At 68.6% G+C, this 57,671-nt stretch carries 46 protein-coding genes and 1 pseudogene (2 of these 47 only partly in view); 30 read left to right on the forward strand and 17 right to left on the reverse strand.

Annotation, left to right across the window (positions count from 1 at the left end; translation table 11 throughout):
- Positions 1 to 140: the final stretch of a hypothetical protein gene (locus Phou_RS47815; protein WP_218579626.1), read on the forward strand. It extends 994 nt beyond the left edge of the window; 140 of the gene's 1,134 nt are visible here — the last part of the coding sequence; its start codon lies beyond the left edge, outside the window; the stop codon is at positions 138 to 140.
- A 251-nt stretch (positions 141 to 391) separates the two neighbouring features.
- Here Phou_RS47815 and Phou_RS47820 read toward each other — a convergent pair whose 3' ends face one another.
- Both Phou_RS47820 and Phou_RS47825 read right to left on the reverse strand, forming a co-directional pair.
- Entirely contained in the window at positions 392 to 2,374 is a 1,983-nt protein-coding gene (locus Phou_RS47820; RefSeq protein WP_173071020.1) for a hypothetical protein, read from the reverse strand.
- Positions 2,375 to 2,589: 215 nt separating this feature from the next.
- A complete protein-coding gene (locus tag Phou_RS47825; RefSeq protein ID WP_173071022.1) occupies positions 2,590 to 3,519 on the reverse strand; it encodes a hypothetical protein in 930 nt (309 codons plus the stop codon).
- Positions 3,520 to 3,558: 39 nt separating this feature from the next.
- Here Phou_RS47825 and Phou_RS47830 point away from each other — a divergent pair, with 39 nt between their 5' ends.
- On the forward strand, positions 3,559 to 3,696 hold the full coding sequence (locus Phou_RS47830; RefSeq protein WP_173071024.1) for a hypothetical protein: 138 nt from the start codon (positions 3,559 to 3,561) through the stop codon (positions 3,694 to 3,696).
- A gap of 26 nt (positions 3,697 to 3,722) precedes the next feature.
- Here Phou_RS47830 and Phou_RS47835 read toward each other — a convergent pair whose 3' ends face one another.
- The 4 genes from Phou_RS47835 to Phou_RS47850 form a co-directional block, all read right to left on the reverse strand.
- Positions 3,723 to 4,781 (reverse strand): ATP-binding protein, encoded by a 1,059-nt coding sequence (locus Phou_RS47835; RefSeq protein ID WP_173071026.1) that lies wholly within the window; start codon positions 4,779 to 4,781, stop codon positions 3,723 to 3,725.
- Complete coding sequence (locus Phou_RS47840) at positions 4,778 to 5,500, reverse strand: hypothetical protein (protein ID WP_173071028.1); 723 nt, start codon at positions 5,498 to 5,500, stop codon at positions 4,778 to 4,780. Before Phou_RS47840 ends, Phou_RS47835 begins: the two co-directional genes overlap by 4 nt.
- A 326-nt stretch (positions 5,501 to 5,826) precedes the next feature.
- Complete coding sequence (locus Phou_RS47845) at positions 5,827 to 7,326, reverse strand: relaxase/mobilization nuclease domain-containing protein (protein ID WP_246274734.1); 1,500 nt, start codon at positions 7,324 to 7,326, stop codon at positions 5,827 to 5,829.
- Positions 7,263 to 7,712, reverse strand: a complete 450-nt coding sequence (locus Phou_RS47850; RefSeq protein WP_173071030.1) for a hypothetical protein — start codon at positions 7,710 to 7,712, stop codon at positions 7,263 to 7,265. Before Phou_RS47850 ends, Phou_RS47845 begins: the two co-directional genes overlap by 64 nt.
- A 963-nt stretch (positions 7,713 to 8,675) precedes the next feature.
- Between Phou_RS47850 and Phou_RS47855 the strand changes: the two genes are divergently transcribed.
- From Phou_RS47855 to Phou_RS47890, 8 genes are all read left to right on the forward strand, one after another.
- The gene (locus tag Phou_RS47855) at positions 8,676 to 9,149 is read left to right on the forward strand and encodes a hypothetical protein (RefSeq protein ID WP_246274736.1); all 474 of its coding nucleotides are present in this window, start codon (positions 8,676 to 8,678) and stop codon (positions 9,147 to 9,149) included.
- 223 nt (positions 9,150 to 9,372) lie between these two features.
- Positions 9,373 to 9,786, forward strand: coding sequence for a hypothetical protein (locus Phou_RS54135; protein WP_246274738.1), 414 nt, complete (start codon positions 9,373 to 9,375; stop codon positions 9,784 to 9,786).
- Positions 9,787 to 9,883: 97 nt separating this feature from the next.
- On the forward strand, positions 9,884 to 11,416 hold the full coding sequence (locus tag Phou_RS47865) for a ParB/RepB/Spo0J family partition protein (protein WP_246274740.1): 1,533 nt from the start codon (positions 9,884 to 9,886) through the stop codon (positions 11,414 to 11,416).
- Between the two features lie 181 nt (positions 11,417 to 11,597).
- Positions 11,598 to 12,503 carry a Mom family adenine methylcarbamoylation protein gene (locus tag Phou_RS47870; RefSeq protein WP_173071032.1) on the forward strand — a complete coding sequence of 302 codons (906 nt, stop codon included), beginning with the start codon at positions 11,598 to 11,600 and terminating at the stop codon, positions 12,501 to 12,503.
- A 143-nt stretch (positions 12,504 to 12,646) separates the two neighbouring features.
- Positions 12,647 to 14,902 carry a tyrosine-type recombinase/integrase gene (locus tag Phou_RS47875; protein WP_218579627.1) on the forward strand — a complete coding sequence of 752 codons (2,256 nt, stop codon included), beginning with the start codon at positions 12,647 to 12,649 and terminating at the stop codon, positions 14,900 to 14,902.
- The gene (locus tag Phou_RS47880) at positions 14,899 to 16,734 is read left to right on the forward strand and encodes a hypothetical protein (protein WP_173071034.1); all 1,836 of its coding nucleotides are present in this window, start codon (positions 14,899 to 14,901) and stop codon (positions 16,732 to 16,734) included. Before Phou_RS47875 ends, Phou_RS47880 begins: the two co-directional genes overlap by 4 nt.
- Positions 16,731 to 18,830, forward strand: a complete 2,100-nt coding sequence (locus Phou_RS47885) for a hypothetical protein (protein WP_173071036.1) — start codon at positions 16,731 to 16,733, stop codon at positions 18,828 to 18,830. The genes Phou_RS47880 and Phou_RS47885 overlap by 4 nt, the downstream gene beginning before the upstream one ends.
- Positions 18,827 to 19,252, forward strand: a complete 426-nt coding sequence (locus tag Phou_RS47890) for a hypothetical protein (RefSeq protein ID WP_173071038.1) — start codon at positions 18,827 to 18,829, stop codon at positions 19,250 to 19,252. Before Phou_RS47885 ends, Phou_RS47890 begins: the two co-directional genes overlap by 4 nt.
- Positions 19,253 to 19,272: 20 nt before the next feature.
- Here Phou_RS47890 and Phou_RS47895 read toward each other — a convergent pair whose 3' ends face one another.
- Complete coding sequence (locus Phou_RS47895) at positions 19,273 to 19,878, reverse strand: DUF4760 domain-containing protein (protein ID WP_173071040.1); 606 nt, start codon at positions 19,876 to 19,878, stop codon at positions 19,273 to 19,275.
- Between the two features lie 656 nt (positions 19,879 to 20,534).
- On the opposite strand from Phou_RS47895, the gene Phou_RS47900 reads away from it, so the two are divergent.
- The 4 genes from Phou_RS47900 (at position 20,535) to Phou_RS47915 (ending at position 24,527) form a co-directional block, all read left to right on the forward strand.
- Entirely contained in the window at positions 20,535 to 20,993 is a 459-nt protein-coding gene (locus tag Phou_RS47900) for a hypothetical protein (RefSeq protein WP_173071042.1), read from the forward strand.
- 228 nt (positions 20,994 to 21,221) lie between these two features.
- On the forward strand, positions 21,222 to 21,770 hold the full coding sequence (locus tag Phou_RS47905) for a hypothetical protein (protein ID WP_173071044.1): 549 nt from the start codon (positions 21,222 to 21,224) through the stop codon (positions 21,768 to 21,770).
- A 356-nt stretch (positions 21,771 to 22,126) separates the two neighbouring features.
- Positions 22,127 to 23,695, forward strand: coding sequence for a hypothetical protein (locus Phou_RS47910; protein ID WP_173071046.1), 1,569 nt, complete (start codon positions 22,127 to 22,129; stop codon positions 23,693 to 23,695).
- A gap of 316 nt (positions 23,696 to 24,011) precedes the next feature.
- Positions 24,012 to 24,527, forward strand: a complete 516-nt coding sequence (locus Phou_RS47915) for a hypothetical protein (RefSeq protein WP_173071048.1) — start codon at positions 24,012 to 24,014, stop codon at positions 24,525 to 24,527.
- Positions 24,528 to 24,987: 460 nt separating this feature from the next.
- On the opposite strand, the gene Phou_RS47920 is transcribed toward Phou_RS47915, so the two are convergent.
- Complete coding sequence (locus Phou_RS47920) at positions 24,988 to 25,332, reverse strand: hypothetical protein (protein WP_173071051.1); 345 nt, start codon at positions 25,330 to 25,332, stop codon at positions 24,988 to 24,990.
- A gap of 162 nt (positions 25,333 to 25,494) precedes the next feature.
- Between Phou_RS47920 and Phou_RS47925 the strand changes: the two genes are divergently transcribed.
- The 12 genes from Phou_RS47925 to Phou_RS47980 all read left to right on the forward strand — a co-directional run bounded on the left by Phou_RS47925 (position 25,495) and on the right by Phou_RS47980 (position 35,382).
- Complete coding sequence (locus tag Phou_RS47925) at positions 25,495 to 25,710, forward strand: hypothetical protein (protein WP_173071053.1); 216 nt, start codon at positions 25,495 to 25,497, stop codon at positions 25,708 to 25,710.
- Between the two features lie 496 nt (positions 25,711 to 26,206).
- Positions 26,207 to 26,530, forward strand: a complete 324-nt coding sequence (locus tag Phou_RS47930) for a hypothetical protein (protein ID WP_173071055.1) — start codon at positions 26,207 to 26,209, stop codon at positions 26,528 to 26,530.
- Between the two features lie 65 nt (positions 26,531 to 26,595).
- Positions 26,596 to 27,363, forward strand: a complete 768-nt coding sequence (locus Phou_RS47935) for a hypothetical protein (RefSeq protein WP_173071057.1) — start codon at positions 26,596 to 26,598, stop codon at positions 27,361 to 27,363.
- Positions 27,364 to 27,556: 193 nt separating this feature from the next.
- Entirely contained in the window at positions 27,557 to 27,997 is a 441-nt protein-coding gene (locus Phou_RS47940) for an SAF domain-containing protein (RefSeq protein WP_345510141.1), read from the forward strand.
- 783 nt (positions 27,998 to 28,780) lie between these two features.
- Positions 28,781 to 29,977: a TadA family conjugal transfer-associated ATPase gene (locus tag Phou_RS47945; RefSeq protein ID WP_173071061.1), complete on the forward strand. Its 1,197-nt coding sequence runs from the start codon at positions 28,781 to 28,783 to the stop codon at positions 29,975 to 29,977.
- A 2-nt stretch (positions 29,978 to 29,979) separates the two neighbouring features.
- On the forward strand, positions 29,980 to 30,825 hold the full coding sequence (locus Phou_RS47950; RefSeq protein ID WP_173071063.1) for a type II secretion system F family protein: 846 nt from the start codon (positions 29,980 to 29,982) through the stop codon (positions 30,823 to 30,825).
- Positions 30,822 to 31,688: a type II secretion system F family protein gene (locus tag Phou_RS47955; protein WP_173071065.1), complete on the forward strand. Its 867-nt coding sequence runs from the start codon at positions 30,822 to 30,824 to the stop codon at positions 31,686 to 31,688. The genes Phou_RS47950 and Phou_RS47955 overlap by 4 nt, the downstream gene beginning before the upstream one ends.
- Positions 31,689 to 31,739: 51 nt before the next feature.
- Positions 31,740 to 31,955, forward strand: a complete 216-nt coding sequence (locus Phou_RS47960; RefSeq protein WP_173071067.1) for a hypothetical protein — start codon at positions 31,740 to 31,742, stop codon at positions 31,953 to 31,955.
- A gap of 68 nt (positions 31,956 to 32,023) precedes the next feature.
- On the forward strand, positions 32,024 to 32,383 hold the full coding sequence (locus Phou_RS47965) for a TadE family protein (protein WP_173071069.1): 360 nt from the start codon (positions 32,024 to 32,026) through the stop codon (positions 32,381 to 32,383).
- Positions 32,380 to 32,844: a TadE/TadG family type IV pilus assembly protein gene (locus Phou_RS47970; RefSeq protein WP_281365201.1), complete on the forward strand. Its 465-nt coding sequence runs from the start codon at positions 32,380 to 32,382 to the stop codon at positions 32,842 to 32,844. Before Phou_RS47965 ends, Phou_RS47970 begins: the two co-directional genes overlap by 4 nt.
- On the forward strand, positions 32,841 to 33,278 hold the full coding sequence (locus Phou_RS47975) for a pilus assembly protein TadG-related protein (RefSeq protein WP_173071073.1): 438 nt from the start codon (positions 32,841 to 32,843) through the stop codon (positions 33,276 to 33,278). The genes Phou_RS47970 and Phou_RS47975 overlap by 4 nt, the downstream gene beginning before the upstream one ends.
- Positions 33,279 to 33,282: 4 nt before the next feature.
- Positions 33,283 to 35,382 carry a LysM peptidoglycan-binding domain-containing protein gene (locus tag Phou_RS47980; protein ID WP_173071075.1) on the forward strand — a complete coding sequence of 700 codons (2,100 nt, stop codon included), beginning with the start codon at positions 33,283 to 33,285 and terminating at the stop codon, positions 35,380 to 35,382.
- A 963-nt stretch (positions 35,383 to 36,345) separates the two neighbouring features.
- Here the strand turns inward: Phou_RS47980 and Phou_RS47985 are convergent.
- Entirely contained in the window at positions 36,346 to 36,867 is a 522-nt protein-coding gene (locus Phou_RS47985) for a hypothetical protein (protein WP_173071077.1), read from the reverse strand.
- Positions 36,868 to 37,067: 200 nt separating this feature from the next.
- Between Phou_RS47985 and Phou_RS47990 the strand changes: the two genes are divergently transcribed.
- Positions 37,068 to 37,505: a hypothetical protein gene (locus tag Phou_RS47990; RefSeq protein ID WP_173071079.1), complete on the forward strand. Its 438-nt coding sequence runs from the start codon at positions 37,068 to 37,070 to the stop codon at positions 37,503 to 37,505.
- A 297-nt stretch (positions 37,506 to 37,802) separates the two neighbouring features.
- Here Phou_RS47990 and Phou_RS47995 read toward each other — a convergent pair whose 3' ends face one another.
- The 5 genes from Phou_RS47995 to Phou_RS48015 all read right to left on the reverse strand — a co-directional run bounded on the left by Phou_RS47995 (position 37,803) and on the right by Phou_RS48015 (position 43,460).
- Complete coding sequence (locus Phou_RS47995; RefSeq protein ID WP_218579628.1) at positions 37,803 to 38,885, reverse strand: IS110 family RNA-guided transposase; 1,083 nt, start codon at positions 38,883 to 38,885, stop codon at positions 37,803 to 37,805.
- On the reverse strand, positions 38,882 to 39,445 hold the full coding sequence (locus Phou_RS56230) for an immunity protein CdiI family protein (RefSeq protein ID WP_503827021.1): 564 nt from the start codon (positions 39,443 to 39,445) through the stop codon (positions 38,882 to 38,884). The genes Phou_RS47995 and Phou_RS56230 overlap by 4 nt, the downstream gene beginning before the upstream one ends.
- Before the next feature lie 867 nt (positions 39,446 to 40,312).
- Entirely contained in the window at positions 40,313 to 42,034 is a 1,722-nt protein-coding gene (locus Phou_RS48005; RefSeq protein ID WP_173071083.1) for a TIR domain-containing protein, read from the reverse strand.
- 155 nt (positions 42,035 to 42,189) lie between these two features.
- On the reverse strand, positions 42,190 to 42,606 hold the full coding sequence (locus Phou_RS48010; protein ID WP_173071085.1) for a hypothetical protein: 417 nt from the start codon (positions 42,604 to 42,606) through the stop codon (positions 42,190 to 42,192).
- Positions 42,607 to 42,743: 137 nt separating this feature from the next.
- Entirely contained in the window at positions 42,744 to 43,460 is a 717-nt protein-coding gene (locus tag Phou_RS48015) for a PASTA domain-containing protein (RefSeq protein WP_173071087.1), read from the reverse strand.
- A gap of 523 nt (positions 43,461 to 43,983) precedes the next feature.
- Between Phou_RS48015 and Phou_RS48020 the strand changes: the two genes are divergently transcribed.
- A complete protein-coding gene (locus Phou_RS48020) occupies positions 43,984 to 44,409 on the forward strand; it encodes a prolyl oligopeptidase family serine peptidase (protein ID WP_246274742.1) in 426 nt (141 codons plus the stop codon).
- Between the two features lie 244 nt (positions 44,410 to 44,653).
- Here the strand turns inward: Phou_RS48020 and Phou_RS48025 are convergent.
- Positions 44,654 to 45,076: pseudogene (locus tag Phou_RS48025) on the reverse strand (DUF8817 family protein); the annotation flags it as partial.
- A gap of 446 nt (positions 45,077 to 45,522) precedes the next feature.
- Here Phou_RS48025 and Phou_RS48030 point away from each other — a divergent pair.
- A complete protein-coding gene (locus Phou_RS48030; protein WP_173071089.1) occupies positions 45,523 to 46,482 on the forward strand; it encodes a SpvB/TcaC N-terminal domain-containing protein in 960 nt (319 codons plus the stop codon).
- A 68-nt stretch (positions 46,483 to 46,550) separates the two neighbouring features.
- Positions 46,551 to 52,829, forward strand: a complete 6,279-nt coding sequence (locus Phou_RS48035; RefSeq protein ID WP_173071091.1) for a toxin TcdB middle/N-terminal domain-containing protein — start codon at positions 46,551 to 46,553, stop codon at positions 52,827 to 52,829.
- A 5-nt stretch (positions 52,830 to 52,834) separates the two neighbouring features.
- Here the strand turns inward: Phou_RS48035 and Phou_RS48040 are convergent, their stop codons facing one another.
- Both Phou_RS48040 and Phou_RS48045 read right to left on the reverse strand, forming a co-directional pair.
- The gene (locus Phou_RS48040) at positions 52,835 to 53,521 is read right to left on the reverse strand and encodes a Tc toxin subunit A-related protein (RefSeq protein WP_173071093.1); all 687 of its coding nucleotides are present in this window, start codon (positions 53,519 to 53,521) and stop codon (positions 52,835 to 52,837) included.
- Positions 53,509 to 57,671, reverse strand: partial view of a Tc toxin subunit A-related protein gene (locus tag Phou_RS48045; RefSeq protein ID WP_173071095.1) — the final stretch only. It continues 4,909 nt past the right edge of the window; the window shows 4,163 of its 9,072 coding nt (coding positions 4,910–9,072); its start codon lies off the right edge, out of view; its stop codon occupies positions 53,509 to 53,511. Before Phou_RS48045 ends, Phou_RS48040 begins: the two co-directional genes overlap by 13 nt.

Below are 57,671 nucleotides of genomic sequence, written 5' to 3' on the forward strand. Positions count from 1 at the left end.
GTGGCCGCCGGTTCACGAAGCGGGCAGTTCGGGCGGCGCGCGAGACGCTACGGAGGATCGAGAAGGACGTCGCCCCGGCGGTGACAGCCGCACCGGCCGGTTGTAGCTGGCCGCATGCCCGCCCATCCTCGTCGGCGTAGATTCTCACGAGCGATGACATATTTCATGCGCCACGTCATCAGGGGTGGGTCGGCGTATACCCGCCGTGCGCATTCGAGGTCCTAACAGTGTCGTTGCACGTCGGGATAAGGGCGGAATTCTCAGCCTCTACTCGTTCGGCCGCTGGACGCGCGGGTGTGCACGGGGTACCCGAACGTCGTTCGGAAGCGTCCCAGGGAAGTCTGCCAGCCGCCTTGCTTTGGCAGGAATGGGTTCGTAGTCGCCGATTACCTTATTTCATCTCCGACGGCTTGGTTCGGCTGCCGGGGATCTGAACGGTAATGATGTGCCGTGGGATCGTGTCACCATCAACGTTGAACTCGGCATGCCCGATGAGTCTGCTTATGTGGGGGACCGGACCCGTGGCATCGAACGCCTTGTGTCGCAAGGCGACGAGGAAACCGATACGAATGTCGGATCCTTGGTAGGCAACAGCCTGTTTGAGGTAGGCGGTCTTGTCGTCGATCGCGATTTTCGTTGAGTCGACCTTCATCTCTATATGGATCGCGAAGCCGTCAAACTTGACTCGGAGGTCGACACGTCCTCCGCCGACGTGTTGTACTTCAAATTCGGCGATGGATCCAATCGAATTGCCGATGAGGTAATTGTGCAAATCCTGGTGAACTGCTTCTTCGTTCGCGTCCGGATCGAACAAGTAGCCGTACAGGTTGGACTGTGCGTTCGTGCGCGTTGTTACAAATCTGATGATGAGTCGCAGCAGTTCGTCGATGGCGTCTGATGTTTCGGGGCGGAAGTCCGGGCTCTTCGCCAGCGCGGCTCGCGTGTGGGCGAATATTTCGCTCTCGATGAGGTTGAGGCTGTGTCGGCCGATAGTGGCGTTATCGACAGCGCGGGCCAGGTCGACCAGGGTCGCTTTGCTCAGCGTGGCGAGTTCAGTGGCGATGGGCGATCCATGTGGTACGAGCCGGTCAAGCGGTGGCGGCAGCGGCGTAGCAGCCGTACCGCCGGGCTCTTTTCCCTGACCTGTGCCTCCTAGCGCGTGTGATCTAGCCGCGGCCAGGACGGCTCGGGAAGCCTTCAACTGCTCGGTCAATGCGAGGCGTCGGTCGTGGGCTGCTTCGGTCACCTGCTGCTCAAGAGCGTCGGTGTGGTCCTCCAGGTTGCTCAGCAGTCCGGCAGTCCTCGCGAAGCCGGTTTCAATGACTGGTTGTACAAGCATCTGCAGACCGTCGGCGTCCTCGTCGCGACGCACCACGGTTACTGATCGTGAACCCATGTAGATCTGGAGGAGGTCATCGATGACAACCTGCGCCTTGTAGAAACTGTCGCGCGCGAACTCGACGCGAAGCCTGTGGAGGTCGTTCGCGAGTCGCGTCCAGGCGTGTAGTGCTGCCGTCTTCGGGTCACCGTACCAGTGGTTAAGACCGATTGATGCGACGTTGATTCGGCGTATGCGGTCGGCGAGGGACTCTAGGGCGTCAGGGGCAAGCTGTGGCATCGCTAGGGCTTCCACAGTGGGCGGCACGCCCGACTCCTGAAGCAGGCCAAGCAGGATCTCTACGAGGGTGAGAAGTACGCCGGCGTCCTCGCGCCCGTAGGTTTCGGTGGCGGTTCGCAGGTATGCCGCACATGTCTCCAGGTGCCGCGTCATCGCTGTTAGTTCCGAGGCTCGCAGGGCACTGACCAGCTCGATTCCGGCAAGTACCCAAGTAGCGTCGGAGGCGACATCGTCCGGGTCTGCTCCATGACGGGCCGTGCCCTTGGCGGGGTCTATACCTGCGACGAGTCGGACAATGCTGGCGAGGCCGGCGGCGTGCGGCCAGTGGTCTACGGCAGTACCGACGGCACGTACCACTGCTGTACCGACTGGTTTGGGCTGAGGCGCGTCGAAGCGCTCCAGGATGGCCAGCAGCGCGTACGGTGAGCTGACGCCTGCCAGGGCGAGCCGGGTCAGTGCCTCTACGGCGTCGGCTGCTCTTCGCGCGGCTCGGGGATTCGAGGGCTCGAGCTTCTGGAACTTTCCGGCGATGTCCTCCAGCGATGCGGCCAATGGTGGGCCGGCAACGTCGAGGGCCGCTGGTGATTTGAGCAGCATCTCGAGGCTGTCGCCGAAGATGGCGGGGCTCTCGGTCACGGTCACCGCGGCGGTGACAGCCCGCACTGCGTCGGCGTAGCCGTCAGCGCGGTGGTCGGTACCCGCGGCATCACGTACGACCAGACTGACGAGTTGAGCGAGCATCGGGCTGTTGGCCATGGCAGGGGCTTCTGCGGCGATGCGCTCCCATCCCCGAGAGATGCCAGCGCGTCGTCGCCCGGCGGGCGGCCGGGGGCCGATGCGAGTACCGCCGCTAGGTCGTTGGCGAGGTTTGTGGGCGATGGGTCGCTCATAGCCCCCCTCTCAAGGCGGTGACTGTGCTCGCCGAGTCGTAGCGGCCGGTCACGGGCTTCGTACCCGAGTTCTGCTCTTGTTCACCAGACGTAGTCGTCGGCCTCGGCCACGACCCTGTTCGCCTCGGGGAGCAACTCGATCAGCGGCGCGGCGTTGCGGGTTCCGACGAAGATTTGCATCTCGGCTTCGGCGGCTACCGCTTGGAGCGCTGCGACCATGGTCGCGAGATCCGAATCGGGCATCTCTTCCGCGGCGGGGGAGTCCAGGACCAGTAGGCCCGGGTGCCGTCCGATGCCCTCCACGTAGCCGTGCTTGATGAGGGCGATGGCGGTCGCGATCTTGACTCGGAGCTTCTCGCCCTCCGTGAGGCCCGAATAGGTCGTAGAGCGGCCTCCCTTGATCATCGACATGTTCGCCGCGCCGTTCAGCTTGACGTTGCTGAGGCTGTCGGCACCAAAACTAGAGGCAAGCGTCTCGATGTCGGAAGAGATCTTCTTTAGCAGCGGGTCCTGCCCGTCCTTTACCCACTTCTTCAAGACATCCTCGGCTGCATCGGCGACTGCTGCACGGACGGGGTCGACCGGGTCAACGGTCTTCGGGTCGCCGGACTCGGTCAGCGCCATGAGTGCGCCCTCGGCGCGAGCCAGCTCAAGTTCGAGGGAGCGGCGTGTATCGGTGGCGGTCAGGACCTCGCGTTGCGCCTCCGCCATGGCGGCCGCCTGGTCACGTTGCTTAGTCAGATCCTTGAACTGGGCGCTCAACCGTGAGTAGGCCTCCTCAGCCGCAGCAACAGCAGCTTCGGCTGCTTCGAGGTCATCGCGTGCACCTTCCTCGGCGTCTGCCTGGTTGTTCTCGGCGGTCGTCGATCTCTTCATGAGCGCCGAGACGGCATCCCCAGGGACGGCGGCAGCGACAATGACGTCGGCCTTGAGCGCGTCGAGGTTAAGATCGCTCGCGCAGACCGAGCATTCGTGTTTGTCAGATTCGGCTGCCTGGCGCTCTGCCGTCACCGCCGCAGCACAACGTGGACACACGGTCGGACGCATCCGATGGAAGAACTTCGTCGCGAGCGCGTCCTCGTAGCTGGTGTGCAGGCGCGCTCTGGCCGCCTTGAACTGCTGCCGAGCAGTATCGACGATGGCGGACTGTGCGAGAAGTCGACGTTCAAACTCGTGCGCCTCGCGTGAGAGATCCGACGCTCGGCCCGCGAGTCTCAGTACAGCTGCGACGTCCGGAGCGTCTGACGGCAGTTCCGCGATCTTCGCCTTGACCGCGTCGACGGCCCGCTGAGCCTGCCTTCGGTTCTCCCGTACGGCCTCCCTGCGGCCTTCGCCTTCTCTGTCGCCGCTGATCGCTCGGTCTCCATCCCTCGGCGAGCGGTCATCGCGGCAGCTTGCGCGGGCGCCCAGTCGGTGCCTACGAACATCTGCATCATCCGCAGGCCGATGGTCTGCTCGTTGCCGACGATCGGATCGAGTTGATTCGCGCGTACGACGAACGCGCTTGAGTACGCCGGCCAAGCGTGAACACGTGCCTGTGTGTCCGTCCAAACCGGGATGTGCTCAAGACGTAGCCGAGCCATCATCAGCGACCCCATGACGCTTTCGAACTCAGCACCCTCGAAGCTGCCAAGGGGCGTGACCCTGTCCCGGCTCCCGACGTCGCCGAGCCGGACGACCTGCCCTCTGGCCTCGCCGTCGTTTGCGTCGAACGATACGCGTAACCGCTCGGTGCCGACCCTCCAATCGACCTCGACGTGCTCGATCCACAACTTGACATCAGGCTGAAATCTCGCACATCGCCCGGTCAACGACCACATCAAGACGTTGAGAACGGTCGACTTCCCACGCAGGTTACGCCCCGAACCGATGCCGTTCACACCTGGCTGCGGCTCCCAGGTGAAGCTGAACGGAACCGGCACCAGTTCCTCCGCAAGCTCCGCCTCAACCAAGGCATCCTCTTCACTACCTTGGTCGCCAACAGTCCCGGAGTCCGACACAGCGGGCGCCAGCGGACGACGACTCCCGCCGGTACCGTCCGTCTTGTCTCCCGGGGTATGCCCCTCGGCGTCGGGATGTGTCGGCTTGAGCAGCTTCGTCCCGCTGAAATGAATGCGTGTAGCGCGGAGCGGTACCGGGACAGCCTTCGTCGCCGAAGTCGGGATGCCCAGACTATCGAGAATCACATCGACAGACTCGGCGGTCAGCTCGTATCGCCGATCTCCCTGCCGATTCGCCAGGTTCTTCGCCACTTGCTGCGCTAGTGCGGTCACGCCCGCCCTCCACCGTCCGCAACGTCAACAGCCGCGTCCGCCTGCGCCGTCACCCCGAAACCCAACGATTCGAGCCGCTTCCGCACCCGAGGTGCGATCGGAGCGATGTCCAACCCGAGCTCCGTGCCCGCATAGGTCGCCTGCTCGTACTGACGTTCCTTCAAGCGCTGACCGCGGTCATCGCCGGCGACCAACGCCACCAGCGTCACCTGCCTCGCGTACCAACCCAGCACCGCGTCCCGGGCAAGCTCGATGGCCGCGTCAGCGCCCGGCTGTGTCAGGAAGAACTGATTGCGCTGACTCTGCCTCCCCGGCTGACCGGTCCGGGTAAGAGTCGCGAGCCCGTACGTCTCCAACAGCGAGAAGGCGTCGTCAAGCGCCTCGTACGCGCCGAAGAACCAACGCGGCATCGGATACCAGCGCAGATCGGGCTCAGGATCGGTCAGAAGGGACCAAGCCGTGTCCAAATAGCTATCGGCGAGCTGGCCACGCTCGACCATAGTCACCAGTTCGTCGGCCAGATAGTCCGGATTCCGCAGCCAGAAGTCCATAGCCTGCAGCTTCAGCTCGCTCCGGACAACCTTGACCACCTCAGGCGGATCGCCATCAACGACTGGCTCGCCGCATTCCGCAAGCAAAACGAGCAGCCGAATCGCGTGCTGCGTTCGAGTAGCCGCAGGGCGTTCGTTGACTTCAACGGCCTCGGCGTCCACGACCATCGCACCTCACCTACGACCACAGTAACACCGGGACTACTTAAAGTGGACGATACCGACGATGTTGCACCTCGGATAGAGCCGAAGAGGAGACACCAACAGGCGCACAATTGACACCCTCACTCTCTTGTGCCCGGAGATCCGATGTGAGCCGCTACCATGCTTGGGTGGGTCGGGCTATCAGAAACTGCGATTTCCGGCGTTAGCAACGGTGCTTCAGCAGCGATGGAAGGTCCACGAACCGTGCCGCCATGACCGCTGATCACGCTCAGAATCGGAAGCAACTAGCCAGCGGCGTTCTGCCTGCGCAGCCGAGGTAAGTGCTCTGGTCAGGCCGAGCGGCCGCGCTGTGGCCAGCTTCGTCGGTTGATCCGCGTGGCCGTGGAAATTGTTGTGGTCTGGCTGGCGATCACGCTCGTCTCGTACTGCGCTACGAGTATGCGGAGGCGGTTGCTGGCTTGCCGTGCGGCCGCGGCCTGGTGTCGGCGTCGCTGGGCGTCGCGTATGACCGCGAGATTGTCCGCGAACCCGGCTATCTGTTGCAACAGTCGCAGCGCTGCGGCGGTGTCTTCATCGTCGGTGAGCCGTCCCATGACCGCGATTAGTCGTGCCATCGACCGTAGTTCAGCCGCGTCGCCGGAGCGGCTGGAGCGGGGCGGACGTGCGTCGCGAACGGCGCGGTCGAAGATGTCGACAATCTCGCCGAGCCCGCCGCGTTCGCGGCCTTCCAATGCGCGGGCTGTGGAGGCAAACACGTCCGCGGCTGCCTCCGCCAGCGGGCCGAGGTCGTCGACACCGCCAGTCTGCCGGGCGAGCCGTTCGACCTGCCGTCCAGTAGCTGTCGCGGCGCGCCGGAAGGCCTTCGTACGGTGACGGACTCGATCAGCGATCGGCTTCACGGTGGCTGACGCGTGTCCGCCGTGCCAGCGGCGGCGTAGCCGGGGGAGTGTGAGGTCGGGGGCGAGTCTGCCACCGCCGTACCAGACAGTCTCGCCGTCGGCGGTGTGGTGTTGGGGTAAACCGACCGCGTACCCCGTGACCTGGCCAGGGTTGTTGGTGCTGTGGCGGAGGCGGACCAGGACCCCGTTCGCCGCGAGCCGGTCCAAGAAGTCCGCCTCGCCGGTCGCGGCTGCCGCGGCGGCCCGGACCTCGCGGCGGAGCTGGTCGCGAGGTATCTCGGCCCGGCCCTGCCTGCGGGTCTTGTTTTGTTCGGCGGCCGTGGGATGACGGTGGGTGGTGTGGTCGGTGGGTGCGACGCGGTGCAGGTTGTAGCGGCGTTCGAGGTCGCGTGCGACGTTTTGGGCCTTGTATCGGTCGTTCCAAGCCCAGGCGTTTCGGCCGTCCTGGCGGACGAGGGTGGCGACGATGTGGATGTGGTCGTCGGCATGGCGGACGGCGACCCAGCGGACCGCTTGATCGTCGCCATGGGGCGCCAGGCCAACGCCCGCCACGAGCTCTTGGGCAATGTGCTGCCACTGCTGGTCGGACAAGGTCCGGTCGGTCGGATGGTTACGGACCGAGCAGTGCCACACGGTCAGCGCCGGCCGGTCGGCCGCCGTCCGGACGGGCTGCTCCAACAGCTGGGTCAGCTGCTTGAGGGAGTGCTTTCCGCCAGCGCCGAGTTGCGGTTGCAAGGCAGTGAGGTTCGCGGCGCCGTCCCACGCGGCGACCAGGCGCGGGTTGCGGTGTTCTTCGCGTTTACCGGGCCCGAACAGGTAGGCCAGCAGCCCGCCGACTTTGGTGCCGCGTTTGTGAACTTGCGGAATCAGGGCAGCCTCCGGTGGATCGCGGAGGCGGCGGCGTCGAGCTGCTCCAGCACGAGCTGGCACCGGTCCACCGCGTGTTGGAGCCAGCCGGGTGGTTGGCCGCTGGCGTTCAGCGCGGTGACGGCTTGGTTGAGGTTGTTCCCGACCCGGGTCAGAGCGGTACGGGCGGCGAATATCTCCCGCTGTAGTCCGGCCAGCTCGTGGCGGGTCAGACCTGTACCGGAGTCCACGCCGTTGGGGCCGCTGGTGCCGCGGGCGATGTCGAGTGCGGCGGTGGCGCAAAACCCGGCCGGTGTGAGGCCAAGCCGGGTGGCCGCGGCGGTGACGTCGTGGTGTTCTTGTGGGTCGAGCCGGAGGTTGACGCGTCGTTCGCGGCCGGGGGACTGGTGGCGGCGGTCGGCGCCCTGTCGCTGACGGTTAGGACGTTTACGCGGCTCGGGGGCTAGCATCTGGTCACCTCCACCGTGGATCCAGTTGTCGCCGAGGCGGCCAGGGTGCACCGCTACGGGTCAACAGCGCCGCTACGGCAGCGAGCTGGGGTTGACGGCAGCGCTAGGGGCAGCGCCGTTGGGCTATCGACCCAACCCCAAGGACGCGACATCGCCGGCAGCCAGCCGCACAGCTCGCCAACCCGATGCGGAAGCGGAAGGAAGCGGAAGCGGAAGCAGCGAATGAACCAGCGAGGCACACGGCGGAACCGGAAGGAAGCGGAAGCGGAAGGAAGTAGCGGCCGACGTAGCAGATCGCGCAAGACCGGCCAACCCACCTGCGGTCGATGGCGTCGCCTCGCAACGGCACATGCTGCCGCGTCTCCAGCTCTCGCGACACGACTCGCTCACCGAGCCGCTCGTGGTCTCCTCCGCGGCCGTGCCGCGCTGACCCCGCCGGGTCAGACTCAACGGTTCTCGGACGTGTCGACCGCGCTCGGTCGACACATCCGGGAACCGGTAGCTATATCTTGCTCCCCGCGCTAGGGCGAGGGCCTCAGCCGCGCTACGGGGTCCGTGGTGGACCCATCCCTGGGCGAAGACGAATGTGCTGATCAGATAGCCTTCGGGCGTGAACTACTGTATGATTAAAATAGTACCGAAGATGTCGAAAGCGAGGCGATCATGAGGGGCGTTCCGTTCCGGTGGCAGTTCTGTGACAGCTACGACGCCGACTCCTCGAACGAGGTGCGCGCCTGGGAAGGCGCGCACGGGGACATCTGCCTCGCAGTCGCGACCCGTTCGCCGTCCGGGACCTGGCAGCTCGGCTCCGGCGACGTCTGGTCTGCGGATACCGCTGACCCGAGCCTGGTGTTCGGTTCGGTTCGGCGCGGGTCGCGATCGAGCACCTCGCTGAGGCCAACAACGCCGTGCTTGTAGAGGCGGTTTGCCGCTGCGCCTCGGGCGGCGACTGCGACTAACGACGTGTACGGCCTGCTCGGGTGTCGCTACCACCCGGCCGCTCACAGCCACAACCGCCAGACGAACAAAGGAAGCCCTGTGCCTACCAACGAACAGAACACCACCGGCTCCTCGCGTGTCGGCCCAAGCGGCCAGTCCACGCCCGATCGACTTCCTGCGGACAACGACGTGGCCACGCGGCCCTCCGCGATCTACGTCGTGCTGACGACGCAGCGGGCCGGCTCCGGCTTGGTATTCGGTGGCGTGTCGGCGGTCGCCGAAGCCGAACTCATCCGGCAGACCAGTGGGGCGGGTGCGCGTGGCGCGTTGGTAGCCGCCTACGTGCGAATGGCTGACGCTCTGGTCCCGGTGGAGGTCGAGGCCGACGAGCTGCCGCGAGCGGACGGCGGTGCCTACCGGGTCCGGACCTGGCTGGACCGGCAGCTTCTGGGCGAGCACGACGTGCGGGTCCCGAAGCCGGAAACCAGCGCCGGCTGACGACGTTGACCCGCCCGGTCTGGGCCGGGCGGGTCAACGCCGGGGCTTGCGGATCGCTACAACCCGAAGCCCGGCGTACCGCCAGACGGTCCGCATACCCAGCGTAGACACCCCACGGTCCCGCCGCGCCGCCGCAGTGCGCTGCTGTACGGCTGCGCTGGCGCACCCGCCTGCCTTTCAGACGCCGGCGCCCCTTGACATCGTCCCGAGAGGACACGAAGACGTGCTGCTCGCCGCTCCGATCACCGCTCAGCCCGCTGCCTTTGACCCGTCGCTGCCCGGCCTGGTCCGCCACTACGGCGACCTACGCGCCGACCTCGCTCGCGCCGCCCGCCGCGACGAGCAGGCCCGCCTGAACGGCCAGGCCGCCGAGCTGTACGCCCGCATCACCGCGATGTTGCACCCCGGCGAGCGGACCGTGGCGACCGACGCCCTGGCCGCGCTGAACCTGCGCGCCTACCCAGGCGGCCCAGGTGACCTGACTGCCTATGTCGTGGTCGACGTGCACGGCGTCTCGATCGGCGTGCGTCGCCGCACACGGGACCTCTACGTCCACCTGGACACGACCGAGACACCCGACTCGGTCCTCGCTGTCGAGGTCAACGGCGGCGGCGAAACCGACATCCCAATCTGGTGACCACCCCGGCGGTGCTGTGCCGACCTGCGCCAACCGCCACTCGTGCGGCCCTCTTGCCGCCGTTCGACCGACCATTCCACTGGCTGAAGGAGCCCTTGTGAGGACCACGATCCGTGCCCATGAGACCGTCAACGACGGTCAGGCAACGCTGCGGTACGTCGATCCCGCGACGCTGGTCGTAGGCGCCAACGTGCGCTCGGACGCTCAACTCGACCCGGAGTTCGTCCAAAGCATTAAGGAGCGCGGCGTTCGGGAAGCGATCGTCGCCTACGCCGACGAGACCGGCGCCCTGGTTGTGCTGCGCGGCCAGCGCCGCACCCTGGCAGCTCTGGAAACGAAATGCGATGTGGTTCCGGTGCTGGTGGAGCCGAAGCCCGATGAGCCGGACCGGCTGGTGGACCAGCTCGGCGAGAACGACCACCGGCGTGCGCTGCGCGCGGGTGACCGGGTAGCCGCCTTCGAACAGCTCGCCGCGTTCGGCGTCACCCGGGCGCAGATCGCCAAGCGGACTTCCACGCCTCGACCGGTGGTCGATGCCGCGTTGGCGGTGGCGGGCAGCGAGGTCGCCCGCAGCGCCGCCAACCGCTGGGATTGGCTCGACATTCCCAAAGCGGCGATCCTGGCCGAGTTCGAGGACGACCGGGAGGCGGTCAAGGAACTGGCCGTCGCGGCACGGGAGGGCGGATTCGATCACACTGTGCAGCGTCTGCGGGACGCCCGCGCGGAGGCGCGAGCTAAAGCGGAGGCGGCTGCCGCCCTGACTGCCGTCGGCGTGAGCGTGGTGGAGCGGCCGGACTGGAGTGTCGAGCGGTTCATGCGGCTGCGGATGCTCAAGCACGGCGACGCCCCACTCACGGTTGAGAACCACGCGTCCTGCCCCGGTCACGCCGCCTACCTGACCAGCGATTGGGTGCATCCCGACGAGTCCGACGAGGAGGAGGACTCGTTCGACAACGGCACCGAACAGGAAGCCGTCGGTCCGCAGGCACGGCCGGAGCCCTACCGGGTGTGGGTGCCGGAGTACCTGTGCATGGACGCTGCGGCCCACGGTCACGTCCCTCGATTCGGCGGGCACGATTCTGGCACCGGTCGCAAGAAGGCGGCCGACATGAACGATACCGAGCGGGAGCAGGCGCGGACGCAGCGGCGGGACGTGATCGATTCCAACAAGGCGTGGGAGAGCGCCGAGAAGGTCCGCCGCCAGTGGCTGCGCACCTTCCTGCAGGGCCGCAAGGCACCGACGAGCGCTGCCGCGTTCATCGCCGGCAGCCTGGCCCGCACCGACTTCGAGGTCACCCAAGCCGTCAGCGGCGGCAACCAGCTCGCGCACGAGCTGCTCGGTCTGGCGGACCAGGCCCCAAAGTTCGGCCGGCACAGCGCCGCGATGGTCGAGGTCGTCGGCAAGGCCAGCGACAGCCGCGCTCAGATGATCGCGCTCGGCCTCATTTTGGCCGCCTACGAGGAGGGCACCGACCGCAACTGCTGGCGGGCCGGCCGGGACAGTATCGCCCGGTACCTGCGCTACCTCGAAGCCAACGGCTACGAACTGTCCACGGTGGAGAAAAGGGCCTGCGGCGAAAAGCCTAGCGCGGCCGCGACATCGCCTGTGCCGCAGCCAGCCGCAGCCTGAGCCGTGCACTCCCGAACGGCGGCGGCTGCGGACCAACACGCACGCTGTCTGTCCGGGTGCGCGGACAGCTACGCCAGCCAACAGCACAGCTGAACAAGTCCTACGGCGCCCTGCCCGACCTCGCCGATGCGCCGACACGCGCTCCCTGTCCGTGCGTACCCGTCCTTTTGCAGGTGATCCCATGCATGTCCAGCAGCTTTCGCTGTTCGAGCCGCAGCTGTGCCAGCGGTGGCGGACTGGTCGACACACCTGGCGGCCGGTCCACGAAGGCGGCTTTGACGCCCGCCGCTACCGCCTGGTCCAGATCCCCGAGGCAGCCGCCCGCGCCTTCGTTGTGCAGCATCACTACAGCCGTAGCTTCCCCGCCGCCCGGGCAAGCTTCGGCCTGCTCGAAGGCGAGCACCTGGTCGGCGTCGCCGTCGTTGGCGTGCCGATGCATCCACGCGTGCTGACCAACCCGTTCCCCACCCTCGACGTCACCACAGCCGCCGAACTGTCGCGCCTCGTGCTGTTGGATGACGTGCCGTCCAACGCGGAAAGCTTCGTGATGGGCCGGCTGTTCCGGCTGACCGCCGAACACGGCCTGCGGGGTCTTGTCGCGTTCGCCGATCCTCAACCGCGCATCATCGCCGGCACGATGGTGCTGGGCGGCCATCTCGGCCACGTGTACCGGGTGACCCGAGGCCGCTATCTGGGACGCGGAACCGCCAGAACCCTCACCGTCCTGCCCGATGGCACCGTCCTGACAGCGCGAGCGCAGTCCAAGGTCCGCCGGGCCGAACGCGGCGCCGCCGGGGTGCGTGCCCGCCTGGTCGGTTTGGGTGCGCACCGGTACTGCGCGTCGGTGCCGCCGGACGGCTGGAATCCGACGCCTGACGCGCCGGCGTGGAGTGCGCTGCCGCCGTTGCGGCAGCAGGCCGCATGGCTGGAGCACGCCTTGGCCGCGGTCGGAGCTCGCCGGGTTAGGCACCTGGGCTGCCACCGGTTCGCCTGGCCGGTCGGGGACCGGGGATGGCGGCGACGCTGCCCGATCGGCGTCACCGAACTGCCGTACCCGATCGCTATCGATCCGGCGGTGACCCTGTGATCCACCCCGTGGCGAGCGCGGCTGACCACCTGCGGACGTCCGAAACCGGTGCGGGTCGTGCCGTGCCGGGTCACCGCGCGAGGTCTGCCAGGGGTGCCGGCCGTGCTGGCGGGCAGCCATGGCGGCTGCCGCAGCGGCCGACCGTGCAGGAACGGCGGGCGCGGTGGGACGAGCGGGTAGCCCGCCACGGAGTCGGCCCGGACCGGTGGCAGACCCCCTGGGGACCGGTCACCCCCTACACCACCAGCGAGTTCCACCCCGACCCGGCCCGCCGGATGATGTTCTACCTGGGCACCGGCCAACCGCAGTATCTGGGCCGGTCGCCGATCCCACTGTTCCTGGCCGCGACCGCGCTGGCCAGGTACCGGCGTCGCGGCGATGCCTTCCCGGCCCAGATGGGCGCCGCCCCGTGGGCCGGCGACTCAGGTGCCTACTCCGCGCTCATGCTGCGCACCTCCCCGCACGGGCATCCGTGGTACGCGCACCCGGACGAGTACGGCGCGATGTGGACCCGGTTCCTGCGGGACGTCGGCCCGCCCGACTTCGTCGGTATCCAGGACCGGCCGTGCGAGCCCGGCTGCCTGAACCGCACGCGGTCGACGGTGCGTGAGCACCAGGAGGCGACGCTGCGCAACTACCTGTACCTGGTCGACAATTTCCCGTTCGTGCCCTGGCTGCCCACGCTGCAGGGCTGGCACCCGTGGCAGTACGAGGAACACGCCGACATGTACCAGGCCGCCGGCGTCGACCTGGCCGGCCAGCGGGTCGGCGTCGGCAGCATCTGCCGACGTGGATCGCAACGCGACGTCGCAACCGTCCTGGGCACCATGGCCCCGCTGGGCATGCGCATGCACGGGTTCGGCGTCTCGTTATCGACGCCGTTTCTGCTTGTCCGGTGTCCAGTTTGCTCCCTTGTGACTTCACTACTGAGCGGTCGCTGGCGGGTCTGCCTTGCCCAGCGGGATCTTCCGATCCCAGAGGATGCGCGGCCTTGGGTGGCAGAGTTCGGGATCGATCTCGACGGGTGGCTCGATGAGCGAGGCATCGCCGATGGGGTGCCGTTCCTGCTCTCCCCATCGTTCGAGTACGACGTCGAGCTGAACGCGTTCTTCCGGAGCTGGCAGATCACCTCGATGCGCCGGGCCAGCCAGGTTGCGTACGCGCGGGATCTGGCCCGGTTCCTGACGTTCCTGTCGGTGGCGCGCGGCGGCCGTGGCTGGCGGGATGCGACGGAGGACGATCACCTGGCCTTCCACGCGTGGCGGCGCCGTGATCCGGCCGGGCCGGCAGTGGCCGGGTCGACGTGGGATCGCGAGGTCGCTTCGGTCAACCGCTTCTTCGCGTGGGCCGTCGAGCGCGCCCTGGTCGTCGAGACGCCGGTTCCGCAGCGGGTCCGGCGGCTGGCTCCGTCGGAGTCGGGCCGCCGGGGAGGTGGCACGACACCAGCGACCTACAGCCACGACGCCGCAGCCGAGCGGGTTCAGTGGCTTCCGCCGGCGGAGTATCGGCGGTGGCGGGACGTGGGGTTGCGCGGCTACGGCCCCAACGGGCTGCCAGACTCCCGGTTCCGGGGCCGATGGGCTGGGCGCAACGCCGCGTTCGCCGACCTCATGGTGCGCACGGGCCTGCGGCTGACCGAGCAGGCCAGCCTGCTGCGGCCGGAGGTGCCGATCGGGCCTGGGCAGGGTGGCTACCGCCGGTTCTGGCTACCGGCCGCGATCGCCAAGGGTGGCTCGGCGCGCTGGGTCTACGTCCCGGATTCCATGGCCCGCGAACTTGGGATCTACGTCGCCGTGGATCGGGCTGAGGCGGTCGACACCGGCCGCCGAGCCGGGCTCTACGACCGCATCCGTCGCCCGTTGGTGATCGAGGACGCCGCTCGGCCGGTGGCGGTGGCGTTCGACGGGCGCGGTTCGCGCCGCGTGGTGAAGCTGGCTGCGCTGGACCCGGCTGAGCGGCGCCGGGTCTTGGTGGCGGGTGAGCACGGGCTGGAACCGGCCGCGCTGTGGATCAGCGAGTACGGCACGCCGGTCGCCCCATCGACCTGGAAGAGCGTGTTCGCCGATGCCAACGCCCGGTGCCAGGCCGTGAACGTGGCGTTGCGCGTTCACCCGCATATGCTGCGGCACACGTTCGCGGTGGTCACGCTCGAACAACTCCAACGGGGTCACCTCGTCGCGCTGGCTGGGCAGACCGCCGAGCAGCGTGGCCACTACACCCGCATCTTCGGTGACCCGCTCGACTGGGTCCGGCGGCGGCTCGGTCACCGCTCGCTGACCTCCACGATGATCTACCTGCACGCGCTGGCGGAGCTTGAGATGCACACCCGCATGGCGCTGGTGCCCGACGGATGGGAAGACCCGCACCCGCAGGTGCTCGCCGCGGCGGGTGCTTCGTGAGCGGCCGGGGCACCACCGGGCGTGGCCGCGGCGCGGTGATGCCCGACAGCATCTACGCCGCGTCGGTCGAGCTGGCCACCACGGGCACGGACGTCGTCTTCGCCGGCGAGGACGGCCGGACCGCGACGTTCGCCTTCGATCGGTTACCGCTATCTGGCTGGCATGAGCCGCTCGCGGCGTCGCTTCGCCGCCTCGTCGGTCCGGCTGGTGGGCGCCGAACGCGGTCGTCGGCGGAGGACGTCTGGGGCACCGCGCTGCGGTTTCTGCGATTCCTCGCCACGCTTGACAAACCACCGGCGCTGCCCGGTGAGGTCCGCGCCGAGCACCTCGAACAGTTCCTCGCCCGCCAGGTCCGCGGCGACGAACGCAATCGCTGGCGCCAGATCCGGAACCTCGCGATGCTCTTGGAGCCGTTGCGGGAGACGATCGCGCAGGAGGTGCTGGACTTCACTGGCCAACGCAAGCCGGTCCAGGAGCGTGCGTTGCCCGGCTATTCCGATGGTGAGCTCGATCGACTGCTCACCGCGGCCCGCTGCCAGGTCGCCGGGATCCGGGACCGGATCGCCGCCGGCGAGGCGCTACTGGCTGACCTGCACGCCGACCGGATCGCGCACAGCGAGACCGTGCGGGAGTTGGCAACGATGGCCGGCTCAGGTGTGGTGCCGCACCGGCCTGGCCTGCGCACGGCCGGCGAACGGCTCGCGCTCGCACAACGGCTGTTCCTCACCCGCAGCGACGTGATCCCGCTGTTGGTGCTGTTGGTTGGCGTCACGGGACGCAACATCGAGACCATCAAGGAGCTGCCCGCCGAGCACCGTGTCCTTGATGGCCAGGCGGTCGAGCTGCGCGTGGTGAAACGGCGTCGCGGCCCGGGGAACTGGACCTCCTCCGTTACCTGGGAGATCGGGCCGCCGCACCGGCAGTTGCATACTCCGGGCGGGCTCTACCTGCTGCTGCACCGGCTTACCGCGCGCAGCCGCTCGTTCAGCGACACCCCGAGCGCATGGCCGATCTGGCGGCACGGACGGCAGGCACACGTCGATGGCGTCGCCGAGCACTTCGATCCGTTTGCCCGCGAGCTGGACGGGCTCCGGTTCAAAAACACGCGGTGGGTCGCCGAGCAGGGCCTGCTGGCCGATCCCGGCCCGGACGGCGAACCACGGCGGTTCCCGCTCAGCTTTCCACGGCTGCGCACCAGCATCGAGGTCCGCCGGACCAAGCAGATGGGTGGTCACCTGCCGTCGGCGGCCCGCACCAACACATTTCCGGTGTTGTTCCGGCACTACCTGCGCGGCGACCCGATCGTCACCTCCTGGGCCGAGGACGTTGTCGGCGAAGCCCTCGTCGACGCCGAGCAGGCGGCGCTGGCCGCGCACGAGCGGGCCCTGCGCACTACCGGCGGCCGACTACGGGTGGTCGGCGGCCCGGTCGACCCCGGCGCGATCGAACACGACGCCGGGCTTGATCCGGACCGGGCACAGGCCGCCGCTGCCGGGCACCTGGACACCGGGTGGAGTGCCTGCGTCGATCACGATGCGCATCCGGCGACCGGCCGCGCCTGCCAGTCGACCTTCCTGGACTGCTTCCACTGCGGCAACTGCCTCATCACCCGCGACCACCTGCCGCGTCTGCTGGCGCTGCTCGACGCGCTGGACGAACGCCGGCAGCAGATCAGCGAACAGAACTGGTGGGACCGCTACGGGCCGGCCTGGCTCGCAATCCGGCACGACGTGTTGACCCGGTTCACCCCGGACGAGGTCGAGGCCGCCGCACGCGCCAAGCCGGTCGATGCACTGCTTGACCTAATCGAGAACCCGTGGGAGAAGCCATGACCAGCCTCGCTTCGGTGCGACCACAGCCAGCCGCGGCTCCCCGGCGCCAGCACCCGCTGGAGGAGATGTTCGTGCTGCACGGCCGGGACCTGCGAGCGGGAACCGCCCTCGCCGGCACCGCTCGCTTCAGCGACGACGTCTGGCCACTGGCGCCGATCCTGCACCGCGGCGACCAGCGCAGCCTGATCCTCGACTTCACCACCCTGCCGAGCGGCCGCCGGCTGCTTGCCAAGGAGCTGATCTACTCGCTGCTGTCCGGACCGCTGCCCCGCGGCGAGGTCTGGCTGGACCCGGTCACGATCCGCGAGACGTTCAGCGAGCTGAAGCGGTTGTTCGGCTGGATGCAGCAGCGCCCCGGCGGTGACCAGACGAGACTCGCCGAGCTGACCCCGGCGGACCTGTTGACCTACCAGCACCATCTGCTGAACACCCTGCCCGGCTCGACCTCGCGAGGCCGGGCTCGCGGGGTGGTCCGCCGGTTCTGGCGGCACCGCAACAACCTGCTCACGGACCGGCTGACGGTCGACCCCCGCCGCATCGATGGCTGGGGCGAACCCAACCGCCACCCGGACAACGAGAACGCCACCGACCGCATCCCCGAGACCGTGTTCGGGCCGCTGCTGGCCTGGGCTCTGCGGTTCATTGACGACTTCGCCGCCGACATCTTGGCCGCCGACACCAAGTGGCGGACGCTCCGGCACCAACCCCGCAGAACCACGATGCCCGGCGACCAGGTGCCCGCAGCGCTGCGGAAATTCCTCGACGAGCACCGGGCGCACTCCCGGCCGCTGCCCGGCTACGCCGGCCGACCAAACCTCACCAACATCGCCGAACGCATCGGCGCAACTACCCTCCAGCTGCGGCCACACCGCAGCGAGCTCGACGCCGTCGCGGCGATCGTCGGCCTCTCCACGGCCGGACAGCTCGACGTCCCGATCACAGGCCGCCTCGACGGACACCCGTGGATTCCGGCGATCGCGAGCATGCACAAGGGAACCCGGCACGGCCTCGGCACCCTGGCCCGGCTGCTGCAAGCGGCCTGCTACGTCACCATCGCGTTTCTCTCAGGTATGCGTGACAGCGAGATCAAGCACCTGCGCCGCGGCTGTCTGCGCGTCGAACGCGACCCGAACGGCACGGCCTACCGCTGGAAACTGCACGGCACCGCGTTCAAGGGCGAACGCGACCCGTCTGGCAGCCCGGCGACCTGGGCCGTCGGCCAGCCCGTGGCCCGCGCTGTCGAGGTCCTCGAACGACTCCAACCCGACCGCGATCTGCTGTTCGCCCGGCTTCCGCACGGACCGGGCAACGGCCCCGCAGCCAAGGGCCTCACCACCGCGCTGGTCAACTCCAGCACCAATACCCAGCTCAACGAGTTCAGCGACTGGGTCAACGCCTACTGCGCCGAACACGGTCGCGCCGACATCATCCCGATAGTCAACGGCCAGCCCTGGCGGCTGAAGACCAGCCAGTTCCGCCGCACCCTCGCCTGGTTCATCGCCCGCCGCCCCGGCGGAGCGATCGCCGGCGCCATCCACTACCGGCACCTGAGCATCCAGATGTTCGAGGGCTACGCCGGAACGTCCGACTCCGGATTCCGCGCCGAAGTCGAAAGCGAACAAGCCATCGCCCGCGGCGAGCACCTGCTTGCCATGGTCGACAAACACGAGCACCACAGCCTCAGCCTTACCGGCCCCGGCGCTGCAGAAGCACACCGCCGGCTCGATGACTTCGCCGGCAGCCCCAGCTTCGCCGGATCAGTCATCACCGATCCCCGCCGACTCCTGCGCCTCATGCGCAAGCACGACCCAGCGATCTACCCCAGCGACTACGTCACCTGCGTCTACGACCAGGCCAAAGCCCTCTGCCACAAGACGAACAGGGCACAGCCTGACCTCGTCGGCTGTTGGCCGCTGGACTGCCGCAACACAGCCCTCACCGAGTCCAACCTCGACACCTGGCGCGCCGAGGCCACACGCATCAAGGGCCAACTCCAGCAACGTCCCGCGCTGCCCCCGCTGCTTCACCACCAGCTCACTGATCGGCTCAAGCACCTGACCAACTTCATCGCTCGCCACGAGGGCCAACCCACATGACCACCCGGACCCCACTGCCCACCACCGAAGCCGTTGCGCAGGCTCACGCCGCAATGCTCGCCGAGTGCACCGCCCAGGGCACGCGGCCGACCGTCGTCGAGCTCGCACGCCGCCTCGGCCTGACCAACCCGACGTTCTGGCGCCACTTCCCGGACACCGCCCGCGACGTCGCCGCGGCCCGCCGGAATCCGGGCCACGGGCACGAGCGCCCGGGTCGCCTGCAACGCCTCGAAGACGAGAATGCCCGCCTGCGCCATACCAATCGGGAGCTGACCACCACGCTCGAACTGGCCGAGAGCGTCATCCAGCGCCTCACAACCGACAACCACAGACTCCGCCAGGAACTCGAGTCCATCAACAGAGTCACCAGGATCAGCGACCGACGCCTCGCCGGCACCGAAGCGGCAGAGGTCGGGCGATGACGATCTTCGGTGGACCGACGCTACGCCGATGGACTTCCGGCCTGTGGACTCTCAAGCCGATCGATGCTGGCTGGACTCTCTTGCGACCCTCCTCGAACGCCAATACGTTCCGCTCCAGCGGGAACCTTTTGGAATTTAACCTTACGCTGAAACACATACGGATCGGTTGCGAAAGCGCGAGCAGCAAGATGCTCGAAACCGTCGAGGAAAGGCTTACCTCTCACTCGCCGCTCGGCCTCGATATGCGCTTCCATCGCGCTCCATGCCCGCCGGAGCTTGTAGTTGATTCCTCCAACGAACATGCGTTCGTCCACGGTGCCGAGGGCTACGAGCTCACCAGCAGCGTTGTAGTACCAGGCAACATAGTACGCAGCCGAGCGGAGGGGCTCCGGCAACTGCTCGAAACCAAGGTCCGGACTTGCGCCAGAGAGCGACTCGATGACAAGCCGCTCCCGACTTTGAAAATCGTCGTTTACATATTCCTTGATCAGCAACTCGATCATGACGGGGAGATCGTTAGCCTGCCGCATCGATTTCGTCTGCACGGCAGAGAGCAACGTGGACGATCCAAACGCCACCACCGAGATAACCATTGCCATCGCCGAAATGACCAGCTCGGAACTCATGAATTCATAATGTCAGCGGTCTGCAAGGCACGACACGATCAAGTCCACCGCCAGCCTGGCAAGAATGATCCACCGTCCTACCGCCAACCGAGCCGCCGCACCGGGCGGGATCGATCGCACAGACGTGAGACCGCGTCAAATTCTACCTGGCCAGTGTTCAAGCACACAGAAGTCAAAATCAACGCGCTGCGGATCGCCGGGCACCTGCTGTCGAGCTGCGATACCCAAGCGTGGTCGGCGACAGCCAGGCACGAGCACATCCGACTTCCCGAGTGCCGCCACCTGAGCCGACCTGACCCGGTCACCGGCCGCCGCGTGGCCACCGACTGCCGTAACTGTTTCCGCTACGCCGTCCGGTACCGCGAAGAGGTCATGGACGCGCTGCGGCAGGCCGGCACACCGAGGCAAGACAAAGACGCACCCGCAATGGCGGCGTGCCCGCCCGTACCCACACGTCGCAGGCTCGTCGGCCGAGTCAGAACCACCCGCCGCGCGGCCCCGCTTCCGGACCAACTCGCGCTGTTCGGCCCGTAGCCAGACGAACTGCGAAGCGCCGATCTGACCGGCGTCGGGCACCACCGATGCATCTACTGCGCGATTGAAAGCCATCCGAAATGTTCTTCCCGCACGTTCCCCTACGCCGTTAGGAGTCCGTCATGACTGGTCCGCCTGCGGGTGACCGCATCTCTGAACTGTCCGCCGGCATCGCCTTGCCGGTGGACCTGGCCGAGGCTGACGCTCGCCGGCTCGTCGCCGCGCTGGCGGCCCGCTACGGGTGGCTGTTCCTGCTGTGGGACCGCGCGGACGGCAGTGCCGTGCTGCGCGAGTACCGCCAGGACACCGCCGACGAGGTGAGCCTGGCGGAGTGGCGGCGTGTAGCCCGCACGCCAGCTGGTGCCGAACTGGCTGACACTGCACGCCGCGCGTACGTCGTCAAAGAAACGATCATCGACGGGTTCGGTCAGGCTGGCCTGGAGTGCGCGGAGTGCGCGGTCCGCCTCACCGAGCCACCGGCCGTCACCGGCCGGCTGTGTAATGCGCACCGGGTCGGTGTAAACGGGCAACCAGCGGTCGCGGACCCGTCCACCGAGGGCCTGTACTGGATGACCGGTTAACGCCTGTTCTTCGCCGCGCCGCGTCCCCAGGACCACGCTCCGGCCCGGTACAGCGCCAGCGAGGTCGATGTCACGAAGCTGGACGCCGAGGCCAACGCCCAGGCGCTGGCGGCCCGGGCACGGTTGGACGCCTTCGCGGCGGTCGCGGTTCGTGATGCGGCGCCGACGAACCCGTCGACCGGCTGGGTCTGCGTGTGCGGCAACCGGACCACTGCGACGACCGGGTTCGTGCCGTGCGATGTGAACGGGACGCTGGTCGACCAGGCGAGCCCGGGCTTCTGGCTCTGTCCGCAATGCGGTCGCGTCATCAGCACCGGCGGTGCGGTGGTCGCCCGGACCGACCCGACGCTCGTGGACCTCGGCGATCGGCCCGCGGCGTGGCCCGGCCGCGGCTTCAGCACACCTGGCATCGGCAGAGCGTGGCTGCACCTGCCGACCGGATCGGCCGGGTTGGTCGGCGTGCGAGCGCACCACGACCACGGCCCGATCGCCGACCAGTCCGCCAGGCTGCTGGACCCAATGCCACGCGCTGACGGTGATCCGTGGTCACCACGCACGGCCGCCGACGTCGACGCCGCCCTGGACCGCTGGGGCTGGCGAGTCATCAGCCGCGCCGAGGCGGCGACCCGGCTGCTGGCCGCCGGCTACCAGTTGGGCACCAACCGGTCCGCCGGCCACCTGCTGTACGCCGACGACCTGGACGACACGACCTGGCGGCCGAGGGACGCCGGCCACGGCCTGGAGGCATTCGCCGCGCCAACCGAGCCCACCCGATAACCGGCCCGCCACTCGTGCGACGCCCTGCCCGCGGAGCGGGACACCCGTGCCACGGCGAGGCCGACAACCGTACACCGGCGGCGCTGCCCCTAGCGCCGCCGACAACCCCCAGCACGCAGGATCCCCGGATGCCCGAGCAGGCCCGGCACCTCGTGCGAACCGACGTGAACGAGCGGTCCCGGCCGGTGGCGGCAATCCCCGGACGGGACCTTGATCGGACATCGGAGGTCCGACCCAATGACCGACCCAACGACCCTGACCGCGCCCACGAACCCGGCACCCCACTGCTCGCCGCCGGCATCCTGCCGCTCACGGCGGCCGAGCCCTCGCCCGGCCGTGCGGCGGGCGGTGACCGCATGAACGAGACCTTGGAGGCGGGCCGCGAACTGCTGGCCTGGGCAGGCCAGCATCGCGAGCTGCTGGTAGCGGCCGGCTTGGCGGCGACGGTGTTGCTGCTGGTCTGGACGGTGCGGCGGGCGATCCGCAGTGGCCGGCCGGACAGGTGGCTGGCACGGCTGTCGTTCCTGGTCGGGTTCGCCTGGAGCGGCGAAGCGATGTGGGAGGTCGCCACCCAGCAGCTGCACCTGTCGTATGTGTTCGCCGGGTTCGCGTTCTTCCTGTTCGAGTCGCAGATGGCCACGGCGATGATGCGCGCCGAACGACATCAGGCGATACACCACCACCCGGGTAAGCACGGCCGGTCGGTGTGGCTGATCGCGGTCGTCGCCGGCGTGATCGCGGCCATGGCCGGCGACAGCACGGTCGAGTCCGTGCTGCGGCTGGCGGTACCGCTGCTGGTCGCCCACCAGTGGTGGGTCGGGCTGACCGGTGACGGCACCGACCGGCCAACGGACGCGATCACCTGGACCTGGACACCACGCCGGATCCTGGTCACCCTCGGCCTGGCCCGCCCCGGCGAGCACGACCTGAAGACGGTCAACCGGGAGCGGCAGGTGCGGGCGATCGCGGTGGTGTCCCACCGACTGCACTCCACCTCCATCCCGTGGCGGCGGTCCTGGCAACAAGCGCGGCTGCGCCGGCTAGCCATGCACGCCGACGACGACATGCTCGACGACGCCCGCGCCCGGGTCGAACGCGTCTGGCAGGCCGCGGACCGAACCCGCCCGGTCGACGCCGCCGAACGGAGCATGGCCGCCGCCGCACAAGCCGAAGCCGCCGCCGCACACGCGCAAGCGCAGGCCGCCCGGGTAGCGGAAGCGGAAGCGGTCGCAGCGGCGCAAGCCGCAGCCGCGCACGCCGACGCGGAAGCTGAGCGGCGCGGCGCAGCGGAGGCGGAAACGCAAGTGGCGCGCCGGCAAGCCGAAGCCGAAGCGGTGGACCGCACCAAGGCGCAAGCGGAAGCCGAAGCAGCACGCGCACAGGCACACGAAGCGCAGCTGCGGGCATCGCGGATCCAGGGGCAAACCGAGGCGGCGGCGTCGGACCTGCGGCGACGCGCGCAGGCAGCAGAGCAAACCGCCGCCCAGGCCACGCAGGCGGCGACAGCGGCGCAGCAGCGCCAGCGAGAGGCCGAACTGGCCGCGGCGGCCAGCGAGAAGACCGCCTGCGGCGAGGCACGGCGCCGGCAGACGGCCGAGGCCGACGCCCGCCGCCGGGCCGAGGTCGCCACCGGGCTGGAAGCTGACCTGGCCCAGACTCGTGACCTGCTGGCCCAAGCGCAGGCACGTCACCCGCGCCGGCCACGGCGCAGAACCACACCGGCCGAGGATCCCCGCACCTTCAACGGCGCCCCGATACCCGAGGTCGACGGCGTCGGAGCAGACACCGTGCTGGCCGTGCTACAGGCGTCGGCCGCACATCCTCACGACACCCAGAAGCAACTGGCCAAGCGGGTCGACGTCACCGACCGCACCGTCCGGGCGGTCCTCAACGCCGCGCCGAACCCGGCCGTGGCGACGGTCTGAACAGCCGGTCACCGGGTCGCCCGCCCGGCACGGTGACCGGCCCGACCTTCGCATCCACCGTCACCCTGGCCAACCGTCTCGGGTGGGACACCTAGCAGAGGACTCTGCGCACCCGGCCCGGCAGTCCCGGTCCGTCCGCCAACGCGACACACCGGCACTGAGAAGCAGGAGATACCAGACACCCAGGCGGGAGAACGCGTGGCCGACGGGTACCGGCGGTACAGTGACCAGCGCCCAGCCGACGGGCCGGCCCGCGCGCACCGCGGGCGGTAAGCAACCAACGGATGGTCCCTGCACGTGCGGGGCCGGGAGCGGGATGGAAGAGCGGGTCGTCAACGGTCGGCGCTGCACGAACCGGCCCGGCGCGGCCGAGTACCTGCAGCGCAGCCTGCAGACCATCAACCTGGTGGCCTCACCCAAGCGACGCCCAGAGACCGGCTGGCCCAACTACGTCGACAAACAGGACGGCCAGGAGTGGTACGCCTTCGACGACCTCGACGCGTTCCGCGCCTCCCACCTGGACATCAAGCAGGCTGGCCGGCGTGCACGAGTTCACCAGATCAGCTTGGACGGCGACCCGGACGAGTTGATGTCGGCCAAGGACTTCTACACGCTGCTCGGGGTGGACGCCCGGACCTTCTCCTCTTACGTCGACAAGAGCAAGCCGGCCTGGCACGAAGACCGCGACGGCTACCTGCCCAAACCCGACAAGCAGGAGCCCGGCCGCGGCGGCGTCCAACGCCACTGGAGACGGCGCCGCGTCCAGAGCTGGATCAACAACCGCCCCGGGTCGGCGTCCAGCCCTGGCCGCCCACCCCACGGAACCCGTTGACCTCCCGGAACTACCTCGTCTCATACGTGGCGGGGGCGTTCTCCTGTGGACCGGTGAGCGTGTCTGCCTGAACGGCCCTTTGAGCACCGAGTCCATCGCCGCTTCGCCCGTGGGTGCGGGCGGCCGGCTCTCCCACCGTCGGCCGTAGGCCCGAGTCTTGTCGCCGGGCCGGCGGCGTGGCTGTGACCTCGGGGGCGCCTCAGCTGGTTGATGTCGGCATGGTGGGGCAACCCGGCCGGCAACCGTGTTTGCTTGTCAGAGAGCCCTGCTGTGAATCCTGTCCGCGTGTCGGTGACGCGCCGCGAGCGGCTCGCCGCAGCCGAGGAGCTGCGCTGGCGCGCTGTCGGCCTGGCGCGGATATCGGCTCGTCTACTGCGGCACGTGCTGCGGCCGTGGTTGCGGCGGGGTGGTCGCCGGCTGATTTGCTCTGGGCGCTCGTTCACGAGCCGGGCGGCTGGGCCTAGTCCCACACGACCGACTCCCGCACGCCGGCGGCATGGATGCGGTAACGGGCTCGCGCACTGGACGAGCTCGGCCGGTTTCGCTTTGTCGAGGTCGGCGACAGCACCGCGCCCGGGCCGAGGGTGCCCCGGCGACGTGCGAGCAGGCGGCGGCGTGGGCGGCAGAGCTCGCCGTGCGGGCGGCCGAATGCGAGCAAGTCGCCGAGCGGTACCAGCGTGGCGGCGAGCTCGCCCGTGCCGCGCTCGCCGAAGCGGCGCGGGCGCGCCGAGCACGCCGGACGCTCCCAACACGTGTGGATCCTTCGACCGCGAGAGTTGACCTTGTCGAGGAGATGCGGACCCAAACGGGGATTCAGCATGGTCGCTCTGGCGCAAGCATGGGATCCTGAGAGGCGGAGCCACCGCGTTGTATTGATCCTTTAGGGGATCAAACACGAAAACAGAGCACGGCTCACGATTGGAGACGAGTTTGAAGAGCGGTCAGATCGGCGCTTAAGGAGCAGTGAGTGGAAGTCCCGCTGGCGATCATCGCCAGTGCGACTTCTCTGCTGATATTTGGCATGCGCACCTGGCTCGTGTGGAGACTAGGGAAAGAGGCACTCGATGAGGGTGCGGATGTCAAGATCGGCGGCCTGAATCCTCTGGCGCCACCGGTCGAGATCCATTCAGGATCCCGCCCGCCGTTGACACAGTCCGAACGGCACAGACAGGTTAGCCAATAGGAGCGAGGTACCACCGAGCAGGAGGACCGATGTTATAACCACGACTGGTCGAGACTTTAGTCGATTCCAGTCTCGATTCGAACATGAGGTCTCGACGCAGCAAAAAGGCGGCTCGTCCCTGATGGGCGGGCCGCCTCTCTTTGTGCTCCGAGGCCGTGTTGAAACATCGACGAGCATCTGGCTCTCGCTCGCGTGGTGCTCGCGCAGGCCGCACAGGTGCGCAGCCCGCGTGGATCTGTCCCCGCCTGCCGGGGGACCTACTACGTACGCAAGCAACAGGTGGTGGGCTGCCGCAGGGCGCTGCCCCCAGCGCGTCACGCGCTAGGGGCAGCCCTGCCCGCACCCTGTCCCCGGCACCGTCGCTGCCATCACCGGCCCCACAAGCCGGCACCTGGCAGCAGCGGAAGGGACGACGATGACAGCCACCGGACCCGGCACCACCACGGGCGCTACGTCGGCGCGGGCGTGGACCCGCGACGCGGTCGAGGCCCTCGGCATGACCACCGACGTGGAGGTCGCCGGCGCGTTGACCGCATTGCAGGGTGCGTTGCGCGGCTTTCGCCAGATGGGCCAACGGACGCAGGGCGCACCGACCCTGGCTCCCGCGGTGGCGGGCCGTTCAAACGCCGCGCGTGGGCGGCCGGCGACGGTCGAAGTCGTCGACTGCGTCGACACCACGCGGTGGCTCGTCTACGCGCGGAACGGCGAACTGGTGGACGACGAGCCGGGGGGACGCCGGAAGGTCGGGGCGACAGTGACCGAGACCGGTGGCGTGTGGAAGGTGACCCTTTTCGGCGTGAGGGAGGTGGGAACGTGTTGAGGCTGCGGCGCCGCCTCGCGACCATCGTCGCCGCGGTCCTTGCCGTGGTCGGGTACCCGTCAGCGGTGTTCGCCTTCGATCCGCTCGATCCGGTCAACTGTCGCACGCACCCTGAGCATCCGATGTGCACGGTGAAGGTCGACGAGCCAGGCGGTACCGGTGAAGGGATGCGAAGTGACTCCGCAGGCTCGGGGGAGCAAGGGCCGCAGCGGTGCACCACTCGGTTGTTGTCGCGACAGAATCCGCCACCGGGCGCCGGCCCAGGGGCCTGGTACGAGCGCAGCTGCGTGACAGGGGATGGCCTGGCCAACGTGACGACGGTGTGGCTCGCGGACGGCGACGTCACGGCGAATCTCGGGCAGCAGGCCGTTGCCATGCTACGGCTGCCAGCCCTGCGGATGCGGTTGAGCCCGCAGCCGCCCGCGCCGCAACTGGTCAACCTGCCCACCTGGTTCTGGGTAGATGCCTCCTCATGGGGTCGCCGGACGGCGACTGCTGAGGCGGGCGGGTCGGCTGCCACCGCGACCGCGACACCCACCCGGGTTACCTGGCTGACAGGCGACGGCAACCACGTCACCTGTACCGGGCCAGGAACGGCATGGAGACCCGGCATGGACCCGCTCGGCGAACCACCGTGCGGCCACACCTACCGGCGGCCATCGGCCGATCGCCCCGGCGGCGAGCTACTTGTGCGGGCCACGATCACGTGGCGGGTGACCTGGGTCGCGACCGGTGGTGTCACCGGCCAAGAAGCAGACCTGTCCACCACCTCCGCGGTCAGCGTGCGGGTCGTCGAAACGCAGGCCATCAACGTGGGGCGGTCTCGGCGATGACGGTTCGAGAGCCGGGCGCATCGGGTTGGCGGACCGGCCAAGCGCTGGCCGCGCGGCGGCGTAGCCTGCCCCATCTACTGCTGGGTGCGGTGCTCGTGGTCGGCTCCGCGCTGGGTATGGCGGTCGTGGAGTCACGACGGGACAACCGCTCGGCCGTCGTCGTCATCGCGCGGCCGGTGCCGCTGGCCGGACCGTGGAGGGCGCCGATCTGGCGGTGGCCAGGATTTTGCCGGATCCGCTGGTGCGGACGGTCGCAGCGACCAGGATGGCTGACCTGGTCGGGCGTACCGCGGCGGTGCCGTTGACCGCGGGCGCCTTGCTGGTCGACGGGCAGCTCGGGCCGGTCGGCTGGCCCCCAGTCGGGCAGGCGGTGATCGCGGTACCGGTCGAGGCCGGGCACGCACCGTCGGCCCTGGCGAAGGGGAGCCGGGTCAGTGTCGTGGTCCTGCCAGCAGGCGGGCAGGCGGGTACAGCCGGTGCGCCAGTCCGCGCTGACGCGATGGTGTACGAGATCGACGCCGACGCGGGCCAGCCGGGCACGTCGCACGTGACGCTGATGCTGCCGGACGCCGACGCGACCAGGATCGCGGCCGCTTCCGGCGAAGCGGTCCTGATCCTGCGAGCGGCCGGCTGAACGGAAGGTAGGGACGTGACGCTCCTCGTCGTAGGGTCGGTCAAAGGGGCGCCCGGGGCCACCACCGCGGCGCTCGGCCTGGCTGCCTGCTGGCCCGGCCAGCCCGTCCTGCTCGTGGAGGCCGACCCGCATGGCGGCGACCTGGCCGCCCGGTTCGGCTGCGCGGAGACACCAGGACTGGCCACCGCCGTTGCGCAGGCACGGCACGGCACGGAGGCGGACTGGCCAAGCGCGCACGCACAGTTGCTGCCGGTGGGCTGCCCGGTGCTGCTGGGGCCAGCGGCTGGCAACGCAGCGTCCGCTGCGGTGACCGCGCTTGCGGCCCACACACCAGCTCTTGGCCACCGGTCCGCGCCGACGCTGGTCGACGCCGGCCGGCTCTCTGCATCGGCCGCGACGACCGCCTTGGTGGATGCGGCGGACATGGTTGGATGCGGCGGACATGGTCCTGTTCGTGGTCCGGCCAAGGCTGGACCATTTGGCGCACCTGCACGCGAGCCTGTCGCTGCTTACCGACCCGGTTCGTCGGCGGGCACACGTGGTTCTAGCCGGTGCGGGCCCTTACACGGCGGCTGAGGTGCAGCGCGAGCTACGCGTCAGGGTCGCCACCGTGTTGCCGCACGACCGACGCGGAGCCGGTGTCCTTTCCGGCCGGTTCACCCCGACGATCGGGTGGCGCCGCCTGCGGCTTCCCCGCGCACTACACCGCCTAGCCAGCGGCCTGGCCGCCGCGTCCCTACCTGCGTCGGCGTCACCGACAGCGCTAACAAGGGAAGGCGCCTGATGCCTGAGCCGACGCTGGCCCCGCCCGTCAACGCAGCGGGTCCGATCGACCCGCACCTGGTCGTGCGGTTGCTGCGGCGGGTCTCGGCCCGTCTGTCCGCAGTAGGCCGTCCAGTCGCCGGTGCCGAACGCGGGCCTTTGGTCGCAGGGTTGATCGCGGCCGTGCTGGACGAACACGTGCACGAGCTGATCGAAGCTGGCCAACCGCGTCTTGAGCCGCACGTCGAGGCCCGACTGGCACGGCAGCTTCGAGACGCGTTGACCGGGCTGGGCGGATTCCAGCCGCTGCTCGACGATCCCGAGATTGAGAACATCAGCGCACAAGGCTGCGACCGGGTGTTCGTCCGCTACCGGGGAGGCCGCCGCGCCCGGGTGCCGGCCGTCGCCGCGTCAGATGACGAACTGATCGAGCTGGTCCGCGCCACGGCCGCGCATGCCGGGATCGAGGAGCGACGCTTCGACCGCGGCTGCCCCCGCCTGTCAGTCAGGCTTCCCGACGGATCCCGCATGTTCGCTGTCGGATGGGTCACCGAACGTCCATGCGTATCGATCCGCCGTCATGGGCTGCTCGACGCCGACCTGAATGACCTATGCCGGCTCGGCACGATCAGCACGGCCCAAGCGCACCTGCTGGCCGCGTTGGTGCGGGCGCGACGCAACATCGCGGTCTCGGGCGGCACCGACAGCGGCAAGACCACCTTCGCCCGCGCACTGGCCACCAATTTCGACTTCCACGAGCACATCGTGGTCATCGAGGACGTCACCGAACTCGCCCTCGACCAAGACGAACGCCGTCATCCCGATGTCGTGGTCATGCAGACCAGAGAGCCAAATATCGAAGGCCAAGGCGGCGTCGACTTCACGATCCACTCATCCAGCTCCCGGCAGGTACCAGCACGGTTAGCAACGTATGCGATCCAGGCTGTCGAGCGCCTGGCGTTCGAGGCCACCTACGCGCTGGTCGCCGCCGCCGTGCACGTCATCGTTCACTTGGAGAAGCTCAGGGACGGCACCCGCGTGCTGTCCTCCCTGCGCGAGGTCGTCGGCTTCGACAACGGGCAGGTCGTCACCAACGAGGTCTACCGACCCGGCCCCGACAAGCGCGGCGTCCCGGCCGCACCAGTGCGCGCGTCCACCATGGATGCGCTGATCGCCGCCGGCCTCGACCCCGAAATCCTCGCGGCCGAGGGGTGGTAACGATGCCGATCGTGCCTGCCGCCCTCGGGGCGGCCTTCGCCGCCGGAATTCTCCTGACGCTGTATGGCGGACGCCGGCTTCCCCGCCCGCCACGCCTGGTCAGACGACGCCGGCCGCCCCGACCTGCGAGCATCGCCGGCGCCGTCCTGGCCGCGGCGACCGTGGCTGCACTGACCGGCTGGCCCGTCGCCGCCGCCGCGATAGCCGCGACAGTGTGGTTCCTACCGACCATATGGGGCGCGGCCACCGTCGAACGCCGCGCCCGGGAACAGATCGAAGCAGTGGCCACATGGGCGGAGATGCTCCGCGACACGCTGTCCGCCGCAGCCGGCCTCGAGCAGACCATCCAGGCCACCGCGCCCCTGGCACCACCCGCCATCCGCCGCGACGTGACCGCCCTCGCCGACGCCCTGCGGGTCGGCGCACGGCTGCCAGAGGCGCTGACCCGGTTCGCGCAACAATCGGCCAACCCGACGGCGGACCTGGTCGCCGCCGCGCTCATCCACGCGGCCAGCAACCAAGCCGCACAGCTGGCCGACCGGCTGGCCGTCCTGGCGAACGCAGCCCGGGAACAGGCCACCGCCCGAGACCGGATCGCCGCCGAACGCGCTCGCACCCGCTCCGCCGTGCGAATCATCGTTGGGCTCACTCTCACCATGGTCACCGCGATGACCGTCTTCAACCGCCCATTCCTGGCCCCCTACAGCAGCCCGACCGGCCAACTCGTCCTCGCCGGCATCGTCGGCGTCTTCGCCGCCGCGTTCTGGTGGCTGCATCGCCTCGGCAGGCTCAACACCCCACCCCGGGTTTTGGACGTCGCGAAGGGCGCCGCTGGAGGTCTGCGATGACGGCGACCGTCGTGCTGGTCGGCGCGGCAGCCGGCCTCGGAATCGCATCGATCTTCACCGGGCTTCGGCCGCCACGGCCGTCGCTGTCCGCCGCGCTCGACCGCCTTCACCGCCCCGCGCAGCCAGCAACCCGCGGCATTGACGGCCTCCGCGTCGAGTTGGCCGGCCTGCTGGCCCGGTTCGGGGTACCTGCCCAACAAACCCACAAGGACCTCGCCCTGCTCCAACGGCCCCCGACCACCCACCTCGCAGGCCAAGCGACCGCCGCCATCACCGGTCTCCTCATCGCCCCGCTTGTCACGTACGCCCTTGTGCGCGGCGCGTCCCTGGCCATCCCGGCTGGTGCCGCGATCGCCGGCGCGGCCCTCGGCCTATGGGTTGTCGAAGCGCGACTGCGCGCTGAGGCGAGGCGTCTGCGGGCAGAACTCGTCCACACTCTCGCCGCGATCCTCGACCTGGTGACCATCTCGCTGGCCGGAGGCGCAGGTATCGAACAAGCCACCCACGATGCCGCCAACATCGCCCACGGGTGGGCCGCTGATCGCATCCGCACCGCCCTCGCCACCTCCCGGCTGACCCGCCAGCCGCCATGGCAGCAGTTCCACCAACTCGGTGTCGACGCCGGCATCCCCGAGCTCGAAGAACTCGCCGCCTCGCTCACCCTGGCCGGCAACGAAGGCGCCCGCATCCGCGCCTCCCTGGCCGCCCGCGCGCACGCGCTTCGTACCCGGCAAACCATCGCCATGCAAGCGGCCGCCAACGCCGCCTCCGAACGTATGTCCCTGCCCCTGGTCATGCTCGGCGTCGCATTCATGATCTTCCTGCTGTATCCGGCCGTTGTGGGCATAGGCGCGGCGATCTAGAAGGCGGAACTCAAAGTGAGCGCATCCCATCGTCAAACGGTTCCTGAACAGATGGAGGTCACGAAGGTGCTTTCGAACAGCCGTGTCGTCGCGCGTGTCCGGCACGAATGGAAGACCCGGTGGCGGCGCGTGCGAGCCGAACCGGACCGGGGCGACACGGTCCAGGAGCTAGCCTGGGTGCTGTTCTGGCTCGGCGTCATCGTCGGCGCTACCGCGCTCATCGGCCCATGGGTCGCCGGCAAAGTCGGCAGCATCATCGGGTTCTGACCATGACCAGGCCGAACAATCCACCCCGGCAACGACGCCTGTCGCGACACGATCGTGGGTCAACCACCGTGCAGACGCTGCTGTGGACACCGTGGCTGCTGACCCTCGCCCTCGCCGGCGCCCAAGCCACCGCCTACGGCTGGGCCTACCTAACCGCACGCCACGCCGCCGACCAAGCGGTCCAGACAACCAGACTCGACGGCGGCACCGCCGACCAGGGCCGCGCCGACGCACAAGCGGTCCTCGACCAGGCCGGCACCGGCCTCACCGCCACCGAGATTCAGGTCATCCGCACCGAGACGACGGCCACCGCAGTCATCGCCGTGCGACCGGTAAGGATCATCCCCCTCGCGCCGCTGCGCACCGTCCACGTCGTCGCGACGGCACCAGTCGAGCGATTCCAGCCCTACACCGCGGCCACATCATGACCCAACCCGGCGTACAAGACCGGTCCCGGCCGGGACGCCCACGCTTGGCTGATCGCGGCAGTGCAACCGTGCAGATGACCGCCGCGCTGCCCTTGCTCCTACTGCTGCTCGCGTTCGCGCTCTTCGCCGGCCGGGTCAGCGTCACGCGGATCGACGCCAACGCCGCCGCGTCCGCCGCAGCCCGCGCCGCATCCCAACAACGCCAACCCGCTACCGCCCCAGCTGCGGCCGAACGCGCGGCACACGCCGCCCTGGCGGGAAAGGGTGTCAGCTGCGCGACCCTGACCGTGGACACGGACACAAGCGCCTTCTGGCCCGGCGGCGTCGTCTCCGTTTCCATACTCTGCCGCCTGTCGACCCAGGCGCTGACCGGCCTGCGGATGCCCGGAAGCGTCGTGCTGCGCGCTACAGCGATCAGCCCCATCGACACCTGGCGGGCTGATGAGCAGGCAGCATCATGAACCGCCTCGCACCTCCCACACGGACCCGGGTGGTCGAACTATCCCGAGATAGTGGGCAGATCAGCGGTGGCATCGCTGGAACCGTCCTGCTGGTTCTGCTCCTGGCTGGCCTGCTCACCGATCCCGCCGCCGCGATCGCAGCGCGTGTGAGACTGTTCGATATCGCGCAAGCAGCCGCCCGGGCCGGAGCCGACCACATCGACATCGAACTGCTCCGCAGCACCGGAACGGTGGTCCTCGACCCCCAAGCCGCCCGCCGCGCCGCGACAACCTTCCTGGCCGACACCGGCACCAACGGCGCCGTCACCGCGACCGAAACACAAGTCACCGTCACGATCGCGGCCAACCAGCCAACCATCCTGCTCACGCTGGTGGGCATCGACGCCCTGCCGATCACCGTCACCGCCACCGCCGAACCCCAAACCGGCAACTGACACCATGAAACCGCCGACACCCAGAACACGGACAGCCGCCGCAGGATCGATTGCGCGACGGATCGGTGCTGGGGCCGCTCTGGCGATCCTGCTGTTCGGCGTTCCCTTCGCCCTGGCCGTGTTCATCGGCTGGCCCGCACCATCCAAGCCGCCGACCTTAGACGAAGCCCGACAATGGCTCACCGCTTCGATCACCGACCGCGCCATCATCGACGCCCTCGCCGTCCTGCTGTGGTACCTGTGGGCACAGTTCGTCCGGTGCCTGATCGCGGAAACCCGCGCCGCGCGTACCGGCGCCACCGCACGGCGGCTACGCGGCACCGCCGGAACTCAGCAGCTCGCCGCCACCATCATCACCACCCTCACGATGGGCATCGTCGTGACCACCGCCGTCGCACCCGCAGCCATCGGACTCACCCCTCTGGAGCCGACAGTCGCGGCACATACCGCGACGCGGATCTCTGAGACCGCCACGCCTATCGCCCCCGACGGCACCGAGAGAGCCAGAACCGGCGAATCGGACCCAGCACGAACCGAATCCACGGCCTACATCACCATCCGGATCGGCGCGGCCAGCTACCGGCACCCCGTCACAGCCGGCGACGACCTGTCCACAATCGCTGAGCAGTGGCTTGGAAACGCCGACCGATGGCCCGAAATACACGCCCTCAACCGCGCCGCATTCACGCCCACCAACGCCGGCGCCGGTGGAGCCCAACCAGCAGCCCTGAACCCGGGCAGCACTATCGTGCTTCCGCGCGACGCCCGCCCACCGAGCTGGACCCGGCTTGCCCAGACCGTCAACGACTCGGCCACGGGACGGTCAGCTGTTCCTGCCAAACCCGAGTACACGGTGGCACGAGGCGACTGGGTCTACCACATCGCCGCACGGTTCCTCGGCGACGGCGACCGCTACCCCGAAATCGCTCGCCTCAACAACAACCTCGAACGCGCAGACCGCCGGTTCCCCGACCACATTGAACCCGGCCAGCTCCTCACACTCCCGCCCAGCGCGCGCGACCGCGGCCCACAACCGCACGCCAACGGATCCGCCACCTCGACCGCACCACCGCGCCCGCCTCGACCCAAAGCCGAAACGTTTCCACGGCAGCCACCGCCGACGGCACTACCGTCGTCCGAGGCAACGAACCCCGACCGCGCCGCGCCCCCCTCACCTTCGGTAAAGACCGGCTCCTCGCCGGACTCGGACGACTCCACCGGGGTCCTTGACACAGTCCTGCCCACCACAGCAGTCCTGGCCTGCGCGGGCATGCTCGCCGCCCTCGCGCTCTACCAACTCCGCGCCGCCCGCCGCCGCCAGCGCCAACAGCGACAACCCAACAGGCGTATCCCATCGGCCCCAGATCCCACCATCGAAACCACCGTTCGGGCTAGCGCACGACCAGCCGACGTTGACCGGCTCAACGAGGCCCTGCGCAACTTGGCGGCCGGGCTCCACGACCACATGCCAGCCGACCTGCCCGACGTCGCCGCAGTGTCCATATCCGCCGGCGACATTGACTTCATCCTCACCCACCCCAACCCACACCCCCCATCGCCATTCGTGACGGACCAATCTGGCCGGACCTGGTCACTGCCACGCAGCGTTCCGCTTGCCGATGACGATCAGGCCCTGGCTCCACTACCCCTGTTGGCCACCGTCGCCTCTTCACCCGACGGACACCACCTGCTCATCGACCTCGAACGCGCTCATCTCGTAACCATCAGCGGAGACCGACGCCGCGCTACCGACCTGCTCCGCTACCTGGCCGCCGAACTCGCCACCAGCCACTGGAGCGACGACACCCAAATCGTCCTGGCCGGCTTCGACCACGACGACGCCCGGCACCTAGCCGCCCTCGGCGGCGACCGAGTCACCACCGCAACATCCATCGCCGAAGCCATCGCCCGCGTACAGCGCCGCGCCGCCGCCACCATCACCGCAATGACCGACACCGGCCTCCACGCCGCACTCGAAGGCCGAATCGCCGACCTCATCGCCGACGCGTTGATGCCGCACGTCCTGCTCATCGCCGACGCCAACGGTCACGAGGACGCTTCGTCGCTCGCGGGAGGCTCGCCCTCCCACACCGCAAGGTCGTAACTCACGCGTGGAATTATCGCGTTCAGGTTGAAGGCGCACGCGCCGGGTGCTGCGCTGATCCGTACGCGGCTGCGCACATCGACCGGTACGCCGACAGGGCCTCCGGTGGCCGATTCCCGGCGTTGTTTCAACGGACAGGGCTGTGGGTGCCCGCGTTCTGTGCGGGGGAGTGGGCCGGTGGATGGGCGTAGCCGTGTGCTGCGTGCGGCATGCAGCCATCGATGGTGGCGGTCGGGATCAGGTCGTCACGCCGCGTTGTCGCCTGTTGCGAGTGCGGGCTGGCCAGAGGAACATGCCGGGATGGTGAAAAGCTGGTTCTCCATCGCGATATGTGGGCCCGGACCCGCCGGCGGCAGTCCGTCGGCAGTTCTGGGCACCGCTTCCCGGCCTTGGGGGTCTTTTGACAGCGCGTCGTGAGAGTCCGGACGGTAGGCTCGGCGAGTTCGTCCAAGCGGTCATCGATGGGGTTTCGTCGCTGACGCAGGAGCAACGCGCCGCGCTGGCCGCCGCTCTGGATTCCGTTGGTTCTGCCGCTGTGCTGCCCGGTATTGAGCAGGATGAGCTGCGACTGGGTGACCTGTTCCGTGAGCCGGTGAGCGTTTCGAAATCCCGCCGAGAGCAGTTGACGTCGGTGTCGCCAGTTTCGGCGGGTTCAGACCGGACGTCATTGACCTCGGACAAGCCGGCCCGGTCGGAGCGAGCCTCGGCGGGTCGCACCAGGCGGAAGAGGCCCGTGGCGCCGATCGAGTCCACGCTCGAGGTCCAAACTGTTTCTGGGCCTGCAGCCCGAAGCCTCGCGCGCACCCAGTACGAAGCCATCTGGGAGGTGCTGCAGTGGCTCCACGACAATCCTGATGACACTGATGCGTCGGCCCAGTCCGAGTCCCCAAGAATCTGAAACGGGATGAACTCCACGTCGTCGATGTGGCGGCCTCGGGTAAGGACCGGCCTGACGGGTGAGCTTCAGCTGGCCGGACCGGAACTCAGCCAGGCCGATGGGTCGAGCCCGAACGACGCCATCGCCGCGAAGATGCCGGCTCCGCGGTTGTCCTCGATCGGATGCTCGCCTTCGCTGGGCAGGGGTTCGCCCATTGCCATGCCCCGCGTCATGGCGGCGTGGGAGACGAAGACGTGTCGTAGTGGCTGGCCGTCCCGAGCTGCCGTCAGCCAGTAGGAGCCGGAAACCGTCTCGGCGCCGCAGCCGACGACGGTGCCCAGGGCGGTCGACATCGCGACGATCATGTCCGGGCTGTCAGACAGGACCATCGATGTATCGACCATGAACGCCCGGCCGTCGAGCTCGCCGAGCAGCATGTCGAACTTGCCGGAGTCGATGTTGGCGTCCGCGGTGCGGTCGACGACCGATTCGACCGTGAACTCGCCGGTGTGCCGGGACAACTCCTGGAGCAGGTCCGTCGCCGAGGTGGTGACGACGATGTACCCGTGGTGCGGCGTCGGTGACCAGCGCGGACAGATGAGGGGCATGCCGTGAATGGGCGAGGGTGCAGGGTTTGTCGTCGCCCATGTGGTGGCTGGGGCGAGGGCTGGACATGCCCAGGTAGCGCCGGCCATAATATTTACTGACGCCGATGTACTCGGCGCTGCGGCGCGATCGACCGCAGACGAATCCGGTCGATTTCCTTGCGTCTTGTTCCTGCGCCTTCCCCGCCACGTCAGGAGTCAGCATGCCCAAAATTCGTCGTTTCCGCTCCATCCGCCTGTTGGCCGCGACCGCCGTCGGCTTGCTCGCGGTGGCCCTGTTTCCCGCGACCAGCGCCCAAGCGGCTACGGCCCCGTTCACTGTCTCCGTCAAGGGCGGCTACAACAACACCCAGTCCCTCGGCACCGCCACCGGCAGCGTGACCGCGACGGCGGGAAGCAACCAGGCGAGCTACTCGGTAACGCTGTGCGGGGAGAGCACCTACCCGAGCTCCTCAGTCACCATCGCGGCGGGAAGCGCCACCGCCCTTCACACGGTCTACTACCAGAACTGTCAGACCTTCAGCGGCGACCTCAACTCCAGCTACGGGTTCACCACCGCTCAGATCACCGTGTCCGGGTCGACCTTCTACCCGGGCAACCAGTACACGACGTACACGAAGTCCAGGACCCTGTACTTCTGATCCACCCCCTCCACCACCTGACCGCAGGTCCGTCATCGGACAACACACGAGCCAGGTCAGGGCTTCACCCCCTGACCTGGCTCCGTGTCGGGTTGGAGGCCGGCGCCGCCAATTGTGGCGGTGTCAACGCCCAACAGCGCCCTCACCACAGGCGGACGCCGCGGCCCCACCCAGACCAACATCCGCTCATGGCTCCCCTCTGTGTCAAGAGGGTTGGTGGGGACTACGGTTTAGGCTTGCTGTCGGCGGGTCCGGGAAGTGACTTTTCCGAAGAGCCGGCGTGGGGATGAGAGCTGGTCACGCAGGACTTGTAGACGTGTCCCGGTGTCCTCCCGGACCCGTCGCGGCCGTGGCGACAGCGTCGTTGATCATTTGTCGGTAGACGAGGTCGGACAGCCGCCGTTTCAGGCTTCGCATCGCTTCCATCGACGTCTTGCCGGCTGCTTTTCTGCGGTCGAAGTAGGCGCGTCCGAGGGTGGCGTTGCGCAACTGAACTGTGGCCATGATGTGCAGGACCCGGTTGATCTGCCGGTTGCCTGCCCGGGAGAGCCGGTGTCGTACCTGGTCGCCGGAGGAGGCGTCGATGGGTGCGGTGCCATTCCAGGAGGCGAAGTGGGCCCGGTTGGGGAAACGGGTGATGTCGCCGACCTCGACCAGGAGCCGGGCGGCGCCGGAGGGTCCGATGCCGTGCAGGTCCATCAAGGTGGTGCCGGTGGCGGCAACCAGTTCCTTGAGCTCTTTGTCGGCCTGCTTGGAGCGCTGGTAGACCCGTTCCAGGTCGGCGATCAGCTCGGCGGCCACCCGCCGGCGGGCCTTGCCGACCGCGTCCCGCGGTCGGACGGTGGCCAGCAGCGCCTTGGCCTGAGCCGCGGACAGGCTCTTCTTTGCCCCGCCGGGGATGAGCTCGAGCAGCAGTTGGTGCAACTGGCAGACCATCCGGGTGTGGTCGTCGCCGAGGGAACGGCGGCGGTCGACCAGCAGCCGCAGCACGGCGAGTTGCTCGTCGTTGACCAGCGGCCGTAGGCCGCTCATACGCGTGCCGACCAGGGCGACGGAATGGGCGTCGGTGGCGTCGGTCTTGCGGCCTTGTCCGGTGACGAAGACACGTGCCCGAGCGGACAGCTTCGGTGGCACGTCGACGACCTGCTCGCCATCGGCCAGCAGGCGGGTGGCGATGTGTCGGCCGATACCCTCGCAGCCCTCGATCGCCCAGACCCGGTCCGGCCACTGCTTCGCATAGGCGACCATCGCCGCGAAGCCGGCGCGGTCGGTGCCGAACCGGCCGCCACCAAGGACAGTCTCGTCGGCGGCCATCACCTCGATCGTGGCTGAACGCTTGTGCGGGTCCATGCCGATGACCACTCGGTCCGACAGGGTCACAGGTCCTCCACTTGCTCGATCCGACAACGTGTCGAGCTGGGAGGGCAACGCTTCTTCGAGCTGGGCAATCCCCTCTTGAGCCTCTCCCCGCCCATAGGCGACGCCCGGGACCGCGCAGGCCAAATGAGAGCCACACAACCAGTGCGGGCAGCCGATGAGAGAGCGACAGCCCGGACGCCTAGACAGAAGCCTGGCCGGGCCTCGGTCCTACCGCAATGAAACAAGAAGCCGATGAGCGCTCGATTAGCGGTTTGATTTGCGCGCAGTCGTACTCCCGGAGGACGAATTGCCTCTGGCATGTACTCGACGTGATAGCTAGCTCCAAGTTCGTCTTGAAGTCGCAAAACGAGTCGCCGGCCGACGGCTACAAACCGCTCGGCATCGTGTTCGGAATCGAACCCACCCGACGCCGGCCAACCCGAAAGGGTGGCCTCGAAGTCGGCTTTCCACTGGGCGAGGTCGGAACGCAGGCTGTCGCTGAGTCGCAGAGCCTGGGGATCAACCTCGACGTTGTCGTGCCCAATCGTCTGCGTAAGCGGAGATCGGCCTCGAGCGGCCATCACCTTGATCCAGCGTCGAGGTGCTGGCCGGTCCAGCAGTTCTCGCGCAGCCGCAACTATGTCGGCCTCGATGTGTTCGGCGTCCTCGGGGTGATCGTCCAGCGTTGACGCCAAGCCCACAAAGATCCGCAGGTCCCCGTTGTCCCGCACCTTCTCAGACGCCAGCCAGAGATCGTTGGCTCCGCGGGCCGCCCCAATACGTCCGGCCACGATGTCGCCCGCCGTACGCCGGGCCAGGTGCCACTGCCCGCGGTCGGCGTCCGGAAGCTCGATGTCGAGTTCGCCCAGAGCAACGCGAAACAGATCCGACGAGTCCCGGACGTCCCATCGTGCCTGCCCGCGAGAACACGAAGAGCAGGACTATCCAGGCCGCGAACAAGAGCGTCGGTTGCGAGTTCGGGGAGATCATCGAGTGGGAGCCTTCCGACCGCCATTCGCCAGGCCGCCACCTCCAGCGGATCTGCTTCCGTCACGGGCTCAGCGTAGGTACGCCTCGTAGTCGAAGCGACTCATTTGCAACAAGGTCCAAGTCCACGTCGTCCAGCCCAGGATCGGTCAGCTTCGCGACCGTATGGCGCAGCCCGGCGCCTATGCCTGATCGTTGCCGTGCCGCCGCGCGGCGCGGATGAGTCGGCACGCAGGACAGGTCAGCGTGCCGGTCCGACCAAGTTCGACGCCAAGATTCGCCGTCTCGGCTCCGGCCTTCGAGGCCAGCCGGTTCCAGCCAGCCCATTGCCTGCCCGGGCCAGTGGCTGCCGTGGGCGGTGCCGTCGACGAGCGCGCCAGCCCGCGGAGAAAACCGCCGATGGCCGAAACGGCGTGACCGGGACAAGCTCACGCAACTGGCCGCCGGCCTTCAGCTCCGTGTCAAACTACGCACACGAAGTTAAGTTCATATGTGGGGCCTTGGTGTCCTCGGGCATCGAGAAGCGTGACATACTCTCGCCACTGGCCGGCGTACAAACAGGTTCGCTCGTAGAAAATCGCACCATGCCCCTGAATGCACAAACCACCGGCACCGAAATTGTCGGCAACGCGGAATCCTGGTTGGCCATCCCAGCGTCCACCCGAAATATCGCATTCAGCATCGACGTAGTTGATTTTTAGGATTGGGTCAACACCGACCTTACCAACTGTGTTCTCGATAGTCGTAATCGTTGGCTCGGACGGGGTGGATGCCGATCGTGGCGGCGCGGTGGGGCCGGCTGGCAATAGGTATTTCCATCCACCGATCGCGAAGGTAGTGACCGCGATCAGACTCACAAGTACCGATAGCAGCACGACAAATGGGTGTTCATCCAATTTTCGCCAGCTCCGAATTCTCAGCGCCGAGGTAGTCGCGCTCGCCCGCCCGGCGATGGCGTCCAGCCCGCGGGCGGCCAGGTCGTCGTCGAGCGCGTTGAGGCGGTAGGCCCGGCCCGACTCACCGGTGAGGTGCGCGGTTACCAGACTGATCGCGATGGGCAGGTTGCCGCATCGCCGCACGATACGCCGGGCCACCTCAGGATCGGCATCGACCCGCTCGGCGCCGACGAGGCCGGCCAGCATGCAAACGGCCTCATCCTCCGACAGCGCGCCCACGCCGATGCGCGCCGAGGCGGGCAGATCGCGCAGCTCGACCCGGCTGGTGACGAGGAAGACGCTGGGCCCGCCGACGCTCACGGCCTGGCGGATCTGGTCGGCGTCGTGAGCGTCGTCGAGCATGATCAGTACACGTTTGGAGTCGACTGTCTCCCGGTATCGCCGGTACGTAGCGTCGTCGTCATGGGCGGAGGCCGGCCCTCCCAGCCGGATAGCCAGCTCGCGAATCAGATCCGCCGGCGGCAACGGCTTCTCCGACGAGCCCCGCAGCCGGATCAGCACGCGCCCGTCGAAGTCTTTATCGTGCTGGGATGCCGCCTGCGTCATCAGGGTGGACTTGCCCGAGCCGGCCAGACCCTCCAACACGACCACCCGAACGGGCGGGCGGCCGCCCCGGCGTGGGCGGCTCAGGTACTTCGACAAGACGGTGAGTTCAGCCTCGCGGCCAACGAAGTGCGTGGGTTGGTGCGGCGGCTCGGAGTCCACGCCGCCGCCGGACGGCGCGGACTCCGGCCGGAGCACCGGTCGCGCCTCACCCCGCAAGACGGGCACCAGGACACCCAACGCGGCGGCACTGATCTCACGGAGCTGAACGTGCGATCCCGAGTACGGGGTGAGGAATGCCGGCAGTTCCCGCGGCGAGCGTCCCGGAAGCACGATCGGCACGATCTTCTCCAGCCAGGCGCCGCCCTTGTCCCGGTACACCTGCTCGCGCAGCAGGCGGGCCTCATACCACACCCCCCGCCCCTCGTCGGGCGGGCCGTCACCACGCGCCCGCTGCAAATACAACGGCGACGCGATGACCAGCACGAAGTCGGCCTCGGCGACCTGCCGCTCCATCCAGTCGACCCACTGCGGCGAGGAGTCGGCCACCGCCGTGTCCAGGCGGACATCGAAACCCAGCGACGCCAACACCCGGGAAAGGGTGCCGACCGCCGCCGTGTGCTCGGCACCGTCATGGGCGTACGAGACGAACACCCGGGGCATGGCATCGACCACGTAGCCCATTGTGCCAGCGCGCGACAACGCCGCACTCCATCGGTTTCGCGAGATCGTAGAAGTCGATTGGGCCGTCCCCTCGGCGTGGCTAATGTGCTGTCCATGCTCGGCAAACCTGAGCAGGTCGACGCCCACTGCCTGCTGTCGTAGTTACGTTCGGGCTGTCAAGGCCGCACGTTGAGCATGGCTTGGACTTTGATCTGTCCATCGCGCCGGTTGTACTTGCGCGGCTGTAGATAAATCAGATGCCGGAGTGTTCCGTGGCGGCGCTGCAGCATCAATCGGCCTGGCAACCAGGCGAAGCCGTCAGCCAGCAGCTGCATGCCGAGCCAGGTTCCGGCGGCCAGGACGACCTCGCGAGGGGTGTCGGACGCATCGCTGCCCAAGCTGCTGCCTCCGTTGACGCTCAGGGTGTCAATGACGTGGCGGTGGATCGACCCAGCTGTTGAGACCGAGCCGGATCCGATGCTCCCCGGAGTATTCTCGGTCCGGGTCGGCGAGTCGATCAAGGCGCGCTCGCGGCGATATGACATGGTCGTGGCTCCGGGCGCAGCGATGGAGACGACCCTGAAGGCGTTCACGCCTGCTGCCGCCCGCAGTGCGCGCGGGTGGAGGTCCGCGTAGGCCGGATGGGCAGGCGCGGACGCGGCCTGGCAAATCCTCGCCGACGATGCGGCGGGTGGTCTGGGGCATCAGATGGACGCGGAGCGGGTTCGGGTTAGCTGGGACAGCCGGAGTCGCCGGTCGGCTCGCCGTACTTCACGACCGTTAGCACGATGCGTGTACTGGACGGTGGGGTGCTCCCGGGGGTGGCTGACTGGTCGGTGACTACCCAGTTGCGGTCGATGACCTGCGAGCGGCCCTGTCCCGTACCGTCCTGCGAGTTCAGGTTCGAGAATCCTGCCGATTGAAGAGCGTCCTGAGCCGCTTGCAGGTCGCTGCAGACCACGTCGGGTATGACACCGTGGCTGGGCGCGGTCGGCTGTCGCATATCTGAGGGCTTGCTCACGGTCAACGTGATGGCGGTGCCGCGGTCTACCTGAGCACCTGCTTTCGGGCTCTGCGACCGCACGATCCAGTTGGTCGAGTTGACCACAACGCGCCCTTTGCCGGTCGCGTCTTTAGTAGTGATGTTGGTAAATCCTGCCGCGGACAGTTGGCTGTAGGCATCAGTGAGCCGTGCGCCAGTCACCCCCGGCATGGTTGTAGGTTCATGGGCCGTCGATAGCCGTGCCGGGATGGCTGTGCTGTCGGCGATCGGCGCAGGGCTGGTTGCCCCGCTCAACCGGGAATTGCTAGTGGTAGTTGCGACGGTGGCCGGTGCCGGCCTTGTCGGCTGGCTCTGGCCGCTGGGGCCGGTATCCCAGACGAACATCTCAATGATGACCAAAGCCCCCAGAGCGGCCGTGCTGACGCGGCTGACGTTGGTGTTCACAGCCTTCTCCCGTCGTGCGCCTACGCCTCGGCGGGCCGCCAGCGCGTTTCCCATACGGGTCTCGCCTCGCGGGGCCGTAATCGCACACCTCGCCCGCGGGATAGCTGCGGGCGCCGGTTGCGGCGGCGTCGAACTCCTCGACCGTTACCTTCAGTATGGACCGCGGCTCGGCGGGCCGTGTAGAAGTACCGGCAAGCGGCGGCCGGCCCAAAATCGGGTTGGTGCATCCGACATGGCCAGAGTGATTGATCGGCTCAGGCGTCGGTCGATCCTTCACTCACCGTCCCTTGCCGACACGCAGATCCGTAGCAACTTATTGTCACCGCCTACCGTGACCACGACGCCTCCGCGCGTCATCGCACGGCCCTCCCGCGACACTCCGCCAAGAGACAACGGAGGGCCGTCGCCCACCACAACCCGCTCACAGTGCCGCCGGAGACGAACAAGGACAACCACCCAGTGGTTGCCCTTAACCCATCCTCACCGCCAACGCCGCCGGCCTACCCCCTCATACTCATCCTGAGTGCCGTCGAACAAGCTGGGTATCGAGGGCGGCAGCAACGGCGGACTGCTGATGGGTGTCATGCTCACCCGCTACCCCGAACTGTTCGGGGCGATCGTCGCCACCGTGCCGCTGCTGGACATGCGCCGCTACACCAAGCTGCTGGCCGGCGCGTCGTGGATCGCCGAGTACGGCGACCCCGACGACGAGGCCGACTGGGCCTACCTGCGCGAATTCTCGCCGTACCACAACGTCCGGCCCGACCGGCCGTACCCGCCGGTCTTGTTCCTCACCTCGACCCGCGACGACCGTGTCCATCCTGGACACGCGCGCAAGATGGTGGCCCTACTACGCGAGCACGGCTACGACGTGTCCTCTACGAGAACGTGGAAGGCGGGCACGGGGCGGCCGCCGACAACGAGCAAGCCGCCACCCTCTGGGCACTGACCCTGGAGTTCCTCAGCCGCGAGCTGCGCGGCACAGGTCGTTGAGAAACCACAAGTCCGGCACGCTGGAACCGCTAACCACCAAGCCAAGCCGATCGGGAGCAAGCAGGCCCAGCCGGACGGAACACTCGCACCGTATCCGGCACACGGGGATCCGGCCACCAGCGAGCCACGGACTTGGCGATCACTCAACCAAGATCAGGTTCACTCAACTGCCGAGATGAGGGAGGCGTCCGTATGGTGAGTCACCGCAGTGCTGCTGCGAGTTCGGCGGCGTTGTCGAACGCGGGTGCCGCCCTTTCAGATTCGTCTCCCGTGAGCGTGACGGACTGGGCGCGCGCCAGCATCTTGGCCGCAGTCTTTGGATCGTGCAGCACCATCGCGAGTTCGGCGCGGTAGACCAGGACCTCTACCTGCTCGACCGGGTCGTCGTCGGCTTGCGGGCGGGCCAATGCGCTGTCGAGGATCCGAACGGCCTTTCCGACGCTTCCCCTAGAATCGGCCTGCACGACAGCATTCGCTAGGGCCTTGGCCAGCCGCCTGGCAGGCGTGGTGGCCGGCATGGGCGCGGTGGCGGCGTCCCGATGGAATCGGATCCAGTTGCCGCCCGGGTCGATGACGCTGAACCCGCCCAACCCGTCGGCGTTCTTCCGCACCCCGCACCGAGTGTTGAGTGACAGCAGGTCGTCAGCGCCAACGCCCTGACCGACGCCGGCCGCGCCGCGGCCACCATCGAACGCGCGCTCGCCGCGATCACCGCCGCCTACCGCGCCGCCGGCGGCTGGAAGGATGGCTCGGCCACCCTGCTCGGCTATCGACGACGTCGACCGCTGGCAAGCCAGTCCACTGGCGGGTGTCGGCCTGTAACTCGGTCCTCGTCGGTCTCGGACGTGTTGGTAATAACGCGCCACCAGCCGCAAACTCGGGTGATCGTCCTGGCAGGAGATTGGCCCCTTGAGTCTGGTGAGACCGCCTTAGGTGAGCCTCCGAACACGGACCACCCGCTACGATCCATATATAGGCCGCGTGGTGAGTGTTCTGGCGGTAGCCATTGTGGATGCCGGTCGGACCGGAACCGGTGTAGATCGGCCGGCCGAGTCGCGGAGGAGGCGCGGTGGGGGACGCGACGCAGGCACCGGAGCAGATCATCTCACTGCCGCAGGGCGGTGGATCGGTCCGCGGCATCGGCGAGACGTTCACACCGGATATCCAGACCGGGACTGGCAACATGACGGTCCCGGTCATCGTGCCACCTGGACGGCGAGGCCTTGAACCGAGGCTCGATCTCGCTTACAGCACCGGCAACGGCAACGGCTTTTTCGGACTCGGTTGGACGCTCAGCCTAGCCGGGATCTCCCGCAAGACGTCGCGCGGCGTACCTGTCTATGACGATGACACCGACACCTTCATCCTGTCCGGGAACGAAGACTTGGTGCCGGTCGAAGAACTTGCCGGGATCGGCACTCGGTACCGACCGCGGAGCGAAGGGCTGTTCGCTTCCATCATCCACCACTGTGACGCCGCCTCCCATCAGGACTATTGGGAGGTGACGAGCAAGGATGGCCTGGTCAGCCGGTACGGAACTCGCCGGCCGGCGACGAGCACCACGTCCTGGCGCGACCCCGCGGTGATCGCCGACCCAGATGTGCCACATCACATCTTCGCCTGGAAGTTGACGGAGACCTGGGATCCGCTCGGCAATGCGATCACCTACGAGTACGACGCTGATGCCGGCGAATCGGGCAACCACCGGTGGCGGCAGCCCTTATTACGCACGATCGGCTACGCCGACTACATGCCGGCGGGTGGTACGGCGAGGTTCCTTGCCACCGTCACATTCGGCGACGAGGAACGGGAAGATCCGTTCTCCTCCTATACCGCCGGGTTCGAGATCAGGACCAGTCGTCGCTACCGCACGATCACCACCGCAGTGCACGCCGATACCGACCAGCTCGTTCGACGCTACGAGCTGGACTACCAGGCCGACCCGTACAACGGCGTCACGCTGCTGACCAGCGTGACGGTGGTCGGCTTCGACGACGAGGGGCCGCCTCTCGCGACCTGCCGCCGTTAGCCTTCGGCTACGGCCGCTTCGATCCGGCCTCCCGCCGGTTCCAGCCCGTCTCCGGTGCCGACCCTCCCGTGGGGGCGCTGTCCCGCGGAGACCGCGAGCTGGTCGACCTCACCGGCGACGGGCTGCCCGACGTGTTGCAAGTCAACGGAGTGGCCCGCTACTGGCGCAATCTCGGCAGCGGATCGTTCGACCGGCCACGCCCGATGGCGGGCGCGCCGGCCGGGCTCTCGCTGGCTGACCCGGGTGTGCAGCTGCTCGACGCCGACGGTGACGGGCGCGCCGACCTGCTGGTCACGACGCCGACCATCGCCGGCTATTTCCCGCTGCGGTTCGGCCCGTCGTGGGGCACCTTCCGTCGCTACCGGAATCCGCCGAGTTTCGGGCTCAAGGACCCTTGGGTGCGGCTGATCGATCTCGACGGTGATGGTGTGACCGACGCGCTGCATGCCCGTGGCAGGTTGGAGTGCTTCTTCGCCGACCCGGACGCCGGCTGGCGCGGCCCGCAGCCCGCCCGCTCAACGGATCCCGAAGGGCTGCCGCCGCTGCCCCTCACCGACCCGCGAGTACGGTGGGCGGACATGACCGGCGACGGGCTGACCGATCTCGTCCTCGTCCACAACGGGAGCGTCGAATACTGGCCGAACCTCGGCCACGGCCGCTGGGGCGGACGGCTTCGGATGCAGGACGGTCCACGACTGCCGTTCGGCTACGACCCCGCCCGGCTGATGCTCGGCGACGTGGACGGTGATGGCCTGGCCGACCTCGTCTACAGCGACGGCGACCGCGTCACGGTCTGGTTCAACCGCAGCGGCAACGGCTGGAGCGAGCCGGTGACAGTTCCCGGACCGCCCGCGGGCGGCTGGGATGTCCGGCTCACCGACCTGCTCGGCACCGGGACCGGCGGCGTGCTGTGGAGCCGGGATGCTACGTCGCCCGGCCGCCCGTCGATGTACTTCCTCGACCTCACCGGAGGGGTCAAACCTCGGCTGCTCGTCCAGGTCGACAACCACATCGGCGCGGTCACCAGGATCGGCTACCGGCCCTCCACCGCCTACGCGACGGCCGACAATGCCAGCCCGCACACCCGGTGGCGCACCCCGCTGCCGTTCGTCGTCCCCGTCGTGTCCCGCGTCGAGTCCGTCGACCAGATTTCCGGCGGCAAGCTGACCAGCACCTATTCCTACCGGCACGGCTACTGGGATGGCGCCGACCGCGAGTTCCGCGGTTTCGGCCGCGTAGAGCAGTTCGATTCTGAGACTATCGTGGACTATCACGCTGCCGGCCTGCATCCTGATGCCTCGTTCGGCCCGGTCGGGCAGGCGTCGTTCTCCCCGCCCACGTTGACCCGCACCTGGTTCCACCTCGGCCCGATGGACACCGACGACGAGGACCGCTGGGCCGAGCTGGACCTGCGGGCCGAATACTGGCCCGGCGACCCGCACCTGCTCGACCACAACGGCGGGGTCCGTCGGTTCCTGCGCGGCCTCCATGATCCGGCCGGACGGCCAGCCCGGCGGGACGCGCTGCGGGCGCTGCGGGGCCGGGTTCTGCGCACTGAGCTGTACGGGCTCGACGGTACGGCCGAACGGGGCAGGCCGTACACGGTCGCCGAGCACGCCTACGACCTGCGAGAAGAACCGGCGGCCGGAGCACCGGGCCGGCCGCGGGTGTTCACTGCCTTCGAAGTCGCCACCCGCACCACCCAGTGGGAACGCGGTACCGACCCGATGACCCGGTTCACCTTCACTGGCGACCATGATTCGTACGGCCAGCCCCGGCGGCAGACTGCGGTGGCGGCGCCCCGCCGGTCGACCCGCCGCCAGTCGTTCACCGTCGCCCCCGTCCACGCCGGCCAGGGCCGCACGCTCCGTCCCGACGAGACGCGGATACTCGCCACCCATACCCGTACCGGCTACGCCGAGCCGGACCAGAGCACCGCGATCCACGACCGGGTCGCGCAGGTGCGCACCTTCGAACTCGCGGACCCGCCCGGTGTCGACGAGCAGAGGCCGAACAACGTACAGGAAGTGCTGGCCGACCAGCTACGGGCCGCCGAAGCAGTCCGCGACACCTTCGAGCGTCTGGCTGCAGCCGACACCCGATTGATCGGGCATGTCGTCAACCACTACGACGGGCCTGCCTACGTCGGGCGGGAAGCGCGTCAAGTCGGACCGCACGGGCTGCTGACCCGCAGCGAGACGCTCGTCTTCCGCGACGGCACAGGCGCTGAAGACACGCTCGCCGACGCATACGGCCCCTGGCGCCCGGACTACCTGGGTGGCACCGACGAGCCGTTGCCCTCCGGCGCGCCAGCAGCGTTCGGCGCCGACCTGGGCTACCGGCACGAGCCGATCGACCCGGCCGACACCGTCCATGCCGCCGGCTGGTACGCCGACACCGCCCGCAACGCCTACGACGTCCAGTTGGCCGCGGCGGGACCAGTGCCCGGCCGCGGCCTGCTCCTCGGAGTCCAAGACCCACTGCGCCACGAGACCCGAGTGACCCCCGACAAGTACGGGCTGCTACCCGCAACGGTGCGGGACCCGGCGGCCCTGACCTCAACAGCCGTCTACAACTACCGGACCGGTCGGCCCAGCCGGATCATCGACCCGAACGGGAACGCGACGAACTACCGCTATCACCCCCTCGGTCTTCTCTCCGCCTTCCAGCTGGACGGCCGCGCGGGTGAAGGCGGGACCGACGAACGTCCCGAGATCCGGTACAGCTACGACCTGTCCGCCTACGCGCAGCGCGAGCAGCCAGTCTCGGTGCATACCGTTGCTCGGGTATGGCACGCCATGGACGGTCTCCGGCCCGACGATGCCGCGGACGACGTGATCGAGACCCGGGAGTACTCCGACGGCTTCGGCCGGCTGGTGCAGAAACGCGTCCAGGCCGACGACCTGGCCTTCGGCCGCACCGGCGACGACACCGGGCTGACCATCCCCGATGCTCACGGCGAACCGGAGCCGGTGCCCGGTCAAGCTGGCGGGCCCGCGGTCGGCACCCGTGTCACTGACCGAGTCGTCGTCAGTGGCTGGCAGGTCTACGACAACAAGGGGCGAGTCGTCGAGACCTACGAACCGTTCTACGACTCCGGCTGGGACTACCAGCCGGCGGTCGAGGCACGGCAGGGGAAACGAGTCGCCAACTTCTATGACCCGCGCGGCCAGATGGTGCGCGTGGTCAAATCCGACGGTTCGCGGCGGCGGACAGTTTTCGGCCAGCCCGACAACCTGGCCACACCCGACATCATCGACCCGACCCCGTGGGCGGTCACGACCTACGACGAGAACGACCTCGCGCCAGACAGCCGCAGCCCCACCGGCGCCTCGCTGGCCGGGCGCGCACCGGTGTCTCACCATTTCACGCCCACGACGGCAGTCGTGGACGCGCTCGGCCGGACGGTCTGCCAGATCGTCCGGGGCGGTCCGGTCCCGGCGACCGACTTGCACGCCACCCAGACCGGCTACGACATCCGCGGCAACCCGCTGACCGTCGTCGACGAACTAGGACGGGCCGCGTTCGCCCACGCCCACGACCTGACGAACCGGCCGTTGCGGGTCGACAGCATCGACGCCGGGCGGCAGATCACCGTGCTTGACGCGGTCGGCAACACCGTCGCCGCGCGCGACTCTCGTGGATGCGTGGCACTGCGTACATACGACGTGCTGAACCGGCCGGCCACGGTGTACGCCCGCGACGAGGCAGCCGCGACGACGACGATGCGGGAACAACTCACATACGGCGACCGCGGCGACTCCGCACAGCCGCCGACCGATCGCGCAGCGGCCCGCGCCCACAACCGGCTCGGCCGACTGTGGCGGCACCTCGACGAGGCCGGACTGGTCACCGTCGAGGAGTACGACTTCACCGGGAGGGCGACCAGCCAGGTCCGCCAGGTCGTCAGCGACGCGGCGATCGCCGCGGCCGAACCGGACGGCTGGACCGCGAACTGGGCCGCGCCCGGCGCCCAGGCCGCTTCGCTCGACCCGACCGAGTACCGCACGACCACCCGATACGACGCGCTCGGCCGGGCAGTCCGGGTCACGGTCCCCACCGCGGTCGGCGGGCAGCAGGACCGAATCGTCACCCCGGCCTACAGCCGATCCGGCGCCCTGCGGTCAGTTTCGGTCGATGGTGTGCCTTACGTCCGGCTGCTCGCCCACAACGCCCGCGGCCAGCGGGTGCTCGCCGCCTACGGCGACGGAACCCCGGACGGCACCGGACCCGGAGCGGTGACCCGCTACGCATACGACCCGGACACGTTCCGGCTGGTCCGGCTCCGCACCGACCGCATGGAGCCCAGCCCCGACGACACGTGGATCGGTACGGGCGGGACCCCCGTCCAAGACCTCACCCATACCTACGATCTGGTCGGCAACGTCACCGTGATCGAGGAACGCACCGCCGGCTGCGGGGTAGCTGGTCCGGGCGACGGCCGCAACGCGCTGATCCGCCGATTCGGCTACGACCCGCTCTACCGGTTGACATCGGCCACCGGGCGCGCCTGCGCCGACATCGGCCTGCTCAGGCCGCTCGACGACGTCCCCCGCTGCGGGTCCTATCCGGCCGCGCCGAACCAGGCCAACGCACCCGACGCCACCACCGGCTACCGCGAGACCTACACCTACGACCCGGCCGGGAACCTCCTCGATCTGCTCTACCAGGTCACGACCGGGCCGGCGCCACCGAGCTGGCACCGCGTGTTCGGGACGGGTGGCCTGCCGCCGGAGGATTGGCCGGACGCGTCGAGCAACAGGTTGACCAGCGTGCGTAATGCCGGCCAGCCGGAGGTGACCCTGACCTACGACGACGCCGGCAACCTGCTGACCGAGACGGACTCACGTCACTTCAGCTGGGACCACGCCGGCCGGCTGGTCGGCTTCCGGACCACCGCCGGCGCCGGGACCTCAGTCTCGGCTCGCTACCTCTACGGGGCGGACGGCCGGCGGGTGAAGAAATGGGTTCGGCGCAACAACAGCGCCTCCCTCGACGAGAGCATCGCCTACCTCACTGACCTGGTCGAGCACCATTGGTGGGCCAAGAACGGCGGCGGTCACAACAGCCTTCTCCAAATCCTGGACGGCAGCGGCCGCATCGCCGTCGTCCGAAACGGCAGTGACGTGCACCCCGACGACGCCGGCCCTGCCATCCGGTACGAACTGGCCGACCACCTCGGCAGCGCGTCGGTCACCCTCGACGCCACCGGCGGCTGGATCAACCGCGAGGAATACTTTCCCTACGGCGAAACCAGCTTCGGCAGCTTCCGCCGCAAACGCTACCGCTACACCGGCAAAGAACGCGACGAAGAATCCGGCCTCAACTACCACGCCGCCCGGTACTACGCGCCCGGCACGTGCCGATGGACCAGCCCGGACCCGCGTTACAGCAGCGCCCGCAGCAACCGGTACGTCTATGCTGCCGGTCGCCCGATGGATCTGTCGGACCCGGGAGGTCGCGAAGAACGCAAGCCGGACGATACCTCGACACCGTCCTCCCTGCCGGTGGTCTCAGCGGTTCCGAATCCCGGCACGGTCGTGCGCAAAACGAATCCCAACATCAACCGGGCACCAGAGACGATCGGCATGAAGGCGCGCGACCCCACCGCCACGAACTCACCGGGCGAACACGCACTCGGCGAGCATCTCACCACCGAAGGTCGCCCGTCGCGCTGGCTGTCGGGGAGCGACACGTGGCTCGGCGACCCGAAGTTCGAAGGAACTCGATATTGGATCAGTGTGCCGATCGCCCAGGCGAACGGTGTGAAGGTGGTATCGAACGAGGAACTCCTCGCCGACGTCGACCGGATGGTGAAGGAGCGCGAGAGCAGCGGCTTCTCGGAACGGGTCGAAGGGATGTTCAAGCCGGACCAGGCCAACGTCAAGGAGACGTTGTTCCGCGACTACGTCCCGCCGTCGGCGATCGAGTCCGGATGGACGCGCGGCACGAAAGGTTTCGGCACCGGGCTAATGCTCTACGGCGTTTACAACACGTCGAAGAACCTGACCGAGGCGACGATGCAGTCGATCGACCAGGGCACGCCGGCGCCCGTCGTCAAGCAGGGCCTCCGCGAGGCCGGTGGCTGGGCCGCCGGCATCGCGGGCGCGGAGGCCGGCGCTGCACTAGGCGCGGCCTTCGGCATCGAAACGGGTCCTGGAGCGGTCCTCACCGGCCTTGCGGGCGGCATGATCGGCGGCACGCTCGGCTACCTCGGCATGGACGTGACGATCTCGACCGCCGAGCAGATCCCTGGACCGATCGAGACCGCTGAGGCCATCGGCAACATCGTGGACCGGCTGATCAGCTGGCACTTCGGACCGTATTCCTACATACCGCCGTGGTGAGCGACCTACCCGGGCCAGGCTGCAGTGCGGGCGCGGTAGCTGATCACCAGGAGGATGTCGGTGAGGCCGCCCTGGGCGATCCATTCGCGGGTGTCCTCGCTGTCGGGTAGCTGCAGCCGCCAGGTCCCGGCCGGGGCCTTGCCGGTGATCGGCAGCCACGGGCCGCCGTTGGAGCGGCGGGTGCTGACCACCTTGTCCACCGGCGCTGCGGTCCCGCCGAGCACGGCGGTTCCGCCGTCTGCCCGGAAGTGCAGTGTGAGGGTGGATAGCGGCGCGGGTGGGTCGGACTCGGTGATCAGGGCGAGTGCGATCTGGGTGATCTCGAGTTCGGCCAGGTTGACCGGGAAGTCGAGTGCGCGGGTGCCGAGTGATACGTTCAGCGGGGTGTCGGCGGCATCGGGGTTGGTCAGGTCCCACCACGCGTCGGGGAAGTCCTGTCGCAGGCTGAACCCTCGCTCGCCCTCCTGGGTGCGGTCCAGTTCCCGGACGACCCGGGCCCGTAGGTCGGCGCTGTCGATCGCGGTGTAGTCGATGGTGAGCAGCACGTCGGCGATCGTGGAGAAGTCGAACGGGTTGGCCGGCTTGGGCATCCGTAACTCCCAGGTGGTGTCCACGCCTTGGCCTTCGAAGGCGTCGCGCAGACCGGTGTGCGGTTCGAAGTCGAAGACGCCCCTGGCGTTCATCGTTTCCATGAGCGACAGCGTTTCCGGTTCGCGGCGCAGGATGACGGTTTGGAAGACGTCGGGTCCGACGACGATTCGGGAGGTTCCGCTGCTGCTGAGGGTCGCTCGGATGCCCTCGGCGGGGTGAGGGCCACCACCGAGAGACTGACCCGCCGGATGAGCCGGAGGTGGTGCCCGGGGAAGTCCTCGTCGAAGAGCCGCATCGGCGTCGCGAAGGTGACGACCCCGTCGGTGCGCAGCCGGGCGAGGCCCAGCGGGTCGAGTTGGGCGAGCGAGATCGTCCGCGTGAGTTGCTGCCTGCGCCTGGCGGTGGTGAAGGCGTACTGCTCGAGTTCGGCGATGTCCTGCAGGAGACGTTCGGCGCCGGTGAGACCGCGGCGGTCCGGCCCGGTACCCTCGGTCAGTGCGTCGAACCCCTGGGCAGGCGGCTCCCAGTAGTCCGCCTGGATCGCGGGCGGCTGATCTTCCTGCCGTTCGAAGGCGAGCTGGGCTGCGGCGAGCTGCGCCATCGACGTTCCCTGCTGGAGGTACCAGCGGTAGGTCCGCTCGAGCACGTCCGACAGCCAGTCGTACAGGTTGACGTTGGTGAACTTCGCGGCCTGGAATTCCAACAGTTGTTCGGCGTTGTCGGCTTGGATCTCGCCGATGGCGCGTTCCTGCTCGGCGATTCGCACCCCGTCGGTCTCGACGGTCACCTGGGCGCCGGCGATCGTCCGGTCGAACCGGGCGAGTTGCTGCTGGAGCTGCCAGGATTGCTGGGTCCGGGCGTAGCCGGCCTGCAGCGAGTTCCACTGTGACCAGGTGGAGGCATTGGCGGCCCCTGCGGAGAGCGCCGCACCCGTGGACGAGGCGAGGGCGGCGAGCTTCTCGTAGGTCTTGGACGGGTCCCAGTTCGCGATGGCGGAAGCAGCGCTGAGCCCGGCGGCAGCTGCATACGCGACCGCGGCCGCCAGCTGCAGGCCCGCCGCGGTGCCGAGCAATGAGAGCGCCTCCCGCTCGAAGGCCAGCGGCCCGGCGGAGAGCAGATCGCCGAAGTAGTCCTCTTGGAATGCTGCCCGGTCCTGCTGGGCCTGGGCCGCGGTGACCCGGTCCTCGGCCTGCCGGACGCGTAGCTCCTGGACCTGAACGCTGGCGCGCGCGACACGCACCTCTTGGCGGGCGCGGAGCAGGCTCAGTGCCTCGGCGTCGCGCTTCTCCAGCGCGGCGAGCATCGTCGACTCCGCCTCGCGTGCCTGGCTGGCGAGCACTCGGGCCTGCTCGACTAGCGCGGTGTAGCGGTACGGGGTCGGTGCGGGTGCCCGGAGGCCGGGCAGGACCAGCTCGCCGTCGGCGCCGATCATCGGCAGGCCGGAGGTCTGGTCGGTCGGTGCGGCGTAGAGGTCCAGCGTGCGCCGCAGTCCGGCAATGTTCCGGCCGGTGCGAAGCTTGAAGAGGTTCAACTCGGCGTGCAGCCGCAGTCCGGTAAGAACCGGGTTGGGGCTGACGCAGAAGGTGGGGCCGGCGATCGACGGTGCATGCGGCAGGAGGGTGGGTTCGAGGCTGGCGGTGACTCTCGTCATCACGGCCGCGACGCTCGGCCCGACGAGCGTGCCCAGCGCGGGTACCCGCGGGTCTGAAGGGCTCGGCAAGGCGTCCCGGAGGATCGGCGGTGGGGCGGCCGCGAGTGTGGGTTGGACGGTCGCCGGGATTCGTACGATGACGTCGTCGCAGCGGCCGAGTCGCTGCCGTAAGACAGGTTCGTCGAGCAGATCGACCGCGGATCGGTAGAGCACGCGGGCCCGCTCGACCGATTCGGGGGTGTCCCGGGTGAACTCCGCGTCGGCGTAGTCGAGTAGGCAGCGGATGAGTAGTTGGAGGGTCCCTCTCGTGTAGGAGTGCGGCCGGATCGCGGCGACTGCGTGCGGGTTGAGTGGGTCGCGGACCCAGGTCAGCAAGTCCCGGGCGTAGCCGGTGGGGTCGGCCGGAGCGTCACCGGCGGTGCCGTGTTCGTCGAGGACCAGCCCGTAGTAGCTCTTGCGATCCGCTGCTGCTGCGGCGTAGTCGAAGACGATGCGGTACCAGTCGAGCGCGTGGTCGTAGTCGTGCGAGTCCTGCAGCGCGAGCGCGACGGCGACCGGCAGGTCGTAGAACGCTTCTTCCAGGTAACGCCGCACGGTCGCGGGCGCGGTCAGATTGGCGCCAATCAGCGCCCGGGAACGGCTCGCCCGCTGCCTGGCCGGCAGGGTGTCATCCAGGCTCCAGGGCCAGCCGCCCAGCCAGCGTGGAACGCTCCAGGCCGGAGGTGTGCAACCCGCCGCCCGCAATGCGATGGCCGTCAACTGCCGGCCGAGGACGGTCGGCGAGGTCCCTGCTCCGACGACGGAACGCTGCTGGAACGGGGTGCCCGCTGCCGGCGTTGTCTCGACCAGGGTGCCTGGGTGCAGCGCCACCTGGTCGGGCACCCGATCCAGCCGGGCCCCTCGCCTGGGGGTCAGTGCGGTACCGGTGGCACCGGTGAAGTTGCCTGCCCGGCCGAACGCGAATCCGGTGGGGTCGCCCGGCCGCAGGAGGTCCGAAGGCAATTCGATCCATTCGTTGGCGGCGACGTCGAACTTCCGCAGCCACAGCATGTCGTTGCCCAGGACGACGATCTCGTCGGCACCGTCACCGTCGAAGTCGCCGGAGACTGCTGTCTCCGCCGGTCGGGTCGCGGCACTGAGGTCGAGGTTCGGCAGCGTGCCCCATTGCCCGTTCTGCGCCGGGTTTGCCGGATCATTGCCGGGCCGGAAGTCGGCGATGATGATCGACGTGCCGGTGCCCGCCCGCTCGACGAGGGGGAAGATGGCGATCTCGTCGCGGTCGTCGCCGTCGAAGTCTCCGGTGACGCCACCGAGCAGGCGTAACTCGTCGCCGGAGAGGTCGAGCACGGTGTGGAGGGGGTACTGGGGATTGACTGCGGCGGGGCCCAGCGGGGCCCAGCGTCCGGAGCCGGGAAGCACGTCCATTACCCAGAGATCGTTGCCCTGGGAGATCTGGCCGTTGACCGGGTCGAGTGCGGCGGCCAGTTCGTCCCGCCCGTCGCCGTCGAAGTCGCCGGCGAGCACGAACCCCGGCCGGGGGCGGCTGATTTCGGGGCCCTCGGCCCAACTGGCGGTGTACGGCGCGCAGCGGAACGCCGCGCGGAGGCCGATGTCGATGCTGCTGCGGTGGTCAGGTGCGGTGGGGTCGGTGCCGATCAGGGACTGCTTGGGCTGCATACCCTGGTCGGTGTTCCCGAGGATCCAGAAGGCGCTCGTTCCCGGTACGTCGAAGGGGAAGGGAAAGTTGATCCGGCCGGCGACGGCGATCTCGGCCCGCCCGTCGCCGTCGAAGTCACCGGCCACGACGTGGGTCGCGCCCAGCTGCGGGACCCACCCGGTGGTATCGCCGGTGATAGTCCAACCACCGCTGAACGACAGGACCGTCGTATGGGCGCCCTCGCGGACCCAGGCGATGTCGTCGCGGAGGTCGCCTGCGGCGGTGGCCGTGAAACGGCCGACGACGACCCGGGCATCCGGTGGGATGGTGATCGGCGGGGCCGGCAACCGGGTCCAGGCGGCACCGTCGTAGCGCAGCACCACCGGGGCGGCGTCCGTGGTCGGGACGACGACGAGTTCATCCCGGCCGTCGCCGTCGATGTCGCCGCTGAGCAGGGCCCGCGCGGTGATGGCCGCGGCGGCGTAGTCGGCGCCGCCGTCGACCGGCTGCCAGGTGCCGTATGCGCCGAGGGTGACGAAGTCCTCGCGGGCCCAGTTGGTGCCCTTGGCGTTGAGGGATCGGGCCCGCCGGACCACCTCGCGCCGGTCGCCCTGGATTACCTCGTACTCGAATCCGACCCGGGGTGGCGTGCCCGCCGGGGTCGCGAACAGCCAGGCCCTGAACTCGGTCGCACCCGGCGGCGCCTCCAGGGTGGTGGCTTCGGAGTCCCAGGTGGCGGCGGTCAGGTCGTACCGGGCGAAGGACAGCCGCTCACCCTCGACGTCGCGGGTCTGTGCGAAGACGAACCGCCACTGCTTGCCGCCGACCCAGTGATCCGGCGCGTACTGCGCCGCGCCGACCAGGGTGGTGACGTCGCCAGTGGCGAAGGCGTCCAGGCGGTGCCAGAAGCTGAGCGCGTAGCCGGTGGCGGCAGCGGCGGCCG

This window comes from Phytohabitans houttuyneae (genome assembly GCF_011764425.1).
In the GTDB taxonomy this organism is placed as follows: Bacteria; Actinomycetota; Actinomycetes; order Mycobacteriales; family Micromonosporaceae; genus Phytohabitans; species Phytohabitans houttuyneae.

Bases quoted from the DNA above. Each gene is read 5' to 3' on its own strand.
- Phou_RS47820 (WP_173071020.1), bottom strand. From the start codon at position 2,374: ATGGCCAACAGCCCGATGCTCGCTCAACTCGTCAGTCTGGTCGTACGT.
- Phou_RS47830 (WP_173071024.1), top strand. From the start codon at position 3,559: ATGGAAGAACTTCGTCGCGAGCGCGTCCTCGTAGCTGGTGTGCAGGCG.
- Phou_RS47840 (WP_173071028.1), bottom strand. From the start codon at position 5,500: ATGGTCGTGGACGCCGAGGCCGTTGAAGTCAACGAACGCCCTGCGGCT.
- Phou_RS47850 (WP_173071030.1), bottom strand. From the start codon at position 7,712: ATGCTAGCCCCCGAGCCGCGTAAACGTCCTAACCGTCAGCGACAGGGC.
- Phou_RS47870 (WP_173071032.1), top strand. From the start codon at position 11,598: ATGCATGTCCAGCAGCTTTCGCTGTTCGAGCCGCAGCTGTGCCAGCGG.
- Phou_RS47885 (WP_173071036.1), top strand. From the start codon at position 16,731: ATGACCAGCCTCGCTTCGGTGCGACCACAGCCAGCCGCGGCTCCCCGG.
- Phou_RS47890 (WP_173071038.1), top strand. From the start codon at position 18,827: ATGACCACCCGGACCCCACTGCCCACCACCGAAGCCGTTGCGCAGGCT.
- Phou_RS47895 (WP_173071040.1), bottom strand. From the start codon at position 19,878: ATGAGTTCCGAGCTGGTCATTTCGGCGATGGCAATGGTTATCTCGGTG.
- Phou_RS47900 (WP_173071042.1), top strand. From the start codon at position 20,535: ATGACTGGTCCGCCTGCGGGTGACCGCATCTCTGAACTGTCCGCCGGC.
- Phou_RS47910 (WP_173071046.1), top strand. From the start codon at position 22,127: ATGAACGAGACCTTGGAGGCGGGCCGCGAACTGCTGGCCTGGGCAGGC.
- Phou_RS47915 (WP_173071048.1), top strand. From the start codon at position 24,012: ATGGAAGAGCGGGTCGTCAACGGTCGGCGCTGCACGAACCGGCCCGGC.
- Phou_RS47930 (WP_173071055.1), top strand. From the start codon at position 26,207: ATGACCACCGACGTGGAGGTCGCCGGCGCGTTGACCGCATTGCAGGGT.
- Phou_RS47945 (WP_173071061.1), top strand. From the start codon at position 28,781: ATGCCTGAGCCGACGCTGGCCCCGCCCGTCAACGCAGCGGGTCCGATC.
- Phou_RS47950 (WP_173071063.1), top strand. From the start codon at position 29,980: ATGCCGATCGTGCCTGCCGCCCTCGGGGCGGCCTTCGCCGCCGGAATT.
- Phou_RS47955 (WP_173071065.1), top strand. From the start codon at position 30,822: ATGACGGCGACCGTCGTGCTGGTCGGCGCGGCAGCCGGCCTCGGAATC.
- Phou_RS47960 (WP_173071067.1), top strand. From the start codon at position 31,740: ATGGAGGTCACGAAGGTGCTTTCGAACAGCCGTGTCGTCGCGCGTGTC.
- Phou_RS47970 (WP_281365201.1), top strand. From the start codon at position 32,380: ATGACCCAACCCGGCGTACAAGACCGGTCCCGGCCGGGACGCCCACGC.
- Phou_RS47975 (WP_173071073.1), top strand. From the start codon at position 32,841: ATGAACCGCCTCGCACCTCCCACACGGACCCGGGTGGTCGAACTATCC.
- Phou_RS47980 (WP_173071075.1), top strand. From the start codon at position 33,283: ATGAAACCGCCGACACCCAGAACACGGACAGCCGCCGCAGGATCGATT.
- Phou_RS47985 (WP_173071077.1), bottom strand. From the start codon at position 36,867: ATGCCCCTCATCTGTCCGCGCTGGTCACCGACGCCGCACCACGGGTAC.
- Phou_RS47990 (WP_173071079.1), top strand. From the start codon at position 37,068: ATGCCCAAAATTCGTCGTTTCCGCTCCATCCGCCTGTTGGCCGCGACC.
- Phou_RS56230 (WP_503827021.1), bottom strand. From the start codon at position 39,445: ATGGCCGCTCGAGGCCGATCTCCGCTTACGCAGACGATTGGGCACGAC.
- Phou_RS48005 (WP_173071083.1), bottom strand. From the start codon at position 42,034: ATGGGCTACGTGGTCGATGCCATGCCCCGGGTGTTCGTCTCGTACGCC.
- Phou_RS48040 (WP_173071093.1), bottom strand. From the start codon at position 53,521: ATGGAAACGATGAACGCCAGGGGCGTCTTCGACTTCGAACCGCACACC.